Origin of the sequence: Bacillus sp. JJ1566 (assembly GCF_036962685.1) — a bacterium.
Taxonomy (GTDB): Bacteria; Bacillota; Bacilli; order Bacillales; family Bacillaceae_L; genus Ferdinandcohnia.
This window is the reverse complement of sequence record NZ_JBALOP010000015.1, coordinates 10,165-67,835: the sequence shown is the minus strand read 5'-3', so window position 1 is coordinate 67,835 and position 57,671 is coordinate 10,165. Positions and strand designations below refer to the sequence as shown.

Genomic DNA, 57,671 nt, shown 5'->3' with positions numbered 1-57,671 from the left:
CATGCAAATTGCAGATGAAGAAAATGCATTCATAACTTTGCCCGAATCGATAATCTTAAATATTAATGTGACGAAATTATCTACAGACTATTACACAAAAGAGATGATACTTAATAGAACAGAAGAATCAACGACAATTACAGATGTGGATCATAATCTAGTAATTAAAAATAATATGGCCCAACCGATTTACCTTGAACAAATTCAGATTGATAATTTTCATTTACAGTTCGATAATGGCGGCGTGTTATTGGGGATAGGTGAAAATACGAAAGTGGATTTAACAGAGAGTTTAGATGAAATAGACTCCATCATTCTAGATAACTTACATACAGAATCTAATGCAACCTTTTACTTCCGTTGGGATACTGGAAATATAACCGTTCAAAAACATGTAATTATAAATATGGCAATCGAAGAAAAGACGGAGGACAAAATTGAAATATAAGAAAAATCATCATAAATGGGATGTGGTGACAAAAGTGTCAAAAAGTAAAAAACTGTTATTCAAGCCAAAAAATAAGAAACAAAAAAAGTATATTTATAGTATATTAGCAGGTTTAAGCATTCTAGCAACAGGTTTCGTTTCCTATATTCTTATGCTCCCACTTGAGAAAACGGAAACACACACAGAAAACACAGTTACCCAAGAAACTGTCTTTACGTTTAAAGCGGATATTGACGCATTTGGGCTTCATCCAAAAGGTGGGATTATTGATCTTGAACATGAAAGCTTCACAGCCGTTACAAATGATGTAATCGTTCACATTACCTCTTCAATTAAATCAGATAAACCTATTAAAGTGAATGGTTCAAAAGAAGTAATTTTAAACCTGGTCGCAACGGAACTTTGGCAAAAGGACTATTTATTAGGCGAAGAGGATAGCTTTGAGCTGGAAGGTACAAATATTAAATTGATAGATAAGGATTATCCAATTAATTTAGAACAATTAACAAGCTTTATGAAAGAGGTTGAAGGAAGTATAAATGCAACTCCTCCTAGCTACTCCTTTCAGATTACGCCTGTCATAACGGGAAATGTCATATATAACGGTATGGAAATACCTATCACTCATAATGCCGAAACAAATATTGAGTATTCACCAATACGGATCACCATAGGTGATGAGACAAGCTTTATTACAACAACACCTATCTCCAATACTTATACTATACAGCATGTCTTCCATCTTTTTGGGATGAAAGTTCCATTATTGCTGGTCAAAGTGGTATGTGCAGTAATGTATTTAATGGTTTTAGCCGCTGTACTCATGGCATTTCGTCATATTAAGGGTCTTTATCCAGCAAAATCAAGATCGGAGTACGAAAAAATCGATAAGAAATATAAAGCAAGAATGGTTAGTGTATTACAGTCGAATATTGCAGCCATTGACAGCAATAAAAGGATTATTGTGGATTCATTCGCATCCCTATTAAAAATTTCGGATGAGAAAGATGCCATTATTTATACTTACGAAGATAGTGAAGGTGAGTTAAAGGATTATTATGTGATTGATGAGGGGTATGTCTTTATTTATCAAACCGGGGCACTTTCTGACCATTATGCAGGAGTGGGTAATTCTCATGTTTAACCATATTCTAAAGAAGATAGGTATTCATGACTGTGAATCTGAGCAGCAAAAAGTATTCCATACATTCAGATACCTTTCATGGTTCTTCACATCGATATTTTATTTTTTCGGTAATCCACCATCACTTTGGATATTCAAACTGACAGTTATCATTCTTTTATTTGTATCGGTAGTGGTGATTACAAAAGTATATAAGGGGTATGGGATCAATTCACAGGGTTCAAAAGTGCTTGTATTTCTAGAAACGGTTGGAATCATATTAATTTTATTGCCAACAGGGGGATTGAATAGCCCATTTGTTTGGTATGCACTAAATCCTATTTTAATCTCAATAGGTTTTCCATCAGTCTATTTTTGTTGGTTAAATTTGGTTGGCTATTTATCGATCTCTACCGTCATTTCCTATTTTATTTTTAATGAAAATAGCATGGGGTTATTCTCCATTTTATCTGAGCATTCACAGTTGATTTTAATATTTATCCTTACCACACTTGCCGCCCAATTAATGACAGAGTTAACGAATAAATTAAAAAAACAGCAAAATGAATCATTGCAGGCCAATTTCCTTTTGAAACAAAGCAATAAAAGAACACGGGAAACAATGGAACATATAATGTCACTTTATCAGGTTGTTGAGGCCCTCACAACTCAGCATAATCCAAGGCATATTTATCAGACATTTGTTGATTATACCGCCAAGCTAACAAGATCGGATTTGGTTTTTTATTGGACTGTACCTGATGGAATAAATGAGGAAATGCAATATATATCGGGCATTCTTTTACATAATATCAATGGGGAACTTAGGAATCGGCTTAGCGGTTTATGGAAGGATAAAATACGTTTAGATAATAAAACGGATTTGGATGTAGGTGGTTATACATTTAAAGTAGTTCGGGTAAAATCTCTGTCAAGGGACTATGGGATGATTGGAATCAGAATCGATAACATTAAATCGGACATAGTTGAATATGGGAAGCAACTTGAATTCGTTTCTGAATTAAGCGCTATCATACTTGAAAGATTTCATTTAGAAGAAGTAACCGAAAGATTAATGATTGTTGAGGAGCAGAATCGGATTGCTAACGAGATGCATGATAGTGTATCACAGCGGCTTTTCGGTATATCGTATGCTGCCCATAGTGTCATGAAAAATTGGGAGAACATGACCGCTGTACAAATACAGGAAAGGTTATTACTGTTACGAGATTCAGCCCGATTAGCCATGAAAGAATTACGATCCACTATATACAGACTTAGCTCGAGAAAGGAAGGGCGTAAAAGCTTTCAAGAAGATACTATGAGTTTTCTTAAAAATATCTCAACATTAAATGAGATAACCACGAACCTTGAATTCACGGGAGACGAACAACTACTTGGGGTTTCTGAAAAAAGAGGGGTATATCGAATTATCTGTGAAGCAACTGGTAATGCAATTCGTCATGGAAAATGTACTCAATTATTTATAAGGCTTGCTATAGGAGATTTATATACAGAGCTTAGTATTTCAGATAATGGTAAGGGATTTGATGTAACCAATCAAGCACTTAAAAAAGGCTATGGATTAGGTTTGCAAAATATGAGGAGGTTAGTGAATGAATTGGGAGGTAGTGTTGACATAAAAAGCGAAATAGGTGTTTCTACCGTTGTTCAAGTGACCATACCGAATGCCAAAACGAATAGTGGAACTATTAATAAGAAGGGAGTATTGCAATGATGAAAATCGTAATCGTAGATGATCACCCTCTCGTCATCCAAGGACTACTTTCCGTACTCACCCTCGAGAGTGATATTGAAATATTAGGGGTGTGCAGCAACACATCGGAAGGAATAGGGTTGATACAAACGAAAAATCCAGATTTGGTCTTGGTTGATTTGATGTTGGGCCGGGAAAGTGGAATTGACCTAATCAGAGCGGCAAAGAAACTAGATTTAGATAGTAAATTTATAGTACTAACTTCCTCATCCTCCTATTCGGATTTTATGATGGCAGAAGAGAATGGCGCAGATGGATATGTCCTAAAGGAAGCATTACCGGAAGAACTTGTTTATGCGATACGCATGGTTGGTCGGGGAAGAAAGTATTATGACCCGGAGTTATTGGAATATAAGCTTAAAAAGGATGAAAACAAATTCAATGAACAATTGACATCAAGGGAATGGGAGGTACTACAGGAGCTGGGCAAGGGATTAAATAATCAGCAAATCGCAAAAAAGCTATTTATATCTGAGCACACGGTGAAGAAGCATATGAGCCAAATTCTTGCAAAGCTTGGATTGCATGATCGAACACAGGCAGCACTTTATATTAAAAACCTAGAACTAAACAAACATGACTTGATGCTTACAAACCAAAGATAAAATGTCGTTAGGTCTTTTTGCACAAACATAATCTTGGGTAATGCTACTTTAGTAGTAGTAAACAATTACACTATCGTTCCTGTAGAAGTACCATGTAGTATGATGTTCACCCTCGTAGTTTTTTATACTATTAAATTGTAAATAAAAACGAATACGAGGAGGAAGTAGAAATGAGAAAGAAAAGTTTTATGGGTTTTTTGCTACTTATTGTAGCAGCAGTAACAGCAGCAATGGGTACAGGGGCGATTGATGTATTCAACGCAGATCGTTCTTCTGCCATGGGAGTCGTGACAGATTCAAATGCACTTGTAGCGTTATCAGGTGATGGATTATATGCAAAAGAAGCAGGGAATGGGAAGTTGACTCTTGATTTTACGAATACTTCTAGCGGAGGAGATGGTTTTAATCCACAGGCAAAATCAGAATTCCATGAAGTATTTTCAGTAACGAACCAAAGTGAAAAGTCCATTTATGTTTGGTTAGAAGCAGATGGCTGGAGTTCGCAACATAATGCAGGTCTTCAATACAGAATTAATAACACAGACGGTGTTGTTACGAACGTAGATGCTTGGTACGGAAACACTCAGCCTAATGGCAAAAACCTTTTAGATAGTACTGGAATGAACTTCGTAAATGGCGTAGGAAAAGAAGCTTATGTATATCTTGCTCCTGGCCAAAGCTTTGATGTAAATATTTATGTCAATACTAACTTAGCAAACGGTTACGGTAGCCCAGGCAAGGATTGGAGCCATACTGTAAAAGTTAATGCTAGCACGGATGCACCTTCTCGTTAATAAGCAAAGAAAAATTCTTTAATGCAAAAAACGTATATGGAACTTTAGGCAACATTATAACCTAAAGTTCCATATTTTACTTGGAGATGGGGATTTGGATAAGCTATCAAAAATAATAGGAAAAATATTATATGCAGCTATTATATTGGGACTCTTACTTACTATAACCTTACGATTTATGGGGAGCGAACTGCCTATTAGCCTAGGCTATGTTTATTCCGAAAGCATGGAGCCTACGATAAAAACAAATGATGGGTATATCCTTATTCGATCTAAAAGCTATGGAGTAAATGATATTATCACGTTCAAACCGAAATTCTTAAAGGAACCTTTTGTTACACATCGAATAGTCGATGTGACGGAGGAGCGTACATTCATAACAAAAGGAGATAATAACTCTTCTTTAGACCAAGAGGCTGGAGAACCTTTTGTTGATTCAAGGCAAATACAAGGAAGAGTATTTACGATAAATGGAAGTCCAGTCATTATCCCAAAATTGGGCTCAATCTCTGAAAAAATGAATATTTTCTTACTTATTTCAATTGCTATTGTCCTATACTTAGTCGGGTATTTGTACAACTCCTTTTTTCGAAAGTCCAAACGTAACAAAAGAAAAAAAGCTAAGCGCATGCGTATCATACATATTTCCACTTTTTTAGACCCTGCATTTATAACGTTCTGTGCAATTTTATTTTTGAATGCGACTTTAATTGGGCTTACAATCAATAGCTCTAAGCCTGATCAAATTCCATTCATCGTTGTAAGTACAAAGGGACTCTCATCTCCTACACCCGGCGAAGAGTTTACTAGAGGAAAAAGCCTTGAAAATAAAACGTGGCTGCCTTATGTGGTTTTTTTGGAACCGGAAAATAAAAGTATTGTCATTAATCCCCCAAAGCTATCTTTGATGTCAAATCAGCATTACGAGTATACAATGACGATTATTGCACCACAGAAAGTCGGGTCTTATACAGAAACAATTCATAAAGTCGCCTACCCCGATGTTTTACCAGATAAATGGATAAATTACATTTATGTAAAGCATAAACTGTTACCATTATTCGTGATTTTTGTTCCCGGTATCGTTTTGAATATTGGTTTATATTTATGGTGGTTAAGACGATCTCAATTAGGAAGAAGAAAGGTATACGAATGGCTAATACCATTTAGGAAATATATGAGGGGTTAGTATGCAGTGTTAAAAAGTGTGGACCGCTTCAATGTGTAGGAATTGAAAAAAAGCAAAAAACAGGTGAATTCCTGCTTTTTGCTTTTTTTAATGCATGAATTACTCTCAATCAACTAACTAGTATGTCTCCAGCTTTTTTAAATCACATAAACTTGTTAATCGTTTACCGTTTTACTATCCTTATTGTAAGGTGCTAATAGACTTGTTAAACTAGCGAAGGACCGAGGTTTTATTCTTATGACGGGATTTTCACTTCGTATTTAAGTTATATTAAAGCTATTAAGTAATTTTACAAGGAGAAAGCAATGAACAATTATAAATTAACCATTCAGTATGATGGAGGCCGTTACAAAGGTTGGCAACGACTTGGTAATGGTGACAACACGATTCAAGGGAAAATTGAAAATGTATTAACCGAGCTGGCAGGAGAAAAGATTGAAATCATTGGATCTGGAAGAACGGATGCAGGTGTACATGCTCTTGCGCAAATCGCTAATTTTAAGATGCATAAAAACGCAACGGAAGATGAAGTGATGCAATATTTAAACCGATATCTTCCTAATGATATTAGTGTTGTAGATGTTACGTTAATTCATGATCGTTTTCATGCACGCTATAATGCTAAAGATAAAACCTATTTGTATAAGATTTGGAACAAGCAATATTCGCATCCCTTCATGCGAAAGTATAGTATGCATGTGGAGGAAAAGCTTAATATCGAAAAAATGAGAAGAGCATCTCAATATTTTCTGGGGAAGCATGACTTTACTTCCTATTCCAACGCTAAGTCGAAGAAAAAGTCCATGGTCCGTGAAATCTACTCACTTGAGATAAATGAAAATGAGGGCTTTATCGAAATCAAAGTGCGAGGCAATGGCTTCCTTTACAATATGGTGAGAAAAGTTGTCGGAACGTTAATTGAAGTTGGATTAGGCGAAAAAGATGCTGCTGCCATACCAAGTATTTTAGAATCAAAAGAAAGAATTCAAACAGGTCGTATGGCCGATGCCGAGGGGCTGTATTTGGAGAGGGTTGGTTTTTAAACTACTTTTTTCGAGGACAAAACACTCGAGCGAAAGCACCGAAATGTCTCAGAGACGCACTCTCAAAGACAAAACACTCGAGCGTAAGCACCGAATGTCTGTGAGGCGCACTCTCAGAGACAAAACACTCGAGCGAAAACACCGCAATGTCTCAGAGACGCACTCTCAAGGACAAAACACTCGAGCGAGAGCAGCGAAATGTCTCTGAGTCGCACTCTCACTGACAAAGGTTCAGGCAAAATCATCAAAATTCTCTGTAGTCTCTCAATTCGGGAGTACTAGGCACTACACTTTCAATATTTAGAATAACGATATAGGAGTGGATCCTGTGAGTCTACACCTAAATTTCTGCAGGACAGCTGAGAGTAAATAATAGATACTAATTAAAAAGAGATGTTTCTAAATATGGAACATCTCTTTTTTATTTAATCGGTGATGCTCTGGAAGATACTAACCTTCAGCGTGTTATTTTACTCCAAGTGTTCCGACATCTTCTCATGGACTTGGGATTCTATGGCTTCAACATGGCTTTCATGGAAAGTATTTTTAGGATGTGGATTAAACCAGTGAATCTCTCCATTATGAAAAAGTCCTTGGTAGTCTGTTCCCTCAACCGTTAATGTGAATTGATGACGTTCATGAACTTGATCTTCGAACATTGGTCGTACTTCGAAATTTTCAAACATAGTGAATTCCTCCTAAGTAGTCATCACTTTCAATTTTTCCCTAAATGGGATGGTGTATGCCTCATATTTTACATAGCGACTAAAGTGATTAATTGTAGTTAATTTGCTAAAGATTTCAGCTGGTTCGATTATAGGTTTGGCATGACCTTTCTTGCTCCCAGGAACAGCCATGTGCTAAGAACGAAAGGCATAGTTAAAGCCGGAAGTCCAAATGGCTGAAGCCAAGTCGTTATACTCGCTAATAATGGAACAGTTATACAAGTAGCGACAATGCCAGAGAAGAACGCAAAACTGTTTTGCTCCGTCTTAAATACGACAGACACGGCTAAGGTGGTTAATATCGCATTGTATCCGTAAAGCCCCATATAAATCGGATCATGGGCTCCCCCAAGGAAGTAGGATGTCAATAAAGCTAGTACGTTTCCTAAAACAGCATAAAGGCCAAGCCTCCATCCAGCTAAAAAAACCGCAGCAAATAGCAGAAAACCGGATATAGTGCTGTGAATGAAGAAAATTTGTCCAATTCCGTTAAATGCTGCTTCTGGCCAATCTATTCTTCCAGATGTATCCAAGCCCCAATAGGAAATATCCTCAGGCACCAACTTAGGGGTTAAGTGAAAAGCCTTTAAGCGATAAGAAGCTAACAATGTGAACCAGGTTAGGATGATAAAAGGAAAAGTAAGAACGGGAATCCCCCTAATCTTCATTGCGTGAATCATGGCGGCTGTAAACACTGCCGTAACAGTAGCGCCTACAAGGGCAATTATCCAGTCCCAAGGTCCAGTTAGGAATAAGGTCAACGCTATTCCCGTCAGCACTGAATTGTAACCCAACAGCCCCTGATTGATTGTTTGTTCCTCCACACCTCCTAACTTTCCTATAATGGCAGCAATCAAGGCCGATAAAAAGGCGATGATTCCTAAAGTAAAGGAAGAAATTGTTATAGCTAGAAGTATGATGATTCCAGAAAGAGCATTTTCAATGAGCATAACTTGAGAAATGCCTTTTAAAGCCGCCGTCAGCAGGGAAAACAGCCTTCCTTCTGCCCATGGTTTGTGAGTAGTATTTTGCACAATAATTCTTCCTCCAAAAATTAATCTAATCGCTCCACAAAACGAAAAGCCTCTATGTAAAAATGCTTTTCTTGGTTGTCTTCTTGTTAGTATTCCTAGTTATTAAGGATTAAACAAAAAAGAAAAAGGTGGATCCTTTTTTTGAGGTTTATCCTTTAGTGCTGCAACTATTAGTAACTCCAGTCTAGTTATTGGTAATTTGAAAATTTAAAAATAGCGTTTGTTTCTGGGAAATATAGGAGAACATAGTAAAGGTTTTGACTTCTTTAATGCAAATAAAGTTTATGAAAGAGGAGGATTTCCTATGCAGTTAACACCGCGTGAGATTGAAAAACTCATGATCGTTGTTGCCGCCGACCTAGCAAAGCGACGGAAGGAAAGAGGCTTAAAATTAAATTATCCGGAATCAGTTGCACTTCTCACCTATGAAGTATTAGAAGGGGCACGTGATGGAAAAACAGTTGCAGAATTGATGGAATATGGAGCCACGATTTTGACAAGTGATGATGTAATGGAAGGCATTCCGGAGATGCTTGATGATATCCAGGTAGAAGCTACGTTTCCAGATGGAACAAAGCTTGTGACAGTTCATAGTCCGATTAAATAAAAATGACAGGAGGCTATTTACATGCAGCCAGGACAATTATTCTTAAAAGAAGAAGACATCGTTTGTAATGTTGGAAGGGTACCATCCAGATTGACTGTAACAAATACTGGAGACCGTCCTGTCCAGGTGGGGTCCCATTATCACTTTTATGAAGTCAATGAAGCACTCCAATTTGATAAGGAAAAAGCATATGGAAAGCGCCTAAACATCCCAGCAGGAGCAGCTGTGCGTTTTGAACCAGGGGATGAAAAGGAAATCGAACTAATTGATTATGCCGGAGAACGCCGTGTCTATGGATTTAATAATAAAGTAGACGGTTCACTAGATAAGGGGGATTCCAAATGAGTTTCAAGATGAATAGAAAGCAATATGCTCAAATGTACGGACCAACTACAGGAGATTCTATTCGTTTAGCAGATACAGATTTGCTTATCCAAATTGAGAAGGACCATACCACCTATGGTGATGAAGTAGTATTTGGTGGCGGAAAGGTAATTCGTGATGGAATGGGGCAACACCCTCTAGTCACACGAGGCGATGGAATTGCAGATTTGGTCATTACCAACGCTGTCATTTTAGACTATACCGGCATTTATAAAGCAGACATTGGAATCCGTGATGGGAAAATTGATTGCATCGGAAAAGCTGGTAATCCGTTGATCATGGACAATGTGGATATTGTGATCGGGGCTGGTACAGAAATCATTGCTGGTGAGGGAATGATTGTAACAGCTGGTGGAATCGATACCCACGTTCATTTTATTAATCCGACACAAATTAGAACAGCATTAGGTGCGGGGCTAACAACGTTGATTGGGGGAGGTACAGGTCCAGCGGCCGGTTCAAAAGCGACAACAGTCACCCCTGGAATATGGCATATGCACCGAATGCTTCAAGCAGCTGAAGAATTGCCAATTAACGTTGGATTCACTTCAAAAGGGCAAGCGACTGCTGAAGAGCCGCTGGCAGAGCAAGTTCGTGCCGGTGCCATCGGTCTGAAAGTTCATGAAGACTGGGGGGCAACCCCTTCTGCTCTTGACTATGCATTAAGGGTAGCCGACAAATATGATGTGCAGGTCGCTCTTCATGCAGATACGTTAAATGAGAGTGGATTCATGGAAGATACAATGGCAGCGATTAAAGACCGTGTCATTCATATGTACCATACAGAAGGTGCGGGTGGCGGGCACGCACCAGATTTAATTAAATCAGCCAGCTATATGAATATTCTTCCATCATCAACAAACCCCACTCTGCCTTATACAGTGAACACAGTGGATGAACATTTGGACATGCTGATGGTATGTCATCACTTGAATCCTTCCATTCCAGAGGATTTAGCCTTTGCCGATTCACGGATTAGACGTGAAACAATTGCTGCCGAGGATATTCTTCAAGATATGGGCGTATTCAGTATGACTAGTTCCGATGCACAGGCAATGGGTCGGGTCGGTGAAGTAATTTTGCGCACATGGCAAGTCGCTGACAAAATGAAAAAGCAAAGAGGAAGTTTGGAGGGTGATACCGAGCTTTCAGATAATAATCGCGCGAAACGTTATGTAGCTAAATATACGATTAACCCAGCAATCACTCATGGTATTTCAGAGTATGTAGGATCCATAGAAGTTGGAAAAATTGCGGACCTTGTGATTTGGAATCCGGCTTTCTTCGGGGTGAAGCCAGAAATGATTCTGAAAAATGGACTTGTTGTTGAGGCATTGATGGGCGATGCGAACGCATCTATTCCAACACCTCAGCCTGTTATTTACCGTCCGATGTATGCGCAATTTGGAAAAGCGTTATCCAACTCATCCATTACGTTTATTTCGCAAGCTGCCTTCGATGAGAAAGTGCATGAAAAGCTAGGGTTGCAAAAAATGATTCTTCCGGTTCGTGGCATTCGGAAACTGACGAAAAAAGATATGAAGTTAAATTCCGAAACTCCCGAAATAACAGTTGATCCGCAAACATATGAAGTAAGAGTAAACGGCGAATTAATTACATGTGAGCCGGTTGATATAGTGCCGATGGGACAACGATATTTCTTATTCTGAGGTGATAGCATTGATAGTAGAAAGAATTGTTACGAATATTGAAAGTATGGAAAAAGAAGAAATTGAAAAACGCCATATTGAAAAAGTTTACCTTGAAAGCGCCCATTTGATGAAACGGATTCAGAGGGTGACGACCGACCATGGCAAGGAAATTGGAATTCGCTTAAAGGATCCGCGTGACTTTGTCAGTGGTGATGTTATTTATATGGATGATAAGAATTTAATCATGATAGATGTCCTTTCTGATGATTTACTTGTGATAAAACCACGTAGCCTTAATGAGATGGGAACAATCGCGCACCAATTGGGGAATCGCCATCTTCCTGCCCAATTTGAAGGGGACGAGATGCTTGTTCAGTATGACTATCTTGTAGAGGACTTACTGCAAGAGCTACAGATTCCTTATGAACGTGAAAAGCGGAAAGTGAAGAAGGCCTTCCGACATATCGGGCATAGCCATGGATAAAAATATCCTACCATTATTTCAGCTATGTGATTCCAACTTTCCGACAGGGGCGTTTAGTCATTCATACGGGCTGGAGACTTATATTCAAGCAGACAAAGTACATGATCGAGATTCGTTCCATCACTGGCTGTCTATGTATGTAAATGAGCAGCTTGTTTATTCCGATGGACTTGCCTGTCGTCTTGTATACGAAGCGCTGGATAAGGGGGACATCCAAAAAATATGGAGGTTAGACCGAATGCTGACCGTGCAAAATCTGCCGCGGGAAACGAGAGAAGGTACCCAAAGGGTAGGCGAAAGAATGTTAATACTCGTAAAATCTCTGTACGATATTCCGGTTCTCTCTGAATACGGAGAGCGAATCAAACAAAACAAAGCATTTGGTCATCCCTCGATTGTATTTACGATTGTAGGCCACCATATTGGTGTGCCCGCATCCGATACAATTTTGTTTTATTTATATTCCACTGTTTTAAGTCTTGTACAAAATGCGGTCCGGGCTATACCTTTGGGCCAAACAGCGGGCCAGAAAACGATTCAGAAGTTTCAAGAAATACTAGTAGAGGCTGCTACGATGGTTGTGAAAATGGATGAAGACGACTTTGGCATTGTCTCTCCTGGTCTGGAACTATCGCAAATGCAACATGAACGTGTAAATGTTCGAATTTTTAGTTCTTAATGTTGATTAATAGATTAAAGGAAGTGTTTTTATGGAACCTATTAAAATCGGAGTTGGGGGCCCTGTAGGAGCAGGAAAAACCGCACTGGTTGAAAAGTTAACCCGTAGTATGCAAGGTGAAATAAGTATGGCCGCAATTACAAACGACATCTATACAAAAGAAGATGCTAAATTCCTGATAACGAATGGAGTGCTCCCGGAAGATCGCATTATTGGTGTAGAGACAGGCGGCTGCCCACATACAGCCATACGAGAGGATACTTCCATGAATTCCGCAGCTATTGAAGAGTTGATTAAGAGACATCCCGATGTTGAGCTAATTTTTGTTGAAAGCGGTGGCGACAATCTGGCCGCTACATTCAGCCCGGAACTTGTTGATTTTTCCATCTATATTATCGATGTGGCCCAAGGTGAAAAAATCCCGCGTAAAGGTGGCCAAGGTATGATTAAGTCGGACCTGTTTATCATTAATAAAACGGATTTGGCTCCTTTAGTCGGGGCAAACCTGGATGTTATGGCAGCCGATACAAAAGTGTTCCGCGGTGATAAGCCATTTATTTTCACCAATTTAAAAACCAACGAAGGTCTCGATCAGGTCATAGATTGGCTCAAGAAAAACGCACTCTTAAAAGGGTTGGAATAAAAATGCAGGATTGGACAGGAGTTTTGCATTTAGGTGCAGAGGAAAGGAATGGAAAGACTGTCGCAAAGAAGGTGTACTTCCAAGGGGCATTTAAAGTGATGCGTCCCATCTATCATGATGATTCTGGACAAGCCTGTTATTATATTTTAAATCCAGGCGGTGGTTATTTGGATGGGGACCGCTATCAACTCAAGATTTCGTTAGAGAAACAAGCGAAGCTAACGTTGACCACTCAGTCAGCTACCAAAATATACAAGACACCAAAAAAACATGCCTACCAGGAAACAGAAATTACCCTTAAGGATGGCAGCTATCTCGAGTATATTCCTGATCCGCTTATTGGTTATCAGGATGCACGATATAAACAAAAGAATGTAGTTCATATGGAGAAAGGGACCAGTCTTCTATACTCAGATATTATTACTCCAGGATGGTCACCTGGCGGTGAAATGTTTAGTTATGATGTACTTCAGCTAATCAATGAAATATATATGGAAAATGAATTGGTTGTATATGATCATATCAAATTAAATCCGGCAATACAGAATATGGAGAAGCTGGGCCTGATGGAAGGCTATTCTCATTTGGGGTCTTTGATTGTGATAGATGAAAAAGCTAATCATGCGCTCCTTGACCGGCTATATCAGGCTATTGATTCCAAGGCAACGGAATATAAAGTAGGACTGTCATTTCTACCAATCCCAGGATTCACCGTACGGGTGTTAGCAAATAACACACAAACAATTGAAAGTATATTTTCTGATTTCCATCATATAATTAGCCTCGAATGGTTTAACAAAACCCCGAGTTTTCTAAGAAAATATTAATTTTTATAAACCAGAATTTAGATAATTATGGGGTATGAACACATAGAGAGAAAGAGAGATGGAGGAGAATCTGATGGAAGGTACATTTTTCTCGGTTTTGGCCCTGGGTTTTATTTTAGGAATACGGCATGCGATTGAACCTGACCATGTCATTGCAGTATCAACTATCGCAAGCGAAAGTAAAAAGCTATGGCAAGCATCTTTGGCTGGAGTATTTTGGGGAATTGGACATACAGTAACACTGTTTATAGTCGGTCTTGTCGTCATCCTTATGAAGAACGAAATACCCGAGAAGTGGGCAATGTCTTTAGAATTTCTAGTAGGAATCATGCTAGTCTACCTTGGATTAAAAACCATTCTCTCTTTGAGAAAAATTCATATACATAAACAAATACATGACGGAGAGAATCGGACAAATGTCCATTCCTACCCGAACAGTGTGGAACATGAGCATCAAAAAAAGCATCAAAACAAATCGTATGTAGGGTCCATGTTTATCGGCTTTATCCATGGATTAGCAGGAAGCGGTGCCATGATCCTATTGACGTTGAGTACTGTAAACAGTGTCGGGGAAGCAGCAATTTATATCCTGATATTTGGTATAGGAACCGTCACTGGCATGCTGCTCTTCACAACCATCATTGGTATCCCATTTGTGTTAAGCAAGAAACGAAGGAAAGTAAGCAGGACATTTGGATTAATAACGGGGACAATTAGTACTGTATTTGGTGTATATTACATGTATAATTTAGGAATCAATGAGGGTTTATTAAACCTTTGGATATAAGAAATTGAATTGATTTGCAACAAGAATTTGTAGCCCAAGAAAAAATAAGGTATATTCTTCGAATTACATATGTCGCTTTTCATATTTCTTAATTAGAACTACCATGGTTATTTTTGACTGTGGTAGTTTTTTTAGTGAGGAGATGAATGATTTTTAAGAATTTTTACATTTTCCAGTTGACGTATTGAACGATAGTAAGTAAAATAAAAACGTACTAATTGATAATGATTTTCATTATCGAAAAAATAAAAAGGTAAGGTGGGTACATAACATGAATTTCAGAAAGCTTTTTAAACCTTTGCTTGTTACATCAGCTTTAACAATTGCATTAGTAGGATGCGGTACAAATAAAGGTGATGAAGGAATAGATAGTACGAAAAAAGAGGAAAATCAGGAAGTTAATATATATACAGCTAGACATTATGAGGCAGATGATACAGTTTATAAAAATTTCACTGAGAAAACGGGCATCAAAGTAAATGTAATCAAAGCTGAAGCGGAAGAACTAATTGAGCGTATTAAGCGTGAAGGAGAAAGTACACAAGCAGACGTGTTTGTTACTGTTGATGGTGGAGTTCTTGCCCATGCAAAGAAGAACGGTATTCTGCAACCAATCGAGTCAGATATCGTGAATGAAAATGTTCCCGAGAATCTAAGAGATGTTGATAATAATTGGGTTGGGATGGCAACAAGAGCACGCGTTATCGTATATTCAAAGGACCGAGTTTCTCCAGGTGAGCTCTCGACATATGAGGACTTAACAAGTGAAAAATGGAATGGAAAGGTATTAGCAAGATCTTCAACCAGTCTTTATAACCAGTCTTTACTTGCTTCGTTCATCGAACTAAATGGTGAAGCTGCCGCAGAAGAATGGGCATCTGGAATTGTGAAAAACTTTGCTCGTCAGCCAGATGGTGGTGACCGTGACCAAGCAAAAGCAATCGCAGCTGGAACTGGTGATGTAGCAATCATGAACACGTATTATGTTGGTTTAATGGCCAATTCTGAAGATCCAGAAGAAAAGAAAGTTGCAGAAGGAATTGGGGTGTTTTTCCCTAACCAAGAGACGAACGGCACTCATGTAAACATCAGTGGAATAGCTTTAACAAAGAATAGCAAAAATAAGGAAAATGCAATTAAGCTTATTGAGTATATAACAAGTGCTGAGGCACAGGAGTACCTATCCGCAAACAACTATGAGTTTCCGGTCAATCCAAATGCAGAAAAGCCAGAAATACTTCAAACATGGGGCGATTTCAAAATGCAAGAGCTTAATTTTGATACTTTAGATGAACATAATAAAAAGGCAATTGAGATTTTTAATAAAACTGACTGGAAATAATAAAAATGAAAACGAAAGCTATTAGACGTTTTTTACAAAAGGAACTAAATGGATGGTGGATCATCAGTATGATTGGAGCAGTTATTATACTGCTCCCCATCCTTTTTGTGTTTTTTGCATTGTTTCAGGAACCAAATGAAAATTGGCTGCACATCAAACAATATTTATTAACAAATTATGTGTTTAATACATTTGCTTTGATGACCCTCACTGGACTTATAACAGCATGTTTAGGTGTAACTTTGGCCTGGCTCATTGCGGCATATGATTTCCCTTTTAAGAAATTTTTTAGGTGGGGGTTAATTCTTCCACTTGCTATACCCCCATATATAGCAGCATATACGTATCGAAATATGCTTGGTTATACTGGGGTTATACAAGCTACACTTAGAAATAAATTTGACTACCAAATTAATTCTGAATTATTATCTATTTCTTCCCTACGAGGTGCAATATTTGTCTTCTCGTTGTTTTTGTTTCCATATGTATATATCATTACAAAGGCGTTTTTGGAAAACCAAAGTACTGCATATATCGAAAATGCGAGAGTGTTAGGAAGTAAGCCACTGGCTGTATTTTTTAGAGTAGTTTTACCACTTTCAAGACCAGCATTAATTGGCGGAGTTGTACTTGTCATTTATGAGGTGCTCAGTGATTATGGTGTGACAAGCTACTTTGGAATTCAGACGATTACAACGGCTATTTTTCAAACTTGGTTTGGTATGTATGATGTAGATACCGCAATGAGATTAGCAGCTTGGTTAATGCTAATTATTGTAGGTTTATTTATTTTGGAACGCATTTTACGTAAACAACGTCGTTATAATTTAAGTAATAAAACAAGACCGCTTTCTCCGAAAAAGCTAAAAGGATTCTCTGCTTTTGCTGCGTCAAGTTATTGTTCAATCGTATTCGCGCTTGGCTTTTTAATCCCTTTTATTCAGTTACTTACATGGGCGAAACTAACCTTCCATAAGGTTTGGAATGATTCGTTTGTTACGTTATTGTATCAAACGGTCTATGTTGCGTTAATTTCAACTGTACTTATCTTGCTTATATCTATTGTTGTTGCGAATGTCAGTCGTACCCATTCCACTTTTTCATATATTTTATCGAAACTCGTAACGTCTGGATATTCAATTCCCGGTGCAATTGTAGCAATTGGAGTATTAGCATTATTTATCACTCTTGATAAATGGCTTGCACCAGTGTACTCCTATATGGGATATGGGAATGCACCATTGATTTTGAGTCTTTCCATCGTTATGCTTATTGTTGGATATACAATACGTTTTATGGCCACTGGCTTTAATGCAATCGAGGTTGGTTTTGAAAAGGTTGGCATGAAATACGCAGAAGCTTCAAGAATGCTTAGGAAAAGTGTTACAAAAACATTTTTTTCTATCGATTTGCCCTTATTGAAAGGGGCAATTGTAAGTGGATTTATCTTAACTTTTGTCGAGATTACAAAGGAATTACCACTAGTCCTGCTCTTAAGGCCATTTAATTTCGAAACACTAGCAACAAAAACCTACCAATATGCAAAAGATGAGCTAATATATGAAGCATCTATAACATCTCTAATGATTATCGCAATCAGTGCACTGTCAGTTGTTGTGTTTCAAATGATCGATAAAAAGAAGGTGGAAGAATGAAGGTTCTCGAAATTAATAATCTTACATTTTCATTTTCGCGCAAAGCGGCTCCTATTATTGAAAACTTTTCTTTTTCAATTGGAAAGGGAGAAATTGTTGGGATATTAGGAAAAAGTGGAAGCGGGAAAAGTACCTTATTAAGATTAATTTCAGGCTTGGAGATGGCAACAAAGGGGAGCATTACTATTGCAGGTAAGCCTGTATTCAACGATAGCCTATTTGTCCAGCCCGAAGAGCGTGAAGTTGGTATGGTATTTCAAGATTATGCCTTGTTTCCACATATGAATGTAAAAAATAATGTATTATTTGGATTAGATCGTCTACCTAGGAAAGAACGAAAACAGCGTGTGAAAGAAATGCTCGAACTCGTTAAAATGGAAGAATTCGAGTCGAGATTTCCACATGAATTAAGTGGTGGACAGCAACAACGTGTTGCCCTAGCGAGAGCATTGGCACCCAAACCAAACCTTTTATTGATGGATGAGCCCTTCAGCAATTTAGACGCAGACCTTAGGGAATCGATTCGGGCAGACCTTCAATCCATTTTAAAAAAAGCAAACATGACCTGCATAATTGTTACACATGACCGAAATGATGTGGAAGCGATTTGTGATCACAGTATTGTATTTGGATGTACAAAGGAAACGTTTAAAGAAAAGCTAACCTCCTTAAAATAGAGATTGTAAATAAACCAATTATGCCTGACAACAGTGCTTAACAAGGTTATGCTACGCTGTTTGCCAGGCATCTTTTATTTTCGTGGATCTTTCTGTGAAACATGCCGGGAATTTCCACAACACATTCATTGCCAAAATCCCTACAATGCTATAGGATATACTATCTGTGGGATGATTTTTTAGGAGTTGACACCATGAGATATATTTTTCAGAAGAAATGGTCAGTTATCGGGATTGCCATTTTTTGTTCGCTTTTGTGGGGGAGTGCCTTTCCAGTTCTGAAGGTGAGTTATGAAGAAATGCAAATGTCCCCCGATGATGTAATAGCTAAGGTTGTATTTGCAGGAATACGCTTTTTGTTTGCGGGTTTGTTGGTCTTAGGATTTTTATTACTTATAAAGCCGAAAAGAATATTGGTTTCGAAAAGGAATTTTTTGATACTTCTTTTACTGGGTGTGATTCAAACAGCCCTACAATATTTTTTCTTCTATAATGGATTAGCAAAAGTGTCAGGTATGCAGGGAGCCATTTTGTCGACGGTGGGAACATTTTTCACCGTTATACTCGCTCACTACTATTATAAAAATGATAGATTATCTTGGAAAAAATCAATTGGGCTACTTGCTGGTTTCTCTGGAATTGTAGTAGCGAACTGGGGACAAGAGCTTAAAATGAGTTTTCAGTGGGATGGAGAAGGATATATGATTCTAGCAGGTCTCACTGGTGCAATTGCAACAATTATGGCCAAGGAACTGTCAACCGGTATTGATCCTTTTGCAATTACGGGTTGGCAGCTGAGTCTTGGTGGACTTGTCATGCTTATTATTGGTCTGCCGATGATGCAGACAGGATCAATCACGTTTACACCATTTGGATGGGGACTATTAGTCTACTCTGCTGTACTCTCGGCTGTTGCATTTGGTCTCTGGTATTCGTTATTAAAATATAATCATGCAGGTGAAATTACAATTTATAAGTTTATAGTACCGGTTTCTGGAACAATACTTTCTGCTATTTTCATACCAGGTGAAAAATTGAATCTGTATATTCTAGTAGCGATTGCCATGGTTGCAATTGGTATTATAGTTTTGAATTATCGTGGAAAAGGGAATAAAGCTAATAGGACAGTCAAAAGACATGCTTCATGATCAATAAAAAAAGGGAGCTCACAAAATGGATAATAACGATATTTTAATTCGGTTGAGATATGCATTGGAAATTAAAAATAAAGAAATGGTCGAGATATTTAAATTTGGTGGCGTAGAAGTAACGGTACCAGAGGTGATAAAGATCCTCACGAAGACATACGATGAGGATGACTATGAGAATGAAGATCAAATCAAATGTACTCACAGTATGTTAGACTCCTTTTTAAATGGGCTCATTATTTACAAAAGAGGGAAACAAGAGCCGAAACCGGGACAGCCTAATGCGCCAGAACCTACTCTTAAGACAAGTGGAAACGTGAATAATCTCCTTTTAAAGAAAGTCAAAATCGCATTGGCTTTAACGACAGAGGATATGCTTGATGTTTTTGATCATGTAGGATTAAGGGTAACAAAAGGAGAACTCGGCGCTTTATTACGAAAAGAAGGTCATAAGAACTATAAAGAATGCGGAGATAATTTCGCAAGAAACTTCTTAAAAGGGCTAGCTATCAAATACAGGGGATAATGGACAATAAAAGAAAAAGATAATTGGCTGGCTTTATCAAACTGTAATACGACCGTTTAATAGCTAGGGACCTATTCATTAGTTTGTTAAAGCGTTACTCTAGTGGGGGTCAGGCCCTCCTTTTTGAGGTGATAAAAAAATGAATAAGGAAGACCCGGATGTTCAAATAACAAGTGATTTAAATGAAAATAAGACAAAACATGAATTAATCGAATCTGCACATAATGAACGGGAAGAATTATTGCAATTGATTCGAAAAGGGGAACAGAAATATGCTGTTCAATATGCAAATGAATTAACGAATGATTATCTAAGACGAGACTCTTTAGATATTATGAAAAGAATTCCAAGGAATAAATTACGTTCCTATAAAAACTTATTATTGTCGCATAATACGCTTTACAGCTATTCAGCGGAAAAAGGTGGCTTGAGTTCCTGGCAATGTCATTATATTTCCGAAAAATACGCCATTATGATTGAGAATGCCCAGTCAATATCGGAACTAGAAGAAATTCATAAAAAAATGTTAGAAGAGTACTCAGATCCTTCTATTCGTTTGAAAACACTTGAAAAGGCAACAATAACAGAGAAAGCTGAACATTTTATTAGGATGAACTTTTCGGAGGATATATCGATTGAGGAAATATCCCGAAAGTTACATGTGCATCCGTCTCACTTAATGAGAGCTTTCAAAAAAGAAAAAGGATTGACAATCAGTCAATTTCGAAATTTGATAAGGCTTAAGGAAGCAAAGGACCTTCTAACCAATTCTAATCTTTCATTAATAGAAATCACCTTTCTTGTAGGTTTTAATAATCAACAATACTTTTCTCGTGTTTTTAAAGAGGAAGAAGGCGTAACCCCAAAAGAGTATAAACAAAAGAATAGTAATGGAAGCCTTTGATCAACTTTAAAATGTGATTAAAGGCTTTTTTTGAATGCAATTTTAGTGTAAAAGGATGCTAGTTTATTGCAAAAGAAGTTTGAAGCTTTGCGATAAAATACTAGTATATTATATAAAACGCTTTCAATTAGTCAGAAATAAGGATGATAAATGAAATTAATATGTATATCATCCAAGCATTTTAGCGACAAAACATATACATTTGGGGGTTACAATATGGAAAAGAAACAGGTTAGAAAATTTGGTTTCCGTGACCAATTTGGATACATGCTGGGGGATGTTGGCGGAGGTTTTGCAAACCTTTACATCGGGTCATTCTTCCTTTTATTCACCACCTCTGTACTTGGAGTAAGTCCTTATTTTATGGGAACATTGTTCTTAGTTGCACGGATTTTTGATGCATTCACAGATGTTGTGATGGGGAGTATTCCAGATAGATGGAGATTAGGAAAAAGCGGTGATAAGTTTTTACCGTACATTAACATTTCGAAATGGTTACTTGCAGCATCAATCTTAATTTCATTTGCGGATGTCTCAAGTTGGTCATCAACTGCCACTCATGTTTGGGTAGTATTTGTTTATCTATTCTATGGTATCGCATACACTGCAGACTCAATCCCTTATGGTTCATTAGCAGCTGTTATTACAGACGATCCGATTGAACGTACGAAATTATCACGTGCTCGTGCTATTGGTGGAATGGTTGTTGGAATTGGATTTTTATCTTTTGTCCCAATGTTTATCTATGATAAATCTGGGAATTTAGTACCTGAAATGTTTTTCTACATTTCGATCGTATTTAGTATTCTTTCAGTTCTAGCTTATACGGGGCTTGTCAAATTAACGACAGAACGTATTCGTGATGATAGACCAGTGGGAACAAAACCAGATTATAAATTTACTGATGCATTAAAAGCTGCCTTAAAGAATCGACAGTTAATAGGGATGATGGTAGCAAGTGTTGGTTCATTAATTATGATTAATGGTGTTACCCAATTAGCTGCAATTGTGTTCTCTGAATACTATAAAAATCCAGGTGCATTTGCCATCAACTCATTCTTACAAATGGGAGTTACACTGGTATTATTCATTTTTGTACCAAGTCTTGTTAAAAAATTTGGTAAACGTAATATGGTAATTAGTACTGCAAGCTTCAGCTTAATTGCTTCTACACTCCTAACCATTTTTATTATTGAAAACGTTTATGTTTATATCGTTGCGTATAATATCGCCACAATCGCAAATATGGTTTTTGTGATGATTGTATGGGCGCTCGTTACAGATTGTTTAGATTACACAGAACTACAAACGGGTAAACGATACGATGGAACACTTTATTCCATTTATTCTTTCTCACGTAAATTAGGTATGGGTATTGGTTCTGCACTTGGTAGTTATGCTTTAGGTTGGGTAGGATTTGTTTCTGGACAAACTTCTCAAAGCCAAGAAGTGGCAGAAGGTGTTTTACGTATGTATAACGGATTACCTATATTATCTTTTCTCTTAATGATTATCGGTATTGCGTTAATTTTTAACTTAAATAGTGCAAAGGCCGGGGAAATGTATACAACCTTAAAAGAAAGAAGAGCACAAAACTAATAATAAGGAGATGTTATTCGATGAGAACTCGGTTCCTATCTAAATGTACAAACGGGGAAGTTGAAGAATATCTGCAACAAAATGATCTGATTTTTGTACCTGTTGGTGTAACAGAAACACACGGAGCCTTACCGCTTGATACGGAAACTGTAATTGCTGAAGCACTAGCTTTAAAAATGGCAGAGGCAACGAATGGCCTCGTTCTTCACAACCTGCCTTATTTTTTCGCTGGTGGGACAGCGATGGCTCGAGGTACCGTTAATATTAGCGTCAAAGAAGGTATGAGATATTTAGAAAATATAGCAAAATCACTTTTAAAACAAGGTTTTAGAAGACAGGTATATGTAACATGTCATGGCCCTGCTTATCTAACACTAAGTGGAATGATTCGTGACTTCTTTGATGAAACAAAAGTTCCGATTCTTTATATAGACATGGTTAAAGCAACTGATAGTGTGAAAGATTTAAGCTTTTCATTTATGGAGAAATTCAATGATATTAGCATCGGGGCTTACAAAATACTAGGCAGATTGGAAGATGTTCCGATGAATGTTCCAGAATCTAATTCAGTAACCTATGATGTGCAAAGTATGATAAACGGCATGAGTAAAAACCCAGGTAATGCACTTGGAAAATACGCATTGCAATCAGGAGCAATTGGTTCATACTTTGATCAAGCGTCTGATCATCTGCCAACACCTCTTATTACATCTGAAGAACATCGTGAAGAATTAGCTCAATCAGGCGTTCTTGCAATTGAAGAGTTTATCGAGAAATTGGATATGCCAACCGTTGTTGATCTTTTACGAAAAACAGATGAATATACACAAAGTAATAGTCTCCAGAAATATGGTGAATGGTTGTAATTATTGAAATTTCGATAAGCGTTTGAAAAAATGAATACCTGTGGGGAAACAATTTAAAAGAAGTAAATTCTGAAAATGGAATTTACTTCTTTTTGTTCTCTAAAGGAAGATATATTCGTAACTTGCGATAAGCACTTTACATATTACAGCAAGATATGGAAAGTTTAATCAAACCAATTTTGTTATCTTAACAGTAATCAAAATAAATTTATTAATTTGAAAGGGACCAATACGAATATTAAAAATCTGAATCAATAGGTAGTTTTTTGATAGGTGTATAAATGTGGTAATCCGAATCAAGATTGTGAATGTTGTCAAAAACTTGAATGAGTTCGATATGTGAACTCTCTGATTCTTGCTTTGAGATTTTCAAAAATCTTGCAAAATCAGTTTTTAAAACATCACCGATGTCAAGTAAATCACCGAAATATTTGAACTTTGCACAGAAAAGTTGTGGTACATCGACTGTAAAATAATAGGGATTATCTATCTGTAAAACAAGTGGGACCCCGAACAGGACCTTGAATCGTGTTGAATTTGGTTGACAGTCTGAAAAGATGACATAGCATGGAACATTTATTATTTCATCAATGTTATTTAGAAGCATTTTTGAATGAGAGCGAATCTTTGTCTTGTAATCATCAGTTGCCAGGTCCACTTCAAAAACGATACCACTCACCGTGATTGTTTCGAATTCCGTGAGGGTGAAATCAGAGACAATATCACCATTGATGTTTTTGATGGATCTTTTAACCACTGAAGGTATCGGCATTTGAGTTATATTCATATCTTTTACTCTTAGAGAACTTGGAGTAATACCGTATTGGCGTTTGAAAGCACGGGTGAATGATGATTGAGTTCCAAAATTCAGTTGATAAGCAATATCCGTTAGAGATAAGTTGTAGTTCTGTATTAATGATAGTGATGTGTTCAATCTTCTGGATAATACGTAATTGTTCAATGAACAACCCATCATGGCTGAAAATAGTCTATGAAAATAGTATTTGGACGTATTGGAGTTATTGGCAACAGATTCTAATGATAGAGGTTGTTGTATATTCTTTTCAATATAAATCAAAGAATTCTTAATTACTTCATAATGGTCCATAATAACCCCTCACATTATTTGTTTTTAGAATGTTCCAAAATAAGTATAGCATGGGGTAGTAAAAAAGAGTTATTAATTTTTTCAAGGGAGGTAACGTTGATGAGACAAGATCGAGTGAATGGGATTATAATAGGTATTCTATATATAGTTGCTGCGGTCACTTCAGTCATTGCTGTAGTTTATTATCAACCAGTATTGTCGGATCAATGGTATATGTCTGTGGTAGATGGATTTGAGACAAAGGTTTTAATTGGAGTACTAAATGATCTTTTTCTAGTAGTGGCGGCGATTGGGACGGCTGTTATGCTGTTTCCATATCTTCGTAGTTGGAATGAACGTATTGCATTAGGATATCTTTGTTTCCGATTTATGGAAGCTATTTTTATAGCAATAGGCTTGATAAGCATATTAGGTTTATTGCATCTTAGTTTGTATTATGAAGCAGACAACTTAAATAGTGAAAGTCTTCATGCTTTAGGTTTAATGTTGCAATCATTTCATCGCTGGACTTTTATGTTAGGGCCCAATTTGATGTTAGGCTTAAATACAGTTATGTATAGTTATTTACTTTTCAAAACAGGTTTAGTGCCAAAACCTTTAGCGCAATATGGGATGATCTCAGCCATTTTGGTATTCGTAGCCGGTTTACTAGACATGTTTGGTATAGTAGAACCTATCTCTGCAGCAAAAGGACTCATCGCTCTACCTGTGGGTGTCTATGAGATGAGTTTAGCAGTCTGGTTAATTGTGAAGGGATTTCATAATCAAAACCTTGAAAAACTAAAAGTGAATTAATGTTTTAAGTAGTATTTAGCAGCTTAATTTATTTTGTAGGTATAATCTTTGAACATAAAGGACTGTATGGATTCATCTATAAAATCTATACAGTCCGCTGTTTATTAGTTCACTTTTTGGATTCTTCCTTCAGACTTATATTCAAAAGGTGATGGTAATGTTTTTACAAAATTGACGGTTGCATCAACATCTACTGGGCCAACTTCTAAGTCGGTAGAAAGAGTGCCAATACCGTATTTAAGGTTTCCTGTCATATAGTTGTTGACAACAACAGTGTATTCCTTTGTCTTATCAATCTTGCTTCCATTTGGTAAGAAGATGTCTACAACCTTGCCTGTTTTAGCAGTGCTGTCATAAGTATATGTGTATTTAAAGCCAGCAATATGGAAGTCAAGACCTCTATCTGTTATCTGGTTATTTAAAACGATCTCTAGATCTGCACCGCTAAGTTTTACTTTATTTAATACATTACCAAATGGCTGAATGGCAAATAAATCACCAAATGTTACTTCACCTGTTTCTAATGGGGAGCGGACACCGCCACCATTCATCATAGCAAAGTCAGCGTTCATTGCAGCTTTCATACCATCTGCTATAAGATTTCCAAGAGCGAAATCCCCAAATTCATTAGCTACAGTTGGATAATCCTTTTCAAGGGTAGATAAAGATTGCCCAACAACTGTTGCTTTAATTGGTTCAACCTTTTCTGTATATTTTTTCATAATCGCTGCAACTTCTGGATCTGGAGTATAGTCCTTATGATATACCGTTTTAATCTCAGCTGATTTATTAACGATATCCCCAGTAGCGCGATCAATTTCAACTTCTACATCAGAAAAAGCAGAACCATAAGAGTAGGCTTGAACAATTAGTTTATTGTCAACTACTCGGTTTACCATTGCATGGTTGTGTGCAGCAAAGATGACGTCTACTTCATCATCAATTTGTTCTGCAATTCTACTTGCATCGAATGAATCTGTATAACCAATTTGGGTAGCAGGGTTATGTGCAAGGACGATAATGGCTTCGATCCCTTGTTCCTTTAATTCTTCTGTATACTTGTTGATGGCCTCAACTTCGTCAGTAATCTTTAATGATTCATTTCCTTTTGTGACAATCATGGAAGGAGTTTCTTGAGTGACAACTCCGATTACACCTATTTTTTCACCTTCCATTGTGAATACGGTGTAAGGATCTGTTATTAATTTTCCATCTCTTGTATCATATGCATTGGCTGCTACAAGAGGGAAGTTCATGCCGTCATAACCAACCGATCCGTTTGGATGATCTCCACCGTTCATCATACGATGCAGTTCGTCAATTCCTTCATCGAACTCGTGATTTCCGAATGTCCCCGCATCAAAACCGATATTTTCTAATGCTTCAATGGTGGGCTCATCTTGGAAAAGAGCTGAAATTAATGGGCTTCCTCCAATCATATCACCTGAATGTAAAAGAAGTGTATGTGGATTTGTTGCTTCTTCCTGTTTTAATGCAGTTGCTAAGTACTCAATATGTCCAGCTGATAAATCTCCGACTTTGGTAACCGTATCTAACTGTCCATGTAAATCATTTACTCCTAAAAGCTGAACCTTTAATCGGTCGCCCGAATGACTATTCAAGTTAAAATGAAAGATTCCAAATCCTTTAGAATCGGTTTTGCCAGAATAAGAGAATGGACTTCCTTCCATGATATATTGCTCTGCCTTTGGTGACGTTGTAAAAGTAACATTCACATCTCCTGAGATTGGAGCAATTGACCAGTTTCCATCAGCTGTTGGGGTAATTTCTTTTACCTCAGAAATATAATCCATTAAAACTTGACGGTTTTCATCCGCTGAATCGACGACTAATTCACTGCCTTTTAATCCAGGGAAATTTCCACCGCCACCAGCACGGTAATTATTTGTAACAACGATAAATTCTTGCTCTGGATTCAAAGGGTCCCCATTGTATGTAAGACTTACAACACGGCTGGAATCAGGGTTTAAAAGGGTTCCATTTGGTGCATATTTTGCTGGTTTTGTCACATCAATTTGATATTCTACACCATCGATTACATCAAAGTTATATACCGGAAATGCAGGATTAATTAACGATTGTTCTGTTGTTTTTGTAGAATCAATGGTGTTGTATTGACCAGCCGACATTTCAAGCCACTCTTTTACCACAGAACCTTTTATTTTAATAGCTTTTAGAGTGTTGTCATAAAGGTATAAATCAGCAGCGCTACGAATGGTCAAATCACCTTTTTTAATTTCTGTGTATTCATCGATACCATTACGGCCAGCTTTAAATGGGGCTCCTGCTGATAAAATAGGAAGATCTTTTAATTCGGGCTTGTTTAGATTGATATAATTTTCGATATACCATTTTTGTGCATTTGTCACTACTTGAATAGATGGATCATCTTGTACAAGCGCGAAATAACTATAAATATCATCCGTTGTCGTTCCAATTGGTGTATTAACATATTCTAAGGTCGCCTCATGATCAGCTTTCACAGCATCCACGATTGCTTCGTTTGGTTAAACAGTGTCAATTTGTCTCGTGGAGGATTGGGAATCAGCTACAGACCATTTCCCTTTTACCTTTTGTAAGCTAAGGTCAATAATTCCTAATGATCCACCGCCAAATCCAGCTTGTACAGCAGCCACTCCGTTAATTGTTCCATTTTCGTTATCTACCCCAGGTAGAGGTTGTCCATCTGTACCTTTGAACAATGTATCTAGACTAGCTGCATCTTTTGCTGGGAATACTTTATGAGTGTGTGAAAATGTAATGGCATCAATACCAGGTACTTTACTTAAAGCATATACTGTATCTTCAGTATTTTCTTCATTTCCGCTAAAACCTGAGTGAGCTAATGCGATAATGACATCTGCTCCTTCATTCTTCATCATCGGGATATATTTTTTAGCAGTTTCAATGATGTTTTTGGTTATGACCTTTCCATCTAGATTGGATTTATCCCACTCACTAATTTGAGGAGGTACAAATCCGATATATCCGATTTTAATGACATTTGTTTTACCAGATTCATCTGTTACTTTTTTATTTACAATTTTATAAGGGGTATATTTATTAATATCATTAGTTGGATCTGTATCATGATCATCTACAAATACATTTGCATTGACGAAAGGGAAATTTGCATCATCATAGACTTCGTCAAGAAAATCTAGTCCATAGTTAAATTCATGGTTTCCTAGGGTTGCCATATCATAGCCCATTAAGTTCATGGCCTTGATTGCAGGATGTACTTCTCCTTCCTCTAAAGGGTCAATTTTTGCTTTGTATGTACCGAGAGGATTTCCTTGTATAAGGTCACCATTATCTACAAGTACAGAGTTTTTTACTTCTTCTCGTGCTTCTTTAACAAGAGTTGCAGTTTTGGCTAGTCCCAATTTAGGCGCTTCACTATTTTTGTAATAGTCAAAGCTTAGTAGATTTGTATGAACATCAGTCGTTTCCATGATACGAAGTTCAACTTGTGATTGAACCTTGTTCTTCATCGGGTTTGCAGCCATAGCATTGCCAGACAAGAGAGGCGTTGCTAACAGGCTGATTGCAAGTGTACTAGCAAAAATTTTCTTGCCCCTGTTTTTTCTATTTGAATTCATTAGGCACTCATCCTTCTATATTATTTTTAGTTTAGTAGACCCAAAGATAATATAGCAAAATAAATTTTACGGTAGTGTAAATTTTTTGAAAATTAGGTATATGGTAATAGGGATTTTGGCGCTTTTGACAATAATAGGTTAATTGTACCTACTTTTTGAGTTGACAAATGTATTTGTTTTGAGGATAAATAAATCGGTATTTTGTAGAGGTTAATTAGACTAAAGCTTTCTTAAATGCAATCACTTGTTTATCGTTTGCCGTTCTACTATCATAAGCGTAAGTGTATTTTTTGAACGTAGGATTCGGAGGATGAAGAGTAATGAGTGATGTAAAACTAAGGCCATTAGAAAGAGTTGACTTAGGATTTGTACATAAACTAAATATTAATGCGAACATCATGTCCTATTGGTTTGAAGAGCCGTATGAAGCGTTTGTTGAATTGCAGGATTTATATGATAAACATATTCACGATCAGGGGGAACGAAGATTTATCGTACAAAAAGGCGATGAAATGGTGGGACTGGTGGAGTTAGTAGAGATTGATTATATTCATCGTAGGGTTGAATTTCAAATTATTATTGATCCGAAACATCAAGGTAATGGATATGCGAAGTCTGCCACATTTCTCGCAATGGACTATGCGTTTTCTGTATTAAATATGTACAAATTATATTTAATCGTTGATAAAACGAATGAAAAAGCGATTCACATATATGAAACACTTGGTTTTCAGTTTGAAGGAGAACTAATCGATGAGTTTTTTGTTGATGGTGAATATCATAATGCAATAAGAATGTGTATGTTTCAACATCAATATTTCAATAGGGGTTCTTGAGAATGGTGTAAACCTTTATGAATACTTTAATGATCTAGTAACGGGAAGAGAAAAAATTGTAACGGAATATAATTTTAAATGATTTACAATGGGGCGACTACCGACTTATGGTGCTCGCTTTTTTTGTAAATGAAATAGAAGCCTTGACAATATACCTATAGGGGTATATTATGCTTGTATAATCTATTTTAATAGGTGATAAAAATGGTTAAATATATAATAGGAGCTGCTATTTTGCTTTCCTATGTATTGAATTATATAGAAGATACTTCCCTGTTAAGGGCATCTTTTGTAAGAAAAACATTGAAGAAGGTAAGGATATAGTTGTATTAGATATTAGGGATTACAACGAAAAAGGTATTTCAGCAAATACTGCAATGCAAATACCTTATGCTTATTTAAAGCGATATAGTAGTGAGATACCCTACAAATCGTTACATGTTGTTGCAGCCAATCGCATTGAACTTAATCTAGGTTTGAGGTTTTTATTAAAAAAAGGGTATCATGTTAGCAGTTTTGAGATTTTGGATTGTCCTTGTATGAAAAAAGGAGGAGTAATAAATGGAATATGATAAATCTGTAATAAATCGCTTGAAACGTATTGAGGGTCAAATAAAAGGCGTATTAAATATGATTGAACAAAAGAAAGATTGTAGAGATGTCATTACTCAATTATCTGCTTCACGTACAGCGATTGATCGTACAATTGGCTTGATTGTAAGCACGAATCTAGAACAATGCGTACGTGAGAATATCGAAAAAGGTGAAGATACGAAAAGTCTTGTAAAAGAAGCAGTAGATTTATTAGTAAAAAGTAGATAAAAGGTTCAACAATTAGTTGCTGACCTATTTCTTTTTAGGTAAGGTTATACCCCTGTAGGTATAACCGAAGTTAAATTAAAAATATGAAGAGAGATGGGGAGAATAAGAATGGATATGATTCAATGGATCATCATTATATTACTAGCATTATTTGTTTTTAGACGTTTCATTCCAACAAAAGGTATTACGAATATAACGGTTCAAGAAGCAAAGGATAAATTTAAGGACAAAAGCGTTCAATTTATCGATGTGCGTACACCAGGTGAATATAAAGCAAACCACCGCCCACCGTTTAAAAATATGCCACTTTCCAATTTGCGTAGCACAGTAGATCAATTAAATAAAAACAAAGAGATAGTTGTTATTTGTCAAAGTGGAATGAGAAGTGCAAACGCAGCAAAATTATTGAAAAAGCAGGGCTTTGAAAAGATTTACAATGTAAAAGGCGGCATGAGTGCTTGGTACTAAGAAAGGATAATAAATAATGGCAAAACAAATAACACCAGAAGAAGTAACTAAACGTCTTGAAAATGGTGAAGAAGTATTCATTATTGATGTTCGTGAAACAGGGGAGGCAGCTGGTGGTAAAATTCCAGGTGCCAAAAATATTCCTTTAGGTCAGATTGCTTTGCGAAAAAGTGAATTAGATAAAGAAAAAAACTATGTAGTTGTGTGTCAATCTGGCAACCGAAGTAAAGCAGGTTGTGGAATACTAGAGGCACTAGGTTTCAAAGTCGAGGATATGATCGGCGGAATGAATGAGTGGAAAGGAAACCTTGAATAATAAGAAGGGCCAAAGACTATAAAAATTAAAAGGAGGTATTCAAATGGTCAAGGTAACACATGCTGCAATTTCAGCTATTAAAAGTGAAGTTCAAGATGTCATCGATGAGGGTAAACAACCACTGATTCGCTTTGAGATGGGTATTGGCTGAGGGGGACCGAGGCTTCGTCTGACTCTGGAAGAGTCGGCTTTAGAAAATGATGAAATCACTGAGCAGGATGGAATTGGATTTTTAGTAAATGAAAGAGATCAAATTTATTTTAATGGTGTAAAGATTGACTATGTAAAGACATTATTCGGAGGCGGACAGTTTACTGTGCTTCGAGTTTAGTAAAGGGCTATTTTAGCCCTTTTTTACATCTTTGGGAAAGTTAATTTTAATTAGTAGAAAATCGAAAGACAGGGCTTTAGTGTTTTCTAAACCCAATCTATCTATTAGTAAATGAGGTTGCAAATCAATGAATCAATCAGTAACAGTTTACACAACCACTTTTTGCCCAGTTTGTGGAATGGTAAAAGGATTTTTTGACTCTTATGAAATATCCTATAAAGAAGTGAATGTAGATCTAAATCCCTTAGCAATGATTAGATTAATTAGTAAAACAAAAAAATTTACTGTCCCACAAACAAATGTAAACGGAGTGTGGGTCTCTGGATTTGATCCTGCAAAAATATTGAATGCATTACACGAAAACTAAAAGTAAACCGAGATTTTCCGGTTAAATGTAGAATGGAGCCAGTTTCTAGGTAAATAAGGGTAGGTTTTCCGCCAATGTAAAGCAAAATCTCCCATTTTCGAATTTTTCGAGTCAATAGGCGGAATCTCTCCGTCTATGTATCAGCTCAGGTGCTTAACCTGATCCCCCAACGAAAGAAGCACCCCAATCCGGAACCACTTATGTTCATTTTTGCCTTCGTTTTTCTATTCTAATTTAGTATTCAATTAAGGTGTTAAAATTTTTTTAATAAATAAAGTAAATTTGAAAAAACTAACTAATAGTTTGGAAAAGGGGTAAATTAGGTGGAGGTTGGAGATTTAATTAGAAAGGAGTGGATAAAATGAGTAATTTAAATAAACGTATGCCTTTTCTAGAGTTAACCGCAACCGAGGTATCTAATATTTGGTCTTCTTTTTTAATGAACAGTATGAAACAAAGGCTTTTTGAATATTTTTTCGAAACTACTGAAGATAGCAAAATAAAACAAGTAATCGAAAAGGTATTAAATCAATCTCGAAAAAATATAAATGAACTCACCGATATATTTGTCAAAGAGAACCTGAATGTCCCTCTTGGTTTTACCGATGAAGACGTTAGGGTTGATGCAACCAAAGTATTTTCCGATACATATATTTTAACTTTTTGTTTTGATCTAACACACCTCTCGATGAGTACATATCCTAGTGCAATATCAGATTGTACCAGAAAAGATATTCGAAAACATTTTCAAGATAACATTGCTTTTTCTGTAAACATACAAAATGAAATTGTCGATTTAATGATATCTAATGGAACATATTTGAAACCCCCACAAGTAGCGATAGATAGTGAGGTAGAATTTGCTAATAATTTCATGTATCTTAATGGTTTTTTTGGAGGTTCAAGACCTTTAAATACTGCTGAGATAGCTAATATTTCTAGGGTTATACATAGGGCACAATTTTCAAAGATGGTTTTTGTTACGTTTAGTAAATTAGCCCCAACAAAAGGGCTAAAACAACATTTTGGAAAAGGTAGAGATGGAATTGAAAAGGTTTTAGACTCACTTCAAGAAATTCTTGAAAAAGAAAATATTCCAATTTCAGCCTCGGGGGACTATCAAATATCTAATGTAGAGATATCTCCTTTTTCCGAAAAGTTAATGTTGTTCTTTGTAAATACTTGTCTGGGAATATTCTGTTTTACTATGGTAAATCAGGCGCTGACTTCTAGTTTAAGAACGGATATCGTTTCTAAACTTGAAAAAATATCAGATGATATGAAGAAGTATTATGGAATGGGTTTACTTTTAGCAATAAAAGAAAAATGGTTTGAACAACCTCCCCAAGCAGTAGATCGAAAAGTTTAGTGCGAGATATAATCTTGCATTAATAAAGGATGATAATAGTGAAAAATAAAAAGGTAAAACTTGGATTAGCTCTATTATTGTCGGTTTTTCTTTTAGTAGCTTGTGCTGCCAATGACAAAGCATCCCCAAATGAAAATGCTGACAATCAATCAGACACTCATGAAAATATGGATAAAAATGAAGAAGAATCTGATTCTATGGATGGAATAAATCATTCAGACATGAATCATTCAGGTTCAGAAGAGGTTCCAGAAGGTTTGGTAGATGCAGACAATCCAACTTATCCAGTTGGGAGTAAAGTGATTATGCATGCAAATCATATGCCAGGGATGAATGGTGCCGAAGCAACAGTTACGGGAGCTTTTAATACAACCGTCTATTCGGATACCTATACTCCAACTACTGGTGGTGAACCGGTAAAGAATCATAAATGGGTGGTTCACGAAGAGATTGAAAATGCGGGTGTTGAACCATATAAACCAGGTGATGAAGTCGTATTAAATGCTGATCATATGGAAGGAATGAAAGGTGCCACTGCAACGATAGATACAGCGAAACAAACGACAGTCTATATGGTGGATTTCACTGATACAAAAACGGGTGAAAAGATAAAAAATCATAAGTGGGTCACGGAAGATGAACTTTCACCTGTGAAATAAATTATACAATTAAACCAAAAGACAGCTGGCTGGATTATGATTGTTCTAGGAGTAGTAGATACATTAACTTATTGGACATGAGTTTTTATAGGAAATAATAAATCCAGTGGACACTGAATACCACTGGATTTTTGTTGTTTTTAAGGCATTTCACTTCATTCACTTTTTACAAAATAAGTTATAGTCTAGAACAGTTCTGTGAAAATCCACTGTTTCTGCATAGTTTTTATTTAAAATCATTTGCCATTTGGAGAAATAACAATTGGTATCAAATAGGGGTGCAATGTAATATTATAATGACAGAAGGACTAATTTTATTCGAAAATCCTAAAAGCTGATTTACGTCTAAAGACAATGGAGTGAGTATCTTGTGTGTATCTAATCATTTTGTAGAACTGCAAGCATATGAATTGAGTGAAAAAATTCGGGAAAGTTCATTATATACATTTGTAAGGTTTGAAAAATCGAAAAATAATAATATGGGATCTGAAGGAGAAGGACTGGATTTAATTACACAAGTTATCTTGCAAGATAACGATGGGGCACTTTATCCGGTTGAGCCAAATCTGAACGGATTAAGGTTTGCTAAGAAGGAAATCACTTATAACGAATACAAAAAGCTGCAAAGTAAAGAAACATTTACCGCCTTTTCAATTTTCTTTCTAGCTATTGGCGTTTTTAGCATAGGTATGGTTGGCTTCATTAAATTTTTTACTTAGTAAAACTTTTCGATAAAAACAGGCGGGACTGGTATGGGCATTTCTACAAATTAAAATGGTTCATATAGGAAATTGATTTGTTAGCATTCTTCTTGTTTGTACAAGACAATTAAGGGGCTGTCCTAAGTCAGAACAATAACTTAAGGGACAGCCCCATGCATGTATATTCTATTAATTTGGTTTATTTACCATTGTTAATAATAATGTGTGGAACTGCAACTAGGTTACTTTCATTTCCAGCTTTATCAACCACGTAAGCTTTCATCTTATGAATTCCCTGTGAAAGTGATTGTGTTTTGATCACAGCAATCCCACTCTCATTCGCTTCACCAACACCAACATTTTCATCATTATCGACAATGAACACTGTTGCGCCTGGCTCAGTCTCAATCGTTATTTCAGGTGTACTATTGTTTGTAGACAATGGTTTTACTGGGTCTACAATGTTTGGAGCTTCTGGAGCAGTTTGATCAACAACCAATAAAAGCTCTCCATCTCGGCTCACTATGCCATTTTCATAGAAGGATCTGAAGGTTAGCTCGTGTTCACCCTCCGTTATTCCATTGAGCTGTATGGCTTGTTCTTCTCCTGAAGCTTGTACTGTTGTAAGAACCTCATTCCCATTATATACATAAATGGTAGTACCTTTATCACCTTTAATGGTAATTGTCGGATTTGATTCGGCAGTATATAATGTGCCATTATCTGCATTTACTATTTCTGGTGCGGTGTCATACGCCTCATAAATTAACTCGATGTCATCATAATAAGCAGTTGCTTTTCCAATTTTTGTGACATTCGCATAGATTCGTGCTGTCGCAGCATTTTTCGGTGCTTTTTTACTGACAGTCACTTCTTGCCAACTACCTTTGTTACTAGAAATATAGGCAGGTGCATCTTCTAATTGGTTTCCGTTTGCATCAAAGAAACGGAGAATGAAGGTAGCAGAATCGCCGTCTTCAAAATAGACCTGGGTTTTCGCTGTATAATTTTGATTAGGTATCACTTGAATTGGGTCGGATATTACGGCGACAGATCCTGTTTGGCTAGTATCATTTAATAACAGGCTTCGTTTGCCACTAAAACTGCGTTCGTCTGTCACTGTGAAGGTTGCATCTTCAGCATCCCATGTGTACCCCCAACCAGGTATTTTTCCGTCCACCAATGATTCTTCAAAACTATGATTATTTACTTTTACATTCACTTGAGTCGTTTCTGGTAGTGTGCTACCTTCACTATCACGAACATAAGTAAATAATTCTGCACCACGGCTAAAGTAAATATTTCCTTCTTCATCTTTTGCGTATAGGGAAGCATTGTCATCTAGGATATCGACTTCCCAGCTATCTGGATTAAATTTAAATAATCGACCTAAAGATGTTCCATAGAAGTTGCCATCCTCATCATAATCTAGGAATGCACCTTTCCAGTAGTGGCTGATTCCATCCCAGCTATAGCTAAATAACTCCTTGGACTGAAGCACCTCACGAGTTTCGGGATCAAATTTAAAGATTTTACCGCGGGTCATTCCCCATAAATAACCTTCGTCATCAAACTCAAGTGCACCAATTCCTCTTTCTCCTGGGATCGGAGTACCTTCGTATACTTTTTCTTTTGTTTCTGGATCAAAAATAAATAGCTTTGCATCATCAGCGGTCGGAGTACTATCTAAACCACCGTACACGCTGGTACCACCGTAGATTAATCCATCCTTGTATTGGAGAGAGATAATACTCTGATCTTGAACCACATTTCTAAAGGATTCATGTTCACCTGTAGCTTCATTTATTATGGAAAGTGTTCCACCTAATACACCATAATCAGGAACAGTACCTACAAAAACTAGGCCATCACCTTCTGCCCAAGCAAATGGGCGATCCTGTTCCAACCCTTTTAATGAAAAAAGAACCTTTGGATTGGTTTGTTTTTCAGAAACAGTAGGGTCATGTTGATAAGGAAGGGTAGGGTCATATTGATAAATATTGGCGCCAGGATAGACACCTAAATATAAATAATTCTCTGTTGCGATAATACCTTCCCCTTGTCCAAATCCAGTGAAACTTGTAATTTTATCCTCTGTTGTAGAATAGTAGGCGAATCCACCAGAATGGTAGCCACTGGAATAGATATTTCCGTCCGGACCTAAGGCAATTGATTGAATGGAAATCGGTTGTCCTTCAATTTGCGCTGTCATTTCTTTTGATTGACCCGTTGTTGGATTATAAATCCAATAGGTTCCATTAAAACGTAAGCTTGTTAAATTCAACCCTTCAAAGCCTGGTTCATCGAGTTCAATCCAGCCAAACCCTTTGCTGCTCCATGTGTCATTAAGCTCTGTCGCTGATAATTCAAGTGTGTCTAAATCATAGGAATGGATTGTATTTCCTTTGTGAAAATAGACTTTATTATCTGCATCGAGAGGGGAGACCATGCTACCCTTTACTTGCTTGATTTCATCAACCCACGTTTTATTGACGAGGTCATAAACTAATAGAGAACTAGATTTTTCTACCCGGGTAAATAAATAATCACCACGGATATCTACGTCATAAGGGGTACCTTCATCTTGGTTCTCCTCTGGTAGAAGGATTTCAGTTTTTTCTCCAGTGGTCGGGTCATATTCGATTAGGTGCTGCTCAATTCCGAGACCAACATAAAGTTTACCATTATACACTTGAACATCTCTTGCATAGCCTGAACCTTCAGCCATTGGGCCGAAATCAGTGAAGGTATTGTCTTCAGGATCATACATAAATACCTTCCCATTTGGGTACGTTCCGCCATAAATACGGCCATTTTCATCAGAGGTGATGCCCCAAGTTGCTGATTCTGTTGCTGTTGCGCGTCCAAGATCCTCAAGTTCATCTGTTTGCGGGTCATAACGGAAGAGGTTAGTTGTATCAGCGAGATACACCAAGCCTGAAGGATCTACGGTTACTCCCCAAATCGAGCTTGTATTGTTTAATGGGTGACTCGAAATTCTTTCACCAGTAACTGTATTGATCACGTTAAATACTCCAGAAGAAGCAACAAAAGTGGCCTGTGTTCCATTTGGGCCTTCTCCATAAGCACTCGAGAAAATTCCGATGGTGTAATGTGGTACACCTAATTTTTTTACAGATCCTTGTGTCCCGTTTGTTTCAGCATGGGTTTTAATAGGTTGTGTTGTGATAAACATTGGCGAAAGCAAGACAAGTGATATTAGAATAAAGAATATTCGCTTCAAGTTTTTAATCTCCTTATTTATTGAATTTTTAAATGCCGCGATCTAATAGGACGAATGTATGTACTACATAGAACTAAGAGGTCGCGGACAAATGATAGACAATTAATTAAATTTAGGTAGCCAATCCCCATGTGCTTCTATGAGGTCATCACATAACGAAACAATATCATCTAAAGACAGTTCTGCAGCTGTATGTGGGTCTAGCATAGCAGCCTGATATATATATTCTTTTTTCCTCGTCATGGCAGCTTCGATTGTAAGTAATTGTGTATTAATATTTGTTCGATTTAAAGCCGCTAATTGTTCTGGGAGCTCGCCAACATAGGTAGGAGCAACTCCGCTTCGGTCAACAACACAAGGAACTTCCACACAAGCTTTTTCTGGTAGATTGCGAATCAAACCACCTGTGTTTAAGACATTACCCCCAAATTTAAAAGGTACATCTGTTTCCATTGCCTCAATAATGTGTGAACCATATTCATGTGTACGTTCATGCGTGAGATTTTCGTTATTTACCAAAACCTCACGCATATTTTTCCAGCCTTCAATTTGATTGACACATCTCCTTGGATATTCATCCAATGGAATATTCAAACGGTCAATTAACTCCGGATATTTGCTTTTAATAAAGTACGGGTGATATTCGGCATTATGCTCAGAGGACTCAGTGACATAATAACCAAAGTGTTTCATTAATTCGAAACGAACCATATCATCATGTTTCGTGTTTTGCTTTACCTTTGCTCTTTGCTTGATTTCTGGGTACAAGTCTTTTCCGTCACGGGTAATTTCTAATAGCCATGCCATATGATTAATACCTGCAATCTTCCACTGTACTTTATTGTTTGGCATATCCAAAGACTTTAGTAGTCTATCAGCACAGACCTGGACACTGTGGCATAACCCGACTGTTTTAATATTGGTATACCGTAACATCGTACCGGTCAAAACGGCCATTGGGTTTGTATAATTTAAAAGCCAAGCATCTGGACAAACCTCTTCCATATCTTTGGCAATATCCATGAGAACCGGAATCGTCCGTAAGCTTCGAAAAATGCCGCCGATTCCAACTGTATCGGCAATGGTTTGACGTAGGTTATATTTTTTAGGTACCTCAAAGTCAGTGATTGTACCCGGATTATATCCACCTACATGAATCGTGTTGATGACATATTTCGAATTTTTTAAGGCTTGTTTACGGTCTGTATAGGAAGCAATTTTCACAGTTGACTTAAGACTTTTCTTTAAATTCATCAACATGGCTTCCGATTCTTTTAATCTTTCATGGTTGATATCAAATAATGCAAATTCAAAATCTTGAAGTGCTTCTACAGTCATGCAATCCCCAAGTAGGTTTTTAGCAAAAGCTGTACTTCCTGCTCCAATGATGGTTATTTTTGACATTAATGTTTTCCCACCTTATTTACGCGAATTTCCTGGGTTCTTTTGTTTTAGTTAGATATCGAGCTCTGTTACTTTGCCATTTCAGCTTCAATTGCTTTCTCTGCAGCATCAAGTGCTTCCTGTGGGGTTTTATCTCCTGCCATCATGGCTTGTAATTCTGCTTGAATTAATGGCATGATTGCTCGACCTTTTGGATGGATTACCCCAGGTAGTGCGTATTGTGTGTTCGCTGCAATATAACTTAAAGGTTCACCTTCAGCAAAAATATCTTTAGCCGATTCCCTTGTAGGTATAAAGTTTGTTAAAGAATTAAATGTTCTTTGATTATCTGCATTTGTAATTGTTTTTAAAAACTCAGCTGCTGCATCTGGATTATCACTATTAGAAGCAACAACAAACATTCCTGTCGTCCCATAAGCGTATTGTTCCTTATTTTTTAGTGGTGGCGAAATAACGAAATCAAAATCGCCCTCATCTTGTAAAACAGAGATTAAATCGGCCGATCCCATTACAGCTAATATTTTTCCGCCTAACCATAATCCGTTATGATCTGTAGCCGTTATTGAATCCTCCGGAATCCAGCCTTTTTGATACATGTCATTAATCCATTCAAAGGCTTCCAAACCTTCTGGACTATTGATCAATACTTCATTGTCTTCGTTTACCACGTTTCCGCCTGCCTGCCAAAGCCAAGGATATAATGTGTGGTTCATGGATCCACCGCCTGGATAACTCATGGCATAATATCCATTCGCATTCGCTTTTTCAGCCCATTCTTTAAATTCATCCCATGTTTTCGGAAGATTATTTGGATCTTCACCTATTGCCTTAATAACATCGACATTATAAAAAAATGTTGTTGCTTCCTGTAAGATGGGTAGGCCGTAAGTTTTACCTTTCCACTGGGTCGCCATCAATGCTGTTTCTACAAAATCATCCATATCATTGTCTTTTAAATAGGGATCAAGTTCTACTAACATACCCACATCAGCATATTGTGGCATTTGGTCTGGAATGACATAAAAAATATCTGGACCTGTGTTAGAAGCAAGCGCGGTAAGTATTTTCTGATCACGATTTGGCCATGGTATGGTTTCAAAATTTACTTTTACATCATATTGGTCTTCAAAAGAAGCAATCATTTTGTCCCACATCTCAGTTTCCGCTTCCGCACCACCCGTATATGGGTGTGCCCAAACCGTTATCTCACCAGAAATACCCTCAGCTGTAGCAGGATCATCATTATTGCCTTCTGGCGGTGTTGAACCTTTATCGGCATTACATGCGGCTAGTATCAATCCAAAAGTAAATAAGAGCACTAAAAACAATAAGCTTTTCTTTTTCAATTTGAATACCTCCTTAGGGTACTTTTAAAAATAAAAATCTGTTCAAACGAAAAATCTAATAAACTTGTATTTTTGACCCTCCTTTTTCTATCGGATTGGAAACGCTATCAAAATAAACCGCATTCATATCGTAGAGTATTTTAAATATTGTGACAAGTCTATATAGAGTCTTTAAATAAAATAGGAAAAAAAGCCCAAGTGACTATCTTCCTAGATGATTCGCGGTCCTTTTTTATGTTTACGCATTGGGGAAGGTTTGTGAAATAAAGGGTCATTGTCGACATAAATATAGATAAAAAGGGTAAAAGGAGGCGTAACGTGACTTTTGAGAAGCTTTACAATGGTGGGTATATCATCTATTTTAGACATGGTGAAGCAACAGTTGGAGAAGATCAACCGAATTTGAACTTTAATAATTGTGGGACGCAGAGGAATTTAAATGAGACAGGTAAAAAACAAGCTATGTTGATTGGTCATGTTTTTAGAGAGAAAGGAATACCTGTCGAGCCGTTCATTATTTCAAGTCCTTATTGTAGAGCACTTGATACCGCAAAATTAGCATTTCCCAATAACCCAATCCGTGTTGATTATTCATTAGCCAAAATTCTTGATTTAAGTAAAAGTCCGACCCTTACTATTGATGAAAAAAATGCAATATTAGATGATTTTAGGCAACTGGTAGAGCTTCCACCCTTACCAGGGCAAAACAGAGTAATCATTGGACATAGTTTTCCAAAGGATGTAGAACTTGGCGATATAGATTATATGACTGGTATTGTGATTAAACCTAAAGGTTGGGGAAATGGATATGAAGTCATAGAAAGATTAGACTTTAAAAAGCTATAATATATGAAAAAGAGGACTTCCCAGTTGGTGATGGTCCTCTTTTTCGTTAAAATTTTTTTACGAATTCTGGGTTTTTGCCATGGACTAAAACCCGAAATGGACCTTCTTCACTTTTGCAAATATTCTTGAATGACGTTGACAACCATTGCATGATCCTCTTCATGTGGTAGCCCTGATACTGATATCGCACCAATGACACCCGTTGATTTTAAAGTAATAGGAAATGACCCGCCAGATGCAACATAGTCGTGAGAACTTAATCCAAATCTCTGACATAAGTCTTGTTCCCTTACTTCCATTAAAAGGGCCATTTGATACGAACTTTTAAAAAAGTGGTAGACAACATTTTCTTTTTTTCTTAGCCAGTTATCATTATCAGGAGTTGCCCCGGCTAATGAACAGTGGAAAAGCTGCCGTCTGTTTACAGAAATACTAATCGCTATTTTTAAATTGTCCAGCTTCGCCTTTTGGTAAAGGCGAGTTCCAATTTCCATAGCATCGTCACTTGTAAAAGAATTAAAAAGTAACTCCGCTTCCTGCTGTTGTACTTCACTAATCAAATTTGTTATAGCTTCCCCCATGTTAACACATACCCCCTGCTGTTTTTTTTACCTTAATGATAACGTTAACATAATTTTAAACGATAGAAAACAAGTGTTTTTCACCTATGATAGACATCCAAGTTTGATATTTCCAAGATCTTTTTCTACTTTGATTTTCCAGTTTTCTCGACAAGTTTCATGGTGTCTTGATAAAATGTGTTCAAGCATGGTATAAGTGTTAAAGAAGCAGAACCTTTTTGCTTTTTAATTTTGGGACAAGAGTTGGTCCTGGTGTCCCATAATGAGAGGAACTGAGTTTTATTATGAACGATAATTTTTGGCGTGATTTACCACGGCCGTTTTTTGTACTTGCACCAATGGAAGATGTGACGGATGTTGTTTTCCGCCATGTTGTGAGTAAAGCAGCCAGACCTGATGTGTTTTTCACAGAGTTTACTAACACGGTTAGTTATTGTCACCCAGATGGGAACCAAAGTGTTCGTGGGAGATTGACTTTTACAGAAGATGAACAGCCTATTGTGGCTCATATATGGGGAGATCAGCCCGAATACTTTCGGGAAATGAGTATTGGGATGGCGGAACTTGGGTTTCGTGGTATAGATATCAATATGGGCTGTCCTGTACCGAATGTGGCATCGAAAGGGAAGGGAGCGGGTCTGATTCTCCGTCCTGAAGTTGCAGCAGACTTAATACAAGCAGCAAAAGCAGGTGGATTGCCTGTAAGTGTAAAGACAAGGCTTGGTTATTCGGAAATCGAAGAGTGGCGCGACTGGCTGACACACATATTGAAACAAGACATTGCGAATCTTTCCATTCACCTGCGTACAAGAAAAGAAATGAGTAAAGTAGATGCGCATTGGGAGATGATTCCGGAGATCAAGAAGCTTCGTGACGAGATTGCACCAGATACACTTTTAACGATCAATGGGGATATTCCTGACCGTCAAAAGGGCTTGGAGCTTGCTAATCAATATGGTATTGATGGGGTAATGATTGGGCGTGGAATTTTTAAAAATCCATTTGCTTTTGAAAAAGAGCCAAGGGAACATAGCAGCGAGGAATTGCTCGATCTCTTAAGACTACAGCTTGATCTCCATGATCAATATTCAAAATTAGAGCCACGTTCATTCAAACCTCTACATCGCTTTTTCAAGATATATGTCAAAGGGTTTCGAGGGGCGAGTGAATTAAGAAATCAAATGATGAGTACAAAATCAACAGATGAAGTGCGTGCATTGCTTGATAGCTTTGTGATAGAGAATGTGGATGGGACGTTGGAACAGTAGAATTTTTAAACAATCAGAAGCTATTTGAACATATAATAAGGCTTTGAGATGCAAATCTCTAAGCCTTTTTTTCACGAAACACTCGTAAGTTTTACAAGTTCATTAGAGCTAAAAGCGAGTCTAATACATAAGCGGAGAAATTTCGCTTATTTAGGAAATTGAATTGAAAATAGATCAAATAGACGGAAGGATTCCGACTATTTACTCGAAAAACGTAAAAATAGGTAATTTTGCATTGCTTAATCGGAAAATTTCCGCTTAAATCACTGAACTGAGCTCTATTCGGCAGAATAACCGGAAAGTCTCCGCTTATTGAAGAGTTTCTTTGTTTGCAGGGATTATTTTAATCCATATTCCAATTAAAAGTGCCTGACCCCTAGCTCGAATTTTTGTTTCCCCATCATGGTGGAAGAGGGTGTAAATTAGTTCCTACTTTTTTATCTGAAGAATGTAACAAGCACCATCATCTGCAAAATAGAGGTATTCCCCGTAAAGAACATTAAAAAACATATTTTCTTTGTCGTATAGTAGCTTTGTTATTTTATCAAACCTTTTCATTAATTGTTCAGATGGATTTATAATGATATCTTCACTGTAATCTGTTACAACAAATCCCTTAGGATTGGATTTCTTTTCGGGTTTCAATTCTACATACCATTTTCCATTAAGAAGCATTGTATTTGCTGTCATAGAACGCTTCCTGTTTCGTACTGTCCAAGTATTTCTACAATTACATCGATGAATTTTACACTTCATTCCCCAACCTTCTTTCACTTTGATTATAAAAATGAGAAGGGTCTCGATAGGACCACCGTGTACTTTCATGAGTTGTTGAATGAACCGTAAAGATGAATTAAGATTGGCTATAACTTAGAGGATGGTAAATATAAATACGCTGGAGTCTAAGAATTTATGCCTTTACTTCGGGAGCATCATTTTATATGGTAGGTACATTACAATAGAAAGAGGGATTCCTATGAATATTCTATGGGATTTTGACGGAACATTGTTTAACACTTATCCAGCCTTGGTCGAGGGTTTTATCCATCTAAGCGGCAGGGATTTGGATCCTAAGGAAGTACTGAAGTGGCTGAAGGTCAATTCGAAGGTAGCCTTTCAGCATTATGGAATTGATGAAAGCAAGCGAGAAGAATACATTACATTATATAATCAGTATTCCTTTGATAGCCAGCCGTTTGAACATTTAGAAGAGGTTTTACAAGCTGCTGATGACAATTTTATCGTCACGCACCGTGACAAGGAATCTACCCTGTTCCTTCTGGAAAAGTTTAAGTTATTACATTACTTTAGGATGGTTGTTTCGGTAGAGGAAGATGGCTTTATTCGAAAACCTCATTCAGCTTCCTACCAACATGTGATTAAGGAACATCCGATTGATTTAGTGATTGGTGATCGCGAACTAGATTTAATTCCTGCTAAAGAATTAGGCATCAAAACGGTTGCCTTTGAAAATCTTGATATTGAGGCCGACTTTCACATCGATAACTATGCTGACTTCAGAACGAAGATTCTTCCTTATTTTTAAAAAATGATCTGATTATGCAACTTTCTATATTACTGTTTCGTAGTTATACTTGGGTTGTATTAGCTGATTGAATAATGAAGTGAGGGATTTATAATGATTAAAATTGGGGTTATTGGACTTGGTGACATTGCACAAAAAGCGTATCTTCCAGTTTATAGTGGATTAAAGGAGATTGAGTTTCACTTTTACACAAGAAACCAAGAAAAGTTACGAACAATTGCCAGCCAGTATCGGTTTGAACATATTCACTCTGACCTCGAATCCCTGGTTAATAGTGGGATTACGGGTGCTTTCGTCCATTCGTCGACATCCTCTCATGAAGAAATTGTTCAGTTCCTTCTCGAGCGTGGAATCAATGTGTTTGTGGACAAACCAATTACGGACAATTATGAAGGTGCTAAAAAGCTTGTTGAACTAGCAGAGGACCAAGGTCTTATTCTTACGGCGGGATTTAATAGGAGATTTGCCCCTTCGTATGTAAGGTTGAAGGAAGTTGAAGAGCCTAATATGGTTGTTGTCCAGAAAAACCGCAATAATCTACCTGGTGAGCCGAGGACGTTTGTTTTCGATGATTTTATCCATGTAGTCGATACGATGAGGTATTTATTTCCGCACCCGATTGAAGATATACAAGTGAATGGCCGCATGGAAAATGGAGCCCTGTACCATGTTGTGATTCAATTTATCAGCGAAGGCGGCACGGCAATTGGCATCATGAATAGGGATAATGGAGCTACTGAGGAAATTGCCCAGGTTATGGGTCCGTTGGAGAAGCGGACGGTCACGAATGTATCCACCTTGGTCATTTCAAAAGGTGTGGAAAATATCGAGGTTCGAAGCAGTGATTGGGAGCCAACCTTGTTTAAAAGGGGCTTTGAGCAAATGGTTAAATATTTTATTCATGCCGTCCGCACAAATTCAGAACCTAAAATTTCAGCATGGGATGCTCTGGAAACCCATGAAATTTGCGAAGAAATTCTTACGAAACTAGCGGAAAAGAAGTAATAGGGCACATGAAATTAAGAAAGAAATCTAAATTTCATAGGTACTATTATGCTGTTAACTGAGTTACTTATACTTTTTATGGCAACACGTTTGGTGTTTGGGTTGGTTTACCTAATAGTCGGAACAACAGATGATGAGTATTTAACGAAATCTTCGATGCACGTACTGAATGCTACTACTAGATCAGATGTATTCTTTAATAAACTAGTGAGAATTAGCTTTGGACCCGCCCCAAAATTAAATGTGGAAACAATGAATATGCCTTTTATAAAAAGAAAATCAAAGCAATTATGGCTAGTGGTTAAAATGATTGTTTTATATCCTATTATTTATTATCTGTTTAAGTGGGTTCTTGGAGTATTAGGTATTCCTGATATTGTATTGTTTTAATTGGATGAATAACGGTGTTGGTCAAGATAATTATCGCAATTTCCTAGACTTTAGATTTCAGGCAAGATGGTTGAGAATATGTTCGGCAAAAGTGCAAATAAGGTAGACTATCAAGCAGCTTGGTTACAAATCTATATTAGTTCCTCAGATAAACATATTGAACAAATCAATTGAATACGAAAATGAAACCCAACGTGTTAATAAATTTGAGTGGGTTTCAAAATTTTCATAAAGAATTGGAGAGATTTTTATGAATCAAATTACAGTCTATACAACAAATACTTGTCCGTATTGTACGATGATGAAAAATTTCTTGCAGGAGAATGGTCTACCATTTAAAGAAGTAAACGTCCAGCAGGACCAGAGTGCTGCAAACCGATTAGTTAAAACAACAGGTCAAATGGGAGTACCTCAAACTGAAGTAAATGGACAATGGGTATTAGGATTTGATCCGGAAAGAGTAATGGAATTAGTAAGTAAATAGAATTTTTTCGTTTATGTTATTAACTTCAAAAAATGAAATGTTTAAACTGAAATGAGCCTCAAACAATCGAGGTTCATTTTAGTTTATTGCGAATGATTCACCTTGCTACTTTTTACTTTACCTATAGTACTGGCTTTATGGCTAACCATATGGTAGAAAGTTTATATGAATGGCAGAAGTATTTGGAACAAAAGCAGTCATATAGTGATTATCGCTATTGAGTTAAATGACCCTGAAAGTATTCCCCTTGTCAGGAATGGCTAGACTTGTTGTAAACTAAATAGAATAGCTGAAAAATCCAGAAAGGAGGACAAAATGCCTGAAATCAAAGATGAAATTATTTTACGAGGGCTTAAAGAACATAATTTAAAAAATGTAAATTTAACCATACCAAAGGAACAAATCATTGTATTTACGGGACTTTCAGGCTCAGGGAAGAGCTCAGTTGTGTTTGATACAATAGCAAGGGAAAGCAGAAGGCAAATGACTTTAAACTATCCTCTCTATGTCAGGAATCAAATGCCAAGGTATGAAAGACCGCACGCAGATCTTATGCAAAATTTAAGCCCGGTTGTAGTAGTGGAGCAACGACAAATAGGAGGCAATTCCCGTTCAACGGTAGGCACCTATATGGATATCGATCCATTAATTCGACTTTTATTCTCGAGAATAGGAAGCCCATCAATAGGTTCTGCTACCGATTTTTCCAGTCATAGTTCCTTCGGTAGATGTCCAGAATGTGGCGGATATGGGGAAGTGATTGCGCCGGACTTGAATAAGATAATTGATTTTGATAAGTCACTTCGAGAGTATGCCGTGAAGTTTAAGCCATTATCGCCTTCAGGTTGGCAGGGGAGATGGATGATGACCGGTGGTTTATTCGATCCAGATACACCTATCAAAGACTACTCAGAAGAACAACTACAGCTTCTACTACATGGTCCCCCAGAAGGTGAAAGAGTATATGCGCCGTTTCACACAAAGAACGGACCTCAACCACATGAGTGGGACGGGTTATTGCCTCGGTTCACGCGCCTTTATATAAATAGAGACATCTCAAAGCTTAAAGAAGTATCCCAGGATGACGTCCTAGCAGTATCAACACATTCACTATGCCCAACCTGCCATGGTTCAGGTCTAAATCCAAAGGTATTAGAATGTAGAATAAATGGCCGAAATATTGCAGAATACGATCAATTAGAGCTTCCAGAAATTCTAGAAGAACTAACGAACATAAAAGATCCTATGGGGGTATCAATCGCTCAACAAGCAATCCCTCATGTAAAACAACTAATTGACATGGGACTAGGTTATTTGAGTCTATCAAGAAAAATGGGCACCCTGTCCAGTGGCGAGGCACAAAGGGTAAAAATTGCTCGTCATTTAGGGAGCAGTCTAAACAATATTACATACATATTCGATGAACCAAGTGCAGGACTCCATCCGGAAGAAGTCGATATGCTAATACAGATGCTAAAAAGGCTCAAAGCCCAGCATAATACGGTAATCGTAATCGAACATAATCTATCGGTCATAAAAATAGCGGATGAAATTATCGAAATGGGACCAGGAGCAGGAGTAAATGGAGGAGAGGTTGTCTATCAAGGAAAATTAGCAGGGCTCAGAAACTCTCCCACCGCAACAGCCCTAAACCACAAGCTGAAAGTAAACAAAAATCCAAGGGATATAAAAAGATATTTTACGATAAACAGAGCAAGTAACAATAACTTAAAAAATGTTAGCGTAACTATTCCTAAAAATGTTTTGGTATCTATCTGTGGAGTATCGGGTTCAGGTAAAAGCTCATTAATGTTGGAGGCGTTTGCGAAAAAGTATCCTGAAACGATAATGGTCGGACAAGGCAGCATAGGAATTTCCAACCGTTCGACTCTGGCTACCTATATGGGAATTATGGACGATATTCGCGCTATATTTTCAAAAGAAACAGGACAACCAGCGGGTTTGTTCAGTTTTAACTCCTTAGGAGCATGTCCTATCTGTAAAGGAAAAGGAGTTATAACACCAGACGTAGCATTTGCAGATCCAGTGACAATCGCTTGCGAAACATGTGGCGGTACAAGATATTCAGATGAATCATTGTCATATCGATATCAAGATAAAAATATAGTTGAAATTTTAGATTTAACAATAGACGAGGCTATTGATTATTTTAAAATACCGAAAATCATAAAAAGAGTGCATACACTAAAAGAAGTAGGATTAGGGTATCTGACCTTAGGACAGACGACTAGTTCCCTAAGTGGAGGAGAAATCCAACGACTAAAACTTGCAAGCCATCTACAAAAAGAAGGACAAATCTATCTATTAGACGAGCCATCCTTAGGACTACACAATGAAGATAACGAAAAGCTTTTAGACGTATTTCAAAATCTCGTAAACAGAGGGAATTCCGTCATCATCATCGAACATAATCTAAACTTAATAGCAGCAAGCGACTGGGTAATCGAATTAGGTCCAGGTGGAGGAAAACAAGGTGGACAAGTTATATTCGAAGGTACACCCGAGGAAATGTTACATGCAAAGACATTGACAGCGAAATGGTTAAAAGCTGGAGTTGGAAACAATTCACTACAAGGTAGAGGAGGCTTACTATGAATATTGGTTTAATTGGTGCGGGAGCCATTGCTACTTTTTTGTTGAAAGAAATCAATCAAAACCAACACGAAAATTTACGGATTAAAAGTATTTTGGTACGAAATAAGGAAAAATATCAGTCGTTGGAATCAAGCTTTGATGTGAATTTGTTTACTGACCTCGACGCATTTCTTGATTCAGAAATCGATATTGTTGTCGAGGCAGCAAACATAGACGCAGTGAAAACCTTGTTGCCATCTGTTATTCGGAAAAAGGATGCAGTGTTAATCAGTATTGGTGCACTTGCGGACGAGTTATTGCTGACAGAAATAAGTGATCTTGTTAATGAGTATAAGAATGTCATTCACTTGCCGTCTGGTGCAATAGGAGGTTTGGATTTATTGCAAAATGCCCACGCCCTTGGCACAGTTACCAGCGTTTCATTGACTACTCGTAAACCTGCAAGGTCATTAATTGAGGAACCCGTCGATGAAGCGAAGATTGTATTTGAGGGGAAAGCGGTTGATGCCATTAAACAATTTCCGAAAAACATGAATGTCTCCATTGTCCTGTCATTAGCCGGGTTAGGGATAGAGAAGACAAGTGTATCACTTGTGGCAGATCCGCATATTGAAAAGAATGTACATCAAGTGGACATAAAAGGAGATTTTGGAGAAGCAACCTTTACGATTACGAATAACCCATTTCCGGAAAATCCAAAGACGAGCTATTTAGCCGCAATGAGTATACTAGGAACATTAAATAGAATGGATGGGAAACTAAGAATTGGTGGGTAATTCAGCGCTTCAAAACATCTACACTACTTATAATGAGTTTTTAAATTTATTCAATTGAGGAATAACGTGTAAAATAAAATTAAGATAGTCAACATGACAAGGAGTGAAGGGAAATGAAAACTTATTTTACACCATTTAGATTTGATAACGGCGTAGAGCTTCGTAATCGCTTTGTGATGGCGCCGATGACAACGTATTCTGGGAATCCAGATGATACAGTATCAGATGAAGAATTAGCGTATTATGAAGAGCGTTCATATGGAGTTGGAGCAGTGATAACGGCATGTACATATGTAATCGCAAGCGGCAAGGGTTTCCCGGGTCAATTTGCGGCGCATACAGATGCTTATATTGAAAGTTTACGCAAAGTGGCACAGGCGATTCATAAAGGCGGTGCCAAGGCGATTTTACAAATTTATCACGGTGGTCGTAAGTCGCCTCGTGAACTTGTGCCAAATCATGATGTAGTCAGTGCAAGTGATACAATAGCGGCAGATGGGGAATTAGCGCGTGCATTAACAGTTGAAGAGATTCGAGAAATCGTGAAAGCATTTGGTGAAACAACGCGCCGCGCTATTGAAGCGGGCTTTGATGGCGTTGAAATACACGGTGCAAATACGTATTTACTGCAACAATTTTTCTCTGGTTTTACAAACAAACGCACTGATGAATACGGTGGTACACTTGAAAAACGTATGCGTTTTCCGTTAGAGGTAGTAGCAGAAGTGAATCGCGTAAAGCAACAATATGCAGATGATTCATTTATCGTTGGCTATCGGTTCAGCCCAGAGGAGCCGGAAGAAGATGGGATTACCCTCGATGATACGGTACAGCTTGTAGATCGTTTAGCAAATGAGCCGCTTGACTACCTACACATTTCACTTGGGGATTTCCGTTCATTTGCACATCGCTATAAAGGTGAGAAAGAAAACCGCATCAAAATCCTACATCGTGTCATTGATGGCAGAGTACCTCTCATTGGCGTAGGCTCCATTTATTCGAAAAAAGATGCTACAGAAGCTGCGGAAACAGGAGCAGAACTACTAGCATTGGGACGGGAATTATTAATAGAGCCGCATTGGGTTGAAAAAATGATGACAGGGGAAGAGGTCATTACCGAAATGGATATGACGCGAGATAATGTCATTCCTGGACCGATGATGCGCATGATGCAATCACGTCCAGGCTGGGTACCTGGCGTAAAATAACAAATAAAAAAGGGAAAGAGCGAGCCTTTAAGGTGTCGCTCTTTTTTCACTATTTTAAAAGATTTAAATGTTACAATAGAGGTGTGCACGAAACCGCAATCAATCGCATTAGAATAGATAAATATTTTTTTGGGAGGGTCGCATGAATAGTTTAAAAGATTATAAGCAAAATTGGGAACAGTTCATTTATGAAGATGATTTAAATTCAACTATCAATCCAATTGTTAAGCTTTCATGGCTTCGTTCAAAATGGATGGGGATCGACCCCTTTCGTACAGAGGGAAAAATGAAATCCTTAGACCTTGAAAAATATAAGGAATTAATTAGTGTTGCTACACCCTTAACGGAAGGTCTTTATTCCATTGTTGAGGGATCCGGGTTTTTGGTCATTATTTGCAATGAGCAAGGGCAATTATTAAAGGTAATTGGTGATAAAGAACCAGTGGATCATGCAAATAGGATTGGTTTCATTGAAGGAGCCGATTGGAGCGAAGAAGAAATGGGAACCAATTCCATCGGTACATCAATCGTGATTGATTCTCCACTTCAGATCGTAGCAGAGGAGCATTATGCAAAGATTTGTCAATCTTGGACATGTTCGGCAGCCCCTATTCATGATAGTAATGGAAAGATTATTGGTGTTCTGAATATGTCTGGACCAAGAGAAAAGGTTCATTCCCATACTTTAGGAATGGTTGTATCAACAGTTAAAGCGATTGAATATCAATTGAAATTACACGAAAACATGCAAAGTATTTTAATGATGCAAAAATTCCTTGAAGCAGCTACAAATAATATCGATGATGCTATTGTCATTACAGATACTCAAGGGAAAATTATTATTTCAAATGATCAGTTTACAAGTTTATTTGATATTAACAAGAGTCAGCAGGAAAATAAAAAGCTAAGTACTATTTTTGCTAATCAACTATTAACTTCAACCAATAAAGAGCGTTTTTTGGACAAGGAAATATATATAAAACGTCAAGATTTGCAACCAAGTATTCATTGTATCGTTAGTAAAATACCGATATACCAAGATAACAGATGGCTTGGTTCGATGATTACACTAAAAGAGATGAAAAAGGTTCGTCATCTTGTTAATCATTTAACAGACCATCGAGCTAAAGTCTCGTTTAGTGAAATTATTGGTGAATCTCGTGCATTTTTGAATAAAATGCAAGAAGCAAAACTAGCAGCCAAAACAAGTTCTACTGTCCTTATTTTAGGAGAAAGTGGAACAGGCAAGGACATGATTGCACAAGCTATTCACAATGCAAGTGACCGAAAAAACAAGCCTTTTATCTCGATTAACTGTGGGGGTATCCCACGCGATTTATTAGGCAGTGAACTTTTTGGGTATGAGGAAGGTGCCTTTACCGGTGCAAAAAAAGGGGGAAGGCAAGGGAAATTTGAGTTGGCTGATGGAGGAACTCTGTTTTTAGATGAAATAGGGGAAATGTCATTGGAGATGCAAGTGCTTTTATTACGTGTTCTTCAGGATAGAGAAGTCGTACGAATTGGCGGACAAAATGTTATTAATGTAGATGTTCGAATTATCGCAGCAACCAATCGTAATCTTCGTAAAGAGGTGGAAAAAGGCAGTTTTAGGGAAGATTTATTTTTCCGATTAAATGTTATGCCTATAGAACTACCGCCACTTCGAGAAAGATTAGCTGATATCCCTCTTTTGGTTGAATTTTTCATCCGTCAGTTTAGTAAAACCCTTGACCGATCAATGCCTATTATTGAACCAGGATTTATTCACGCGTTAATGAAGTATAGGTGGCCTGGTAATATCCGGGAATTACAAAATATTTTAGAGAGAACAATGAACAAAAGCTTGAATGATCGTTTAACTTCACAAGATTTGCCGGATGAAGTCTTTGAAAATAGCCATCAACATACAAATGAGGAAACCGTTGTTCTAGATCGTAATGAATTAAAAAAGCAAGCAATCGTCCATGCGTTGAAAAAACATAAAGGGAATATCCTCCATACATCAAAATATTTAGGGATTGCAAGAAGTACATTGTATCGGCAAATGAAAAAATATAATATCCAGTAATTGGTGTAGCGTTTTGTATCAAAGTGTAGCGCTTACATTTTAGAGGAGTGTCTCAAAATGGGACAGTTCTCTTTTTTTATAGGTAGAATGCAATTTTTAAGTAATCGTGAAAACCCTCACAAACGGGGCCTGAAAATATTTTTTCTCGATTTTTAAAAAGTTGGCACGCTTCTTGCATTATTAATTAGTGTAACAATTTATTAGAGAAAGCAAAGGAGGAAATTGAATTGACTATTTCTATTGAACAACTTAAATGGATGTATGAAACAATGTACAAGATTCGTTATTATGAAGAAAGTATGATGGATGCTTATGCTGAAGGAAAAAATCCTGTTTTTAATATTGGACTAGGTCCTGTACCTGGTGAAATGCATTTATCCAATGGTCAAGAACCAGCGGCAGTGGGGATATGTGCACATTTAAGAAAAGAAGATACTGTTTCATCTCCACACCGCCCACATCACCATGCCATTGCAAAAGGTGTTCATTTGAAAAAAATGACGGCAGAAATGTTTGGTAAAGTGACAGGCTTAAGCAAAGGAAAAGGTGGACATATGCACATCTTTGATCCAGAAGTTAATTTTTCCTGTGGTGGTATTGTTGGAGCTAATATTCCTCATGCTCTTGGGGCTGCATTAGTTGCGAAAAAGAGAAAAACAAATGATGTAGCTGTTGCATTCATAGGCGAAGGTGCAGCAAACCAAGGTGCTTTCCATGAATCTTTGAATCTAGCTGCACTTTGGAATCTTCCATTAATCGTTGTTGTTGAAAATAATAATTATGGTATTTCTGTAGCGAAGGAAGATTCAACATCCATTGCGTCAAATGATCTTCGTGCGTCAGCATATGGTGCCAAAGGCTATTATGTAAAAGATAATGACCCAATTGCGATGTACGAAGCATCAAAAGAGGCTGTTGAACGTGCTCGTAATGGCGAAGGTCCATCAATCATAGAAATCGAAACATATCGTTTCCTCGGACACTTCCAAGGTGACCCAGAATTGTATCGTGAGAAAAAAGAAGTGCCAGAACTAAAAGAAAAAGACCCAATTTTAAAATTACGTAACCAGCTCGTTTCTGAATTTAACGTATCTGAAGACGATGTAGCTGCACTGGAAAAGAATGCAACGGATTTAGTAGACGAGGCTTATCATTTTGCTAGAGAAAGTGAATATCCTAAACCAGAAGCAGCATTAGAAGACTTATATATTTAACTTTATTCAGCAGGATTCAAACCCAAGCTGAAATTAATGAACTCAGACTAAGAACACCACATCGTGTGGCAACGTCTGAGTGACCAACATCGTGTTGGCCTAAAGCCTCCGGCGGAGACATGCGATTTTTAAAGGTAATTTTTCGAGCAAGCTCGAAAAAATCTGGGCGCAAATACGCCAAGGCGCATTTGATTGAAAAATTAAAAGGAGAGGTGTCTATTATGTTACAAACAAAGAAACGTTTATTAACTGGAAATAAAGCGCTTTCCGAAGCGATTCGTTTAGAAATGGAAAAAGATCCAGAAGTTTTCGTTTTAGGAGAAGATGTCGGCAAATATGGTGGAATTTTTGGTTCGACTGAAGGATTGTATGATAAATTCGGGCCAGAAAGAATTATGGACACACCTATATCAGAAACTGCATTTATCGGGGCAGCAGTGGGAGCAGCGGCACAAGGAATGCGTCCAGTCGTAGAATTAATGTTTGTTGACTTCTTTGGTGTTTGTATGGACCAAATTTACAACCAAATGGCAAAAATTCCTTATATGTCAGGTGGTAATGTAAAACTTCCAATGGTTCTGATGACGGGTGTTGGTGGTGGTTACAATGACGCAGCGCAGCACTCTCAAACTTTATACGCAACATTTGCCCATATGCCAGGTATTAAAGTGGTAGCACCAACCACACCTTATGATTTAAAGGGGATGATGATCTCAGCTATTCGAGATGATAATCCAGTTGTTTTCATGTTCCATAAAACACTTCAAGGTCTAGGCTGGATGGATCAAATCGACGCTTCATTAGGACACGTTCCAGAAGAAGACTATACAGTTCCTCTTGATAAAGCAAAAGTTGTTCGTGAAGGAACAGATGTAACAATCGTAGGTATTCAAATGACAACCGTCCAAGCGCTTGAAGCAGCGAAGAAATTAGAAGAAGACGGAATTAGTGCAGAAGTAATTGATATTCGCTCACTTGTTCCACTTGATAAAGAAACAATCTTAAACTCTATTAAAAAGACACATCGTTTAATGGTTGTTGATGAGGATTATCTATCTTATGGTTTAACTGCTGAAATTGCTGCTCTAGCTGCAGAACATGGCTTATATGACTTGGATGCACCGGTAAAAAGAATGGCAATCCCTGATGTGCCAATTCCATACAGTCGTCCATTAGAGCAATATGTATTGCCAAATGCAGAAAAAATTTATAAAGCGGCTCGGGAACTAGTAAATGAATAAAAACTGAAGGAGAGGAGTATCACATCATGGCAATCGAAGTAAAACTACCTCGTCAATCTGAAGAAAACGATGAAAGCTTAATCACCTTCTGGCATGTGTCAGAAGGTGACTATATCGAAAAAGGACAGACATTAGTAGAAGTTCAAACAGCCAAGGCTGTATCTGAAATAGAAGCACCTGAGTCTAGTTATATTAAGGAAATTAAAAAACAAAGAGGCGATACGGTTAAAGTTGATGAAGTCCTCGTTATCCTGGATACAAATTCCTCAAGTGAATCTGATGCAGAATTGGAAGCAGCCACAACTGTTGAAGAATTGGAAAAACCTGAAGAATTAGAAGCAGTGGTTGAAGTCAGAGCAACTCCGAGAGTGAAACGACTTGCCAAAGAACTTGGCGTGGACTGGCAAACGGTAACACCAACTAGCCCAGATGGAAAACTAAGCTTGGAAGATATTCGAGAAGCGGCGAATTCCTTAAATCAACCAGTTGCAAAAGAAGCAAATGTTGAAAAAGTGGATATCCAACCTGTTGAAAAAGTTGAGAATAAAGTCCGAACGGTTATTGCTCCACCATCTGTCCGTAAATATGCACGTGAACATAATATTAATTTAGATGAAATTGAGACATTGCAACCAAATGGAAGAATAACAAAAACGGATGTGGATCGCGCACTTCAAGCAAATGTAGAAGGTTCAACATCTCCATCAACAGTTGATGAAATGATTCCATTTACAGGTATTCGCAAAGTAATCTCGAATGCAATGGTTCATGCCAAAACAACGATTCCACATGTTACCCATTTTGACGAAATTGAGGTATCCCGTCTAGTTGACCATAGACAAAAGACGAAAGCATATTTCAGTGAGGAAGACGTTAAACTGACATATCTTGCGTATATCGTTAAAGCCTTAACGAAAGTACTTAAGAAGTATCCAATGTTAAATGCTTCACTGGATGATCAAAAAGATCAAATTATACTTCATAAACACTATAATATGGGAATTGCGGCTGATACTGAACGTGGATTAGTAGTTCCAGTAATTAAAAATGCTGATCAAAAATCACTTTTTGATATTGCCAAAGAGATTCAAGAACTTTCTAAAAAGGCAAGGGAAGGTTCGATTAAAGCAGATGAAATGTCTGGCGGTACTTGTACAATTTCAAATATAGGTTCAGAAAGAGGAGCTTGGTTTACTCCTATTATTAATGCACCACAATCCTGTATTTTAGGATTTGGTCGGATTGAGAAAAAAGTCGTTGTCATCGATGATGCAATTGAAATTAGACCAGTGATGGCCCTGTCCCTAAGTTATGATCACCGCTTAATTGACGGTGCTACTGCACAGAAGGCTGTAAATGAATTTAAAAAATTGGTTCACGAACCTGATTTATTATTAGCCTATTAATGAAAAGGGCCTGCTCCCCATTAAAGAGGGGGCAGGCCCTGCTTTGGGATTCGAACTTATTTTCGTATTTGTTGGTTTCAATCTGTCTAAATAAAGCGTAGATTTGGACTCTATG

General features: G+C 37.3%; 53 protein-coding genes and 2 pseudogenes (1 of these 55 running past the window's edge). 45 read left to right on the top strand and 10 right to left on the bottom strand.

The window, feature by feature from the left end; translation table 11 throughout:
* The 7 genes from V7112_RS07690 to truA all read left to right on the top strand — a co-directional run.
* A protein-coding gene (locus V7112_RS07690) for a hypothetical protein (RefSeq protein ID WP_335417387.1) crosses the window boundary here: on the top strand, window positions 1–448 show its 3' portion. The gene continues 101 nt to the left of window position 1, outside the view; 448 of the gene's 549 nt are visible here — the last part of the coding sequence; its start codon lies beyond the left edge, outside the window; its stop codon occupies window positions 446–448.
* Window positions 438–1,592 (top strand): DUF5305 family protein, encoded by a 1,155-nt coding sequence (locus V7112_RS07685; RefSeq protein WP_335417386.1) that lies wholly within the window; start codon window positions 438–440, stop codon window positions 1,590–1,592. The genes V7112_RS07690 and V7112_RS07685 overlap by 11 nt, the downstream gene beginning before the upstream one ends.
* Window positions 1,585–3,309 (top strand): sensor histidine kinase, encoded by a 1,725-nt coding sequence (locus tag V7112_RS07680; protein ID WP_335417384.1) that lies wholly within the window; start codon window positions 1,585–1,587, stop codon window positions 3,307–3,309. Before V7112_RS07685 ends, V7112_RS07680 begins: the two co-directional genes overlap by 8 nt.
* On the top strand, window positions 3,306–3,953 hold the full coding sequence (locus V7112_RS07675) for a response regulator transcription factor (RefSeq protein ID WP_335417382.1): 648 nt from the start codon (window positions 3,306–3,308) through the stop codon (window positions 3,951–3,953). The genes V7112_RS07680 and V7112_RS07675 overlap by 4 nt, the downstream gene beginning before the upstream one ends.
* A 170-nt stretch (window positions 3,954–4,123) precedes the next feature.
* Complete coding sequence (locus V7112_RS07670; RefSeq protein ID WP_335417380.1) at window positions 4,124–4,747, top strand: DUF1102 domain-containing protein; 624 nt, start codon at window positions 4,124–4,126, stop codon at window positions 4,745–4,747.
* Between the two features lie 94 nt (window positions 4,748–4,841).
* Window positions 4,842–5,936 (top strand): signal peptidase I, encoded by a 1,095-nt coding sequence (locus V7112_RS07665; RefSeq protein ID WP_335417378.1) that lies wholly within the window; start codon window positions 4,842–4,844, stop codon window positions 5,934–5,936.
* A 305-nt stretch (window positions 5,937–6,241) separates the two neighbouring features.
* On the top strand, window positions 6,242–6,979 hold the full coding sequence (gene truA, locus V7112_RS07660; RefSeq protein ID WP_335417376.1) for a tRNA pseudouridine(38-40) synthase TruA: 738 nt from the start codon (window positions 6,242–6,244) through the stop codon (window positions 6,977–6,979).
* 470 nt (window positions 6,980–7,449) lie between these two features.
* Here the strand turns inward: truA and V7112_RS07655 are convergent, their stop codons facing one another.
* The gene (locus tag V7112_RS07655) at window positions 7,450–7,665 is read right to left on the bottom strand and encodes a DUF5342 family protein (protein WP_335417374.1); all 216 of its coding nucleotides are present in this window, start codon (window positions 7,663–7,665) and stop codon (window positions 7,450–7,452) included.
* Between the two features lie 128 nt (window positions 7,666–7,793).
* Complete coding sequence (locus V7112_RS07650) at window positions 7,794–8,738, bottom strand: urea transporter (RefSeq protein ID WP_335417372.1); 945 nt, start codon at window positions 8,736–8,738, stop codon at window positions 7,794–7,796.
* A 304-nt stretch (window positions 8,739–9,042) separates the two neighbouring features.
* On the opposite strand from V7112_RS07650, the gene V7112_RS07645 reads away from it, so the two are divergent.
* From V7112_RS07645 to V7112_RS07570, 16 genes are all read left to right on the top strand, one after another.
* Complete coding sequence (locus V7112_RS07645) at window positions 9,043–9,345, top strand: urease subunit gamma (RefSeq protein WP_335417371.1); 303 nt, start codon at window positions 9,043–9,045, stop codon at window positions 9,343–9,345.
* A 21-nt stretch (window positions 9,346–9,366) separates the two neighbouring features.
* The gene (ureB, locus tag V7112_RS07640) at window positions 9,367–9,690 is read left to right on the top strand and encodes an urease subunit beta (RefSeq protein ID WP_335417367.1); all 324 of its coding nucleotides are present in this window, start codon (window positions 9,367–9,369) and stop codon (window positions 9,688–9,690) included.
* Window positions 9,687–11,399 carry an urease subunit alpha gene (ureC, locus tag V7112_RS07635; RefSeq protein ID WP_335417365.1) on the top strand — a complete coding sequence of 571 codons (1,713 nt, stop codon included), beginning with the start codon at window positions 9,687–9,689 and terminating at the stop codon, window positions 11,397–11,399. Before ureB ends, ureC begins: the two co-directional genes overlap by 4 nt.
* A 10-nt stretch (window positions 11,400–11,409) precedes the next feature.
* Window positions 11,410–11,865, top strand: a complete 456-nt coding sequence (gene ureE, locus V7112_RS07630; protein ID WP_335417363.1) for an urease accessory protein UreE — start codon at window positions 11,410–11,412, stop codon at window positions 11,863–11,865.
* Window positions 11,858–12,544: an urease accessory protein UreF gene (locus tag V7112_RS07625; protein WP_335417361.1), complete on the top strand. Its 687-nt coding sequence runs from the start codon at window positions 11,858–11,860 to the stop codon at window positions 12,542–12,544. Before ureE ends, V7112_RS07625 begins: the two co-directional genes overlap by 8 nt.
* Window positions 12,545–12,575: 31 nt before the next feature.
* Complete coding sequence (gene ureG, locus V7112_RS07620) at window positions 12,576–13,187, top strand: urease accessory protein UreG (RefSeq protein ID WP_335417359.1); 612 nt, start codon at window positions 12,576–12,578, stop codon at window positions 13,185–13,187.
* A gap of 2 nt (window positions 13,188–13,189) precedes the next feature.
* A complete protein-coding gene (locus V7112_RS07615) occupies window positions 13,190–14,014 on the top strand; it encodes an urease accessory protein UreD (protein WP_335417357.1) in 825 nt (274 codons plus the stop codon).
* A gap of 73 nt (window positions 14,015–14,087) precedes the next feature.
* On the top strand, window positions 14,088–14,801 hold the full coding sequence (locus tag V7112_RS07610) for an urease accessory protein UreH domain-containing protein (protein WP_335417356.1): 714 nt from the start codon (window positions 14,088–14,090) through the stop codon (window positions 14,799–14,801).
* Window positions 14,802–15,072: 271 nt separating this feature from the next.
* Window positions 15,073–16,143: a Fe(3+) ABC transporter substrate-binding protein gene (locus tag V7112_RS07605; RefSeq protein ID WP_335417354.1), complete on the top strand. Its 1,071-nt coding sequence runs from the start codon at window positions 15,073–15,075 to the stop codon at window positions 16,141–16,143.
* A 5-nt stretch (window positions 16,144–16,148) separates the two neighbouring features.
* On the top strand, window positions 16,149–17,798 hold the full coding sequence (locus V7112_RS07600; protein ID WP_335417353.1) for an ABC transporter permease: 1,650 nt from the start codon (window positions 16,149–16,151) through the stop codon (window positions 17,796–17,798).
* A complete protein-coding gene (locus V7112_RS07595) occupies window positions 17,795–18,475 on the top strand; it encodes an ABC transporter ATP-binding protein (RefSeq protein ID WP_335417351.1) in 681 nt (226 codons plus the stop codon). Before V7112_RS07600 ends, V7112_RS07595 begins: the two co-directional genes overlap by 4 nt.
* A gap of 194 nt (window positions 18,476–18,669) precedes the next feature.
* On the top strand, window positions 18,670–19,623 hold the full coding sequence (locus tag V7112_RS07590; protein WP_335417349.1) for a DMT family transporter: 954 nt from the start codon (window positions 18,670–18,672) through the stop codon (window positions 19,621–19,623).
* A gap of 25 nt (window positions 19,624–19,648) precedes the next feature.
* On the top strand, window positions 19,649–20,149 hold the full coding sequence (locus tag V7112_RS07585) for a DUF1456 family protein (RefSeq protein WP_335417346.1): 501 nt from the start codon (window positions 19,649–19,651) through the stop codon (window positions 20,147–20,149).
* Window positions 20,150–20,288: 139 nt separating this feature from the next.
* Window positions 20,289–21,053 carry a helix-turn-helix transcriptional regulator gene (locus tag V7112_RS07580; RefSeq protein ID WP_335417344.1) on the top strand — a complete coding sequence of 255 codons (765 nt, stop codon included), beginning with the start codon at window positions 20,289–20,291 and terminating at the stop codon, window positions 21,051–21,053.
* A gap of 216 nt (window positions 21,054–21,269) precedes the next feature.
* The gene (locus V7112_RS07575; RefSeq protein ID WP_335417342.1) at window positions 21,270–22,652 is read left to right on the top strand and encodes an MFS transporter; all 1,383 of its coding nucleotides are present in this window, start codon (window positions 21,270–21,272) and stop codon (window positions 22,650–22,652) included.
* Between the two features lie 20 nt (window positions 22,653–22,672).
* Window positions 22,673–23,518, top strand: a complete 846-nt coding sequence (locus V7112_RS07570) for a creatininase family protein (RefSeq protein WP_335417341.1) — start codon at window positions 22,673–22,675, stop codon at window positions 23,516–23,518.
* A gap of 238 nt (window positions 23,519–23,756) precedes the next feature.
* Here the strand turns inward: V7112_RS07570 and V7112_RS07565 are convergent, their stop codons facing one another.
* Window positions 23,757–24,305 carry a hypothetical protein gene (locus V7112_RS07565; RefSeq protein WP_335417460.1) on the bottom strand — a complete coding sequence of 183 codons (549 nt, stop codon included), beginning with the start codon at window positions 24,303–24,305 and terminating at the stop codon, window positions 23,757–23,759.
* Window positions 24,306–24,326: 21 nt separating this feature from the next.
* Window positions 24,327–24,626: pseudogene (locus V7112_RS07560) on the bottom strand (helix-turn-helix transcriptional regulator); the annotation flags it as partial.
* Between the two features lie 99 nt (window positions 24,627–24,725).
* Between V7112_RS07560 and V7112_RS07555 the strand changes: the two are divergent.
* Entirely contained in the window at window positions 24,726–25,421 is a 696-nt protein-coding gene (locus tag V7112_RS07555; RefSeq protein ID WP_335417338.1) for a DUF4386 domain-containing protein, read from the top strand.
* Window positions 25,422–25,525: 104 nt separating this feature from the next.
* Here the strand turns inward: V7112_RS07555 and V7112_RS07550 are convergent.
* Window positions 25,526–29,044, bottom strand: a pseudogene (locus V7112_RS07550) (bifunctional 2',3'-cyclic-nucleotide 2'-phosphodiesterase/3'-nucleotidase).
* A gap of 320 nt (window positions 29,045–29,364) precedes the next feature.
* On the opposite strand from V7112_RS07550, the gene speG reads away from it, so the two are divergent.
* The 8 genes from speG to V7112_RS07505 all read left to right on the top strand — a co-directional run bounded on the left by speG (window position 29,365) and on the right by V7112_RS07505 (window position 34,931).
* Window positions 29,365–29,880 carry a spermidine N1-acetyltransferase gene (speG, locus tag V7112_RS07540; protein WP_335417332.1) on the top strand — a complete coding sequence of 172 codons (516 nt, stop codon included), beginning with the start codon at window positions 29,365–29,367 and terminating at the stop codon, window positions 29,878–29,880.
* A gap of 561 nt (window positions 29,881–30,441) precedes the next feature.
* On the top strand, window positions 30,442–30,702 hold the full coding sequence (locus tag V7112_RS07535; RefSeq protein ID WP_335417330.1) for a metal-sensitive transcriptional regulator: 261 nt from the start codon (window positions 30,442–30,444) through the stop codon (window positions 30,700–30,702).
* A 108-nt stretch (window positions 30,703–30,810) separates the two neighbouring features.
* A complete protein-coding gene (locus tag V7112_RS07530; RefSeq protein ID WP_335417328.1) occupies window positions 30,811–31,170 on the top strand; it encodes a rhodanese-like domain-containing protein in 360 nt (119 codons plus the stop codon).
* Window positions 31,171–31,186: 16 nt separating this feature from the next.
* Window positions 31,187–31,486: a rhodanese-like domain-containing protein gene (locus tag V7112_RS07525; protein WP_335417326.1), complete on the top strand. Its 300-nt coding sequence runs from the start codon at window positions 31,187–31,189 to the stop codon at window positions 31,484–31,486.
* A gap of 458 nt (window positions 31,487–31,944) precedes the next feature.
* On the top strand, window positions 31,945–32,184 hold the full coding sequence (locus V7112_RS07520; protein ID WP_335417324.1) for a glutaredoxin family protein: 240 nt from the start codon (window positions 31,945–31,947) through the stop codon (window positions 32,182–32,184).
* 361 nt (window positions 32,185–32,545) lie between these two features.
* The gene (locus tag V7112_RS07515; protein WP_335417322.1) at window positions 32,546–33,553 is read left to right on the top strand and encodes a DUF3231 family protein; all 1,008 of its coding nucleotides are present in this window, start codon (window positions 32,546–32,548) and stop codon (window positions 33,551–33,553) included.
* 29 nt (window positions 33,554–33,582) lie between these two features.
* The gene (locus tag V7112_RS07510; protein ID WP_438823873.1) at window positions 33,583–34,212 is read left to right on the top strand and encodes a YdhK family protein; all 630 of its coding nucleotides are present in this window, start codon (window positions 33,583–33,585) and stop codon (window positions 34,210–34,212) included.
* 368 nt (window positions 34,213–34,580) lie between these two features.
* On the top strand, window positions 34,581–34,931 hold the full coding sequence (locus V7112_RS07505) for a hypothetical protein (protein WP_335417318.1): 351 nt from the start codon (window positions 34,581–34,583) through the stop codon (window positions 34,929–34,931).
* Window positions 34,932–35,112: 181 nt separating this feature from the next.
* Here the strand turns inward: V7112_RS07505 and V7112_RS07500 are convergent, their stop codons facing one another.
* The 3 genes from V7112_RS07500 to V7112_RS07490 form a co-directional block, all read right to left on the bottom strand.
* Window positions 35,113–38,157, bottom strand: a complete 3,045-nt coding sequence (locus tag V7112_RS07500; protein ID WP_335417317.1) for an Ig-like domain-containing protein — start codon at window positions 38,155–38,157, stop codon at window positions 35,113–35,115.
* 102 nt (window positions 38,158–38,259) lie between these two features.
* Complete coding sequence (locus V7112_RS07495) at window positions 38,260–39,561, bottom strand: alpha-glucosidase/alpha-galactosidase (RefSeq protein ID WP_335417315.1); 1,302 nt, start codon at window positions 39,559–39,561, stop codon at window positions 38,260–38,262.
* A 68-nt stretch (window positions 39,562–39,629) separates the two neighbouring features.
* The gene (locus V7112_RS07490) at window positions 39,630–40,907 is read right to left on the bottom strand and encodes a sugar ABC transporter substrate-binding protein (RefSeq protein ID WP_335417313.1); all 1,278 of its coding nucleotides are present in this window, start codon (window positions 40,905–40,907) and stop codon (window positions 39,630–39,632) included.
* Window positions 40,908–41,225: 318 nt separating this feature from the next.
* Between V7112_RS07490 and V7112_RS07485 the strand changes: the two genes are divergently transcribed.
* Entirely contained in the window at window positions 41,226–41,753 is a 528-nt protein-coding gene (locus V7112_RS07485) for a histidine phosphatase family protein (protein WP_335417310.1), read from the top strand.
* A gap of 107 nt (window positions 41,754–41,860) precedes the next feature.
* Here V7112_RS07485 and V7112_RS07480 read toward each other — a convergent pair whose 3' ends face one another.
* Entirely contained in the window at window positions 41,861–42,334 is a 474-nt protein-coding gene (locus tag V7112_RS07480) for a heme-degrading domain-containing protein (protein ID WP_335417308.1), read from the bottom strand.
* A gap of 284 nt (window positions 42,335–42,618) precedes the next feature.
* Between V7112_RS07480 and V7112_RS07475 the strand changes: the two genes are divergently transcribed.
* The gene (locus tag V7112_RS07475; protein WP_335417306.1) at window positions 42,619–43,602 is read left to right on the top strand and encodes a tRNA dihydrouridine synthase; all 984 of its coding nucleotides are present in this window, start codon (window positions 42,619–42,621) and stop codon (window positions 43,600–43,602) included.
* Window positions 43,603–44,031: 429 nt separating this feature from the next.
* Here V7112_RS07475 and V7112_RS07470 read toward each other — a convergent pair whose 3' ends face one another.
* Window positions 44,032–44,292, bottom strand: coding sequence for a hypothetical protein (locus V7112_RS07470; RefSeq protein ID WP_335417304.1), 261 nt, complete (start codon window positions 44,290–44,292; stop codon window positions 44,032–44,034).
* 286 nt (window positions 44,293–44,578) lie between these two features.
* On the opposite strand from V7112_RS07470, the gene V7112_RS07465 reads away from it, so the two are divergent.
* The 11 genes from V7112_RS07465 (at window position 44,579) to V7112_RS07415 (ending at window position 57,556) form a co-directional block, all read left to right on the top strand.
* Window positions 44,579–45,148, top strand: coding sequence for an HAD-IA family hydrolase (locus V7112_RS07465; protein ID WP_335417302.1), 570 nt, complete (start codon window positions 44,579–44,581; stop codon window positions 45,146–45,148).
* Window positions 45,149–45,241: 93 nt separating this feature from the next.
* Window positions 45,242–46,153 carry a Gfo/Idh/MocA family protein gene (locus V7112_RS07460; RefSeq protein ID WP_335417300.1) on the top strand — a complete coding sequence of 304 codons (912 nt, stop codon included), beginning with the start codon at window positions 45,242–45,244 and terminating at the stop codon, window positions 46,151–46,153.
* Between the two features lie 102 nt (window positions 46,154–46,255).
* Window positions 46,256–46,543, top strand: coding sequence for a hypothetical protein (locus V7112_RS07455; RefSeq protein ID WP_335417297.1), 288 nt, complete (start codon window positions 46,256–46,258; stop codon window positions 46,541–46,543).
* A 250-nt stretch (window positions 46,544–46,793) separates the two neighbouring features.
* Window positions 46,794–47,027, top strand: coding sequence for a glutaredoxin family protein (locus V7112_RS07450; protein WP_335417295.1), 234 nt, complete (start codon window positions 46,794–46,796; stop codon window positions 47,025–47,027).
* Between the two features lie 315 nt (window positions 47,028–47,342).
* Window positions 47,343–49,643, top strand: a complete 2,301-nt coding sequence (locus tag V7112_RS07445; protein WP_335417293.1) for an ATP-binding cassette domain-containing protein — start codon at window positions 47,343–47,345, stop codon at window positions 49,641–49,643.
* Window positions 49,640–50,419 (top strand): aspartate dehydrogenase, encoded by a 780-nt coding sequence (nadX, locus tag V7112_RS07440; RefSeq protein WP_335417291.1) that lies wholly within the window; start codon window positions 49,640–49,642, stop codon window positions 50,417–50,419. Before V7112_RS07445 ends, nadX begins: the two co-directional genes overlap by 4 nt.
* Window positions 50,420–50,532: 113 nt before the next feature.
* On the top strand, window positions 50,533–51,627 hold the full coding sequence (locus tag V7112_RS07435) for an NADH-dependent flavin oxidoreductase (protein ID WP_335417289.1): 1,095 nt from the start codon (window positions 50,533–50,535) through the stop codon (window positions 51,625–51,627).
* Window positions 51,628–51,769: 142 nt separating this feature from the next.
* Window positions 51,770–53,695 carry a sigma-54-dependent Fis family transcriptional regulator gene (locus V7112_RS07430; protein WP_335417287.1) on the top strand — a complete coding sequence of 642 codons (1,926 nt, stop codon included), beginning with the start codon at window positions 51,770–51,772 and terminating at the stop codon, window positions 53,693–53,695.
* Window positions 53,696–53,952: 257 nt separating this feature from the next.
* The gene (locus tag V7112_RS07425) at window positions 53,953–54,909 is read left to right on the top strand and encodes a thiamine pyrophosphate-dependent dehydrogenase E1 component subunit alpha (RefSeq protein WP_438823875.1); all 957 of its coding nucleotides are present in this window, start codon (window positions 53,953–53,955) and stop codon (window positions 54,907–54,909) included.
* A 221-nt stretch (window positions 54,910–55,130) separates the two neighbouring features.
* Entirely contained in the window at window positions 55,131–56,150 is a 1,020-nt protein-coding gene (locus tag V7112_RS07420) for an alpha-ketoacid dehydrogenase subunit beta (protein WP_335417282.1), read from the top strand.
* 26 nt (window positions 56,151–56,176) lie between these two features.
* Window positions 56,177–57,556 (top strand): 2-oxo acid dehydrogenase subunit E2, encoded by a 1,380-nt coding sequence (locus V7112_RS07415; protein WP_335417280.1) that lies wholly within the window; start codon window positions 56,177–56,179, stop codon window positions 57,554–57,556.
* Window positions 57,557–57,671: the final 115 nt, after the last annotated feature.

What these genes read in the sequence shown, in the direction of transcription:
- V7112_RS07680 (WP_335417384.1), top strand. Translation starts at nt 1,585, where the DNA reads ATGTTTAACCATATTCTAAAGAAGATAGGTATTCATGACTGTGAATCT.
- V7112_RS07675 (WP_335417382.1), top strand. Translation starts at nt 3,306, where the DNA reads ATGATGAAAATCGTAATCGTAGATGATCACCCTCTCGTCATCCAAGGA.
- V7112_RS07670 (WP_335417380.1), top strand. Translation starts at nt 4,124, where the DNA reads ATGAGAAAGAAAAGTTTTATGGGTTTTTTGCTACTTATTGTAGCAGCA.
- truA (WP_335417376.1), top strand. Translation starts at nt 6,242, where the DNA reads ATGAACAATTATAAATTAACCATTCAGTATGATGGAGGCCGTTACAAA.
- V7112_RS07655 (WP_335417374.1), bottom strand. Translation starts at nt 7,665, where the DNA reads ATGTTTGAAAATTTCGAAGTACGACCAATGTTCGAAGATCAAGTTCAT.
- V7112_RS07645 (WP_335417371.1), top strand. Translation starts at nt 9,043, where the DNA reads ATGCAGTTAACACCGCGTGAGATTGAAAAACTCATGATCGTTGTTGCC.
- ureB (WP_335417367.1), top strand. Translation starts at nt 9,367, where the DNA reads ATGCAGCCAGGACAATTATTCTTAAAAGAAGAAGACATCGTTTGTAAT.
- ureC (WP_335417365.1), top strand. Translation starts at nt 9,687, where the DNA reads ATGAGTTTCAAGATGAATAGAAAGCAATATGCTCAAATGTACGGACCA.
- V7112_RS07625 (WP_335417361.1), top strand. Translation starts at nt 11,858, where the DNA reads ATGGATAAAAATATCCTACCATTATTTCAGCTATGTGATTCCAACTTT.
- ureG (WP_335417359.1), top strand. Translation starts at nt 12,576, where the DNA reads ATGGAACCTATTAAAATCGGAGTTGGGGGCCCTGTAGGAGCAGGAAAA.
- V7112_RS07615 (WP_335417357.1), top strand. Translation starts at nt 13,190, where the DNA reads ATGCAGGATTGGACAGGAGTTTTGCATTTAGGTGCAGAGGAAAGGAAT.
- V7112_RS07610 (WP_335417356.1), top strand. Translation starts at nt 14,088, where the DNA reads ATGGAAGGTACATTTTTCTCGGTTTTGGCCCTGGGTTTTATTTTAGGA.
- V7112_RS07605 (WP_335417354.1), top strand. Translation starts at nt 15,073, where the DNA reads ATGAATTTCAGAAAGCTTTTTAAACCTTTGCTTGTTACATCAGCTTTA.
- V7112_RS07600 (WP_335417353.1), top strand. Translation starts at nt 16,149, where the DNA reads ATGAAAACGAAAGCTATTAGACGTTTTTTACAAAAGGAACTAAATGGA.
- V7112_RS07595 (WP_335417351.1), top strand. Translation starts at nt 17,795, where the DNA reads ATGAAGGTTCTCGAAATTAATAATCTTACATTTTCATTTTCGCGCAAA.
- V7112_RS07590 (WP_335417349.1), top strand. Translation starts at nt 18,670, where the DNA reads ATGAGATATATTTTTCAGAAGAAATGGTCAGTTATCGGGATTGCCATT.
- V7112_RS07585 (WP_335417346.1), top strand. Translation starts at nt 19,649, where the DNA reads ATGGATAATAACGATATTTTAATTCGGTTGAGATATGCATTGGAAATT.
- V7112_RS07580 (WP_335417344.1), top strand. Translation starts at nt 20,289, where the DNA reads ATGAATAAGGAAGACCCGGATGTTCAAATAACAAGTGATTTAAATGAA.
- V7112_RS07575 (WP_335417342.1), top strand. Translation starts at nt 21,270, where the DNA reads ATGGAAAAGAAACAGGTTAGAAAATTTGGTTTCCGTGACCAATTTGGA.
- V7112_RS07570 (WP_335417341.1), top strand. Translation starts at nt 22,673, where the DNA reads ATGAGAACTCGGTTCCTATCTAAATGTACAAACGGGGAAGTTGAAGAA.
- V7112_RS07565 (WP_335417460.1), bottom strand. Translation starts at nt 24,305, where the DNA reads ATGAATATAACTCAAATGCCGATACCTTCAGTGGTTAAAAGATCCATC.
- V7112_RS07555 (WP_335417338.1), top strand. Translation starts at nt 24,726, where the DNA reads ATGAGACAAGATCGAGTGAATGGGATTATAATAGGTATTCTATATATA.
- speG (WP_335417332.1), top strand. Translation starts at nt 29,365, where the DNA reads ATGAGTGATGTAAAACTAAGGCCATTAGAAAGAGTTGACTTAGGATTT.
- V7112_RS07535 (WP_335417330.1), top strand. Translation starts at nt 30,442, where the DNA reads ATGGAATATGATAAATCTGTAATAAATCGCTTGAAACGTATTGAGGGT.
- V7112_RS07530 (WP_335417328.1), top strand. Translation starts at nt 30,811, where the DNA reads ATGGATATGATTCAATGGATCATCATTATATTACTAGCATTATTTGTT.
- V7112_RS07525 (WP_335417326.1), top strand. Translation starts at nt 31,187, where the DNA reads ATGGCAAAACAAATAACACCAGAAGAAGTAACTAAACGTCTTGAAAAT.
- V7112_RS07520 (WP_335417324.1), top strand. Translation starts at nt 31,945, where the DNA reads ATGAATCAATCAGTAACAGTTTACACAACCACTTTTTGCCCAGTTTGT.
- V7112_RS07515 (WP_335417322.1), top strand. Translation starts at nt 32,546, where the DNA reads ATGAGTAATTTAAATAAACGTATGCCTTTTCTAGAGTTAACCGCAACC.
- V7112_RS07510 (WP_438823873.1), top strand. Translation starts at nt 33,583, where the DNA reads ATGATAATAGTGAAAAATAAAAAGGTAAAACTTGGATTAGCTCTATTA.
- V7112_RS07495 (WP_335417315.1), bottom strand. Translation starts at nt 39,561, where the DNA reads ATGTCAAAAATAACCATCATTGGAGCAGGAAGTACAGCTTTTGCTAAA.
- V7112_RS07480 (WP_335417308.1), bottom strand. Translation starts at nt 42,334, where the DNA reads ATGGGGGAAGCTATAACAAATTTGATTAGTGAAGTACAACAGCAGGAA.
- V7112_RS07475 (WP_335417306.1), top strand. Translation starts at nt 42,619, where the DNA reads ATGAACGATAATTTTTGGCGTGATTTACCACGGCCGTTTTTTGTACTT.
- V7112_RS07470 (WP_335417304.1), bottom strand. Translation starts at nt 44,292, where the DNA reads ATGACAGCAAATACAATGCTTCTTAATGGAAAATGGTATGTAGAATTG.
- V7112_RS07465 (WP_335417302.1), top strand. Translation starts at nt 44,579, where the DNA reads ATGAATATTCTATGGGATTTTGACGGAACATTGTTTAACACTTATCCA.
- V7112_RS07460 (WP_335417300.1), top strand. Translation starts at nt 45,242, where the DNA reads ATGATTAAAATTGGGGTTATTGGACTTGGTGACATTGCACAAAAAGCG.
- V7112_RS07450 (WP_335417295.1), top strand. Translation starts at nt 46,794, where the DNA reads ATGAATCAAATTACAGTCTATACAACAAATACTTGTCCGTATTGTACG.
- V7112_RS07445 (WP_335417293.1), top strand. Translation starts at nt 47,343, where the DNA reads ATGCCTGAAATCAAAGATGAAATTATTTTACGAGGGCTTAAAGAACAT.
- nadX (WP_335417291.1), top strand. Translation starts at nt 49,640, where the DNA reads ATGAATATTGGTTTAATTGGTGCGGGAGCCATTGCTACTTTTTTGTTG.
- V7112_RS07435 (WP_335417289.1), top strand. Translation starts at nt 50,533, where the DNA reads ATGAAAACTTATTTTACACCATTTAGATTTGATAACGGCGTAGAGCTT.
- V7112_RS07430 (WP_335417287.1), top strand. Translation starts at nt 51,770, where the DNA reads ATGAATAGTTTAAAAGATTATAAGCAAAATTGGGAACAGTTCATTTAT.
- V7112_RS07425 (WP_438823875.1), top strand. Translation starts at nt 53,953, where the DNA reads ATGTATGAAACAATGTACAAGATTCGTTATTATGAAGAAAGTATGATG.
- V7112_RS07420 (WP_335417282.1), top strand. Translation starts at nt 55,131, where the DNA reads ATGTTACAAACAAAGAAACGTTTATTAACTGGAAATAAAGCGCTTTCC.
- V7112_RS07415 (WP_335417280.1), top strand. Translation starts at nt 56,177, where the DNA reads ATGGCAATCGAAGTAAAACTACCTCGTCAATCTGAAGAAAACGATGAA.